We start from the raw sequence: 46,984 nt of genomic DNA, 5'->3' as shown, positions 1-46,984 counted from the left end.
GTTTCATCGATCACCATCATGGACTCGTAGGTTTTTGCGGTACCCGTTCCTCGATCGTATCCTTTTTTGGGGCCGCTGTAGTACCAAGCCGTATTTAATCCCAACGCCTGCGTCAATGGAAAAAGGAAATAGCCTTTGCTCAACACTTCTGAAATTTCAGGGCTTTGGAACTCGATCGGGTTAGAGTAATCGGGACTGAAATACTCAGTTCTGACATACGACAGATTTGCCATAAATTCTGAACCATTGCCGAAATGTCGGGTAAATTCCATCTCTATCCCTTTGGCATTTCGCTCTCTGTTGTTGGCATAATCGCCCGGAAAGGAGAAGGGTTCATTCATGATTTGATCAATGACATTCCGCATGGTCGAATAAAATAGATTGGTTCGGATAATCGTATTTGGATTTTTGTGGGTGTAGGCCAATTCGTATGTGTCCATGAGTTCCGGATGCAGATACGGATTTCCGGTTTTTAAACCTTCTTGGGTAGCTTGAAACGCTTCGACGTAAGAGGGGGCTCTGTATGAACGTCCGTAGATCGCTTTTACGATATTTTCCTCGTCCAGCCGATAAACGGAACCGAAGCGGTAACTGAGCATATTGTCAAATAATGAATAATCATCGAGTCTGATATTGGCAGAAAGCTCAAAGTCCTCATTGATCGAGTAGATATCCTGAAAATAGGCGGATTTTATCCATTGGTCATTGTCACCATTTAATATTCCGTATTCTCCGCTTAGATACACCAGAGAGTCAGAGATGACAGCGGGACCACCATGTGCTGGATTACGGAATGTAGTGCCATAGACATTTTCCAGTGTATTGATCTTTTGCAGACCTGCACCGATCATCCAGGCATGATCCTCGATATTGACTCCTCTGAGGTTCATATCGAGGTATGAATTGAGTTGACGGTAGGTAGGGTTCATCCGTATAATCAAACCGCTTCCGTAATAATCCTGATACACCGTTGAGTCAAACGTAAAGGCGTAATAGTTGACTCCTGCTTTTGTCTCTAGAGTTAAGCCATGCCCGATGTCATGGGTGTTTTGCATCTCTACGATACCGCTTTGATTACGCTGATATCCGCCGGTTACGGGTTCGAGCCCTTCACTCAATCCGTAAAAATTGTCCGTAACTTCGGATTTGTAGCGGGCAATCAATTTCCAATCATCATACTTTGCCGTAACACCGATGGAGTAATCTTTAAAATTTTCCAAACTGTTGTAGTCTGAACGCTCATAGGAAGCTTCATATGGCGATACAAACTCACTGCCGGCGTTGAGTGTTTTGTTGTTCTTTTGATAATAGCTGTCGATTCCGATATTCCAGCCGCTCATATTGAGATGTTTGACAAACCCGCCTTTCATATACTCATAGCTTCCAAGCGATCCGAATACCACATCATCGGAGAGCGCCTGCGAGCTTTTCGTGATGACATTGATTGCTCCGCTAAACGCTCCCGGACCATAGATGGTCGATGCCGATCCGCGAAGAACTTCGATACGGTCGATCAGTTCAACCGGAAAGTCGAGATAGTAATAGCTGGTGCTGTACAGATCGCTTCCGACATCCACACCGTCGATATAGAGTTTGTACTTATCGAAAACAAACGTATCGGGGTTGTAGGCTCCGCGAAAAATGACCTGCTTCCATCCTGTATGCAGAATCGATGTTTCGATCCCGGGCAGTAGCCCGAGGGCTTCATGCAGATTGGTGATGCCGATTTTTTTAAGTTTATCAGCATGTAAAACGGAAACAACCGAAGGCTGATAGTCGATATTGAGTTTGGTTTTAGTGGCAATATTCGTAGCTTCATTCAATAATGATGTAAAATCATCATCTGCGTTAACAGTATAGGAAAAGAGTAGGGTACTTATTAACGCATAATAAAATTTCATCAGCAGGCTCGTATATAAAGTGTGCAGATTGTAGCGAAATTAATACTAAATTAACAAACATTTTTATAATATTAATTTATGTTCTTAACTATTGGATTATGATGACACACTCACTTATCGGAAAATTTGCATGGGTCTTTTGGCTGCTCTATATCGCGGTTATAGCCCCAATTTTTATCTTTATTCAAATCAATGTTTCTTCTGTTCTCAATGATAGTGAAAAAGCAAAAATCGAGTTGGTTACCCAAACACTCAAACCGATCATTTCAACGTATCTCACATTTGATCAGCAAGATATGCTCAGTGATACGATGCGTACTTTTTTCCAAAATCCCAATATTTTAGATGTATCGTTGCTGGATGCCGATAAAAAAGTAATTTTTGAACAACACTATCCACAATCCAGACTTCAAGAGACGATTACGTTCTCTACCCCTATAGTCGATTCTATTTCTCATACGCCTCAAGCGACGCTTGTCATCAGTTATTCAAATAATTATGTACATGACCTCCAAATGAAACTTTTTATGCAGCTTATCATTCTATCGCTGTTCGCATTGCTGATTTTTGCCATCACCTTTTGGTATTTTCGCAAGCAGTTTTTTGTTCTTCGTCAGCTATCCATTTGGATGGGGAATTACACGATTGATAAACACTCGGAGCCGTTCAAATGTGATAATTCAAATATTGAAATCAAAACCATCACTTCTTCGGCCAATAAAATGCTCGACTCCATTGATAACTATCGCACACAGATGGAACAGATCAACATAGAACTCGAAAATCGTGTTGAGAGCGAAATCAGCAAGCGTCGTGAAAAAGAACAGCTTCTAATCCAGCAGTCCCGGCTTGCGGCGATGGGAGAGATGATAGAAAGCATCGCCCATCAATGGCGACAACCCCTCAATATTATTGGATTGGCAGTCGCCGATATTAACCTGAAACGCGCTCTTGGGCTAATCGAAAATGATGATTTTGAAAAAAATACCACACTCATCAATAATAATCTTGCTTTTATGTCCAATACCATCGATGATTTTCGGAACTTTTTCAATAAGAATAAAGAGTCCGTCTCTTTCGATCCGCTCCAGCCAATCCAAGAAATATTCAATCTTTTAGGCGAACAACTGCACTATGCCAATATCACCTATGTAGTCCAGAAAAAATGCGACGGAGAGATTTTTGGTGTTGTCAACGAATTCAAGCAAGTGATTTTAAATCTTGTTAATAATGCCAAAGATGCTATAAAAAGCAAATCTGATAGAAGCGGAGGGCAAATCGAAGTTACCTTGCGTTGCGATAGACTGCACCTTTATATCGATATCAGTGATACGGGGGGAGGCGTTCCATCCGCAATAGTCGAGCGTGTTTTTGAACCTTATTTTACGACTAAGCTTCATAGCAAAGGCACGGGTATCGGATTGTATATGTCCAAAGTGATTGTCGAACAACATTTGAAAGGTACTCTGGGTGTACGCAATAGCGATACGGGGGCGATCTTTACATTGACGATGGCTCTTAAAAAATAATGAAAAAAATTATCCTCCTTTTTCTAGTGCCGTTTGTACTTTGGGGTACAACCTATGATTTGGCATTATTGCAAATAGGGGTAAAAATATTTCCAAAAGTAGCCTTGATGGAACAGGGGACAAAAGAACGTATTCAATCGAATGTAAACTTTGTAATTGTTGCTGGACCGGCACATAAAGAGGCTGCACAACGATTAATCATGATGTTTGAACGTCAATACGGCGGAGTAGTAGGCAATTATTCTTTTACGATCAGAGTTATTTCGCCGAAAGATGCGTTAGAGATCAATAATACACAGGGCTTTATTTTACTCATGGAACCGGATGATGCTATCCTTTCGCTCATTCTTGAACATGCCCACAAGAATAAAATATTGACGTTTTCTTTCGATTCGGCACTCTTGCAAAAAGGAACTGACGTTTCACTTTACATCGGAAGAAGCGTCAAGCCTTATATCAACCTTAGCACCCTCAAACAGGTACCTTTTACGTTTGAATACGGTTTCTTGAAGTTATCTCAACCGTATTAAATACAGTGGTGTCCTTATTTATTTGTTCCTTAAGGGTTTTTATACTGTTCATTAACGTTATCTAATTTTTAACCATCTTGATATATAATTAATTTCAATTTATATAGAGGTTTCTTTGACTAAAGTTAGATTTATTTTATTTATTTTTCTTGCAAATATACTCGTTGCTGATGATCAAATCTTTGTACTCCATTCCTATCATGAAGCCTATCCATGGACAAAAGCTCAGCGCAATGGTTTCAGAGAGGTTTTGAATAATACCGACAATCTTTATCCACTCTATTCTGCTGAATATCTCGATACGAAACGCCGAACCTTTGATAAAAAGTATGAGGAATCTTTTGTCCACTATCTGAGTCAAAAGTACCAAGGCTATAAACCAAAACTCATCTATGTAACGGATGATAATGCTCTGTATTTTATGCTTCATAATAAAGAGAAGATTTTTCCCTCTGTTCCTGTCATTTTTTCAGGTGTCAATGATCTATCAAAACAAAAAATGCTGGATGAGTCTCAATATACCGGAATCTTTGAAAAAAAAGAGATCCTCCCTAATCTCAATCTCATCACGAAATTATTTCCTGATGAGAGAGAAGTATTAGTCGTAGGTGACGGATCGACAACGGCTCAAGTGACTCAAAATGAGATCAAAAATGATACTCTCAATTATGGAAAGATAAAAATAGAATTTTCGAACGATCAAGACTTTGATTCTCTTCTGCAAAGACTTAAATCGTATAAAGGGAAAGCGGTTATTTTGACCTCCATAGGTACATTCCGAACACACGATGGTCAATTAATCAATCTTAATCATGTCCTTAAGCAGATAAAAGATGCAGGCAGCTATATTGTGTTAAGTTTAGAGGACAGTTATATCCAACAAGGGGTGCTAGGAGGCTATGTTGTTGATGGCAATGCTCAGGGAACCGAAGCCGGAAAATTAGCGCTGAGTATCTTGTCTCACCCAAAGTTATCTATTCCTATCTTTCATGAAAATACCAATAAATGGATATTTGATGCTGTGGCACTTAAACAGCATGCCATTCTATTGCCCTCAGATATAGGATCGCAAAGTATTTTTATTAACCCGCCACAGACGTTTTTTAAAAAGCATCAGGAAACTCTGATCAATTTGTTATATGCTCTTAGCATTACAACGGTAATTGTCAGTTTTTTATTTGCATTGTATATGTACCAAAGCCGAAAAATTCTCCTTCAGCGTAAGCAAGCCCTATTAAAAGTGTCAGAAAGTTTAAACCAGGCACAAATGATTGCCCATCTCGGAAATTGGGAATGGGATATAAAAGCTAATACTCTCTGGTGGTCAGACGAAATTTATCGTATTTTTGGACTTCTCCCACAACAATTTGAAGCGACATATGAAGGATTTTTGGAACGTGTTCATCCTGATGATCAAGAAAAAGTTCAAGAAGCTGTCAATAAGAGTCTTGTGCACAACATTGATTACAGTGTCGAACATAGAATTGTCAAATCAGACGGAATGATACGTTATGTTTTAGAAGAAGGTAATACTGAATGGGATGATCTTGGAAACCCACTCAGAATGAGAGGGGTCATCCATGATATCACCGAAGAAAAAAGTGCGCAAATATTAATAGAAAAATCAGAAAAAAAATACAGAAACCTTGTTGAGAATGCAATGATAGGTATCTATCGCGCTGATTTATCCGGAAAGATAATTTATGTAAATCATGCTTTGACTGAAATACTAGGTTTTGATTCGCCTGAAGATTTAATAGGTCAAGACAGCAGTATCCGTTATGCCCAACCTGAGCAGCGCAATAAACTAATACAAATATTACAGAAAGAGGGTCATGTTGCCAATATGGAAATTGAGCTACTTGATAAATATTCTGTGGCCGTACCGGTAATGATAAGCGCGACCGTCGAGGGGGAAACATTTTCTGGAATACTAATGGACATGCGTGAGTTAAAGCGGTCTAGATTCGAACTTGATAAACTCTCAAAAGTTATAGAACAAATCGATGATGCTGTTGTTATCACTGATAGACACGGGAAAATAACCTATGTCAATCAAGCCTTTTTGCATCAAACGGGGTACGAAAAATATGAAGTTCTTAATAAAACCCTTACGATCCTTAAATCCGGAAAACAGAGTAATGAATTTTATAAGGAACTTTGGAGAACTATATTGAAAGGGAATGTTTTCAGAGGTACGATTATCAATATAAAGAAAAACGGCGATTTATATTATGAGAATAAAACTATCACACCCATGAAAGATGAGAAGGGGGATATTGTCAGTTTTGTATCAAGCGGAAAAGATGTGACCCAAGAAAATCTTTTAAATCAAGAAATACAACGAATCGCCAGCATCGACAATTTGACCGGTATTTATAATCGGCATAAATTTGAAGCTCTTTTTGAACTTGAGACAGAACGCTCAAAACGATTTTCTCTGCCACTTTCAATGATATTGATTGATATTGACTATTTTAAATCTATAAACGATGCCTATGGACACGACGTAGGCGATGAAGTTCTCCAACATCTCGTCAAAGTCATAGAATCGAATATACGAAAATTAGACATATTTGCACGATGGGGAGGGGAAGAGTTCTTAATATTGTGTCCGGGTATCGATTTGAATAATGTTCACTCACTTGCAGAAAAATTGCGTATTGAGGTTGAAAAAGCTCATTTTCCACTTATTGATACACTAACCATCAGCATTGGGATCTCTACATTTAATGAAAACGATACCATCTCTTCACTCTTTAAACGTGCTGACCAAGGCCTGTATAATGCAAAAGGAGCAGGAAGAAATAGAGTAGGAGAAGCTATTCCTCATCGGAGTGACTAGTTACTAGAATTTGCTCATAGCATTGATCTATACGCTCTACAACTCGATTACGACCACGTTCTTTTGCTTGGTAAAGTGCTTGATCCGCTCTCTTAATCATTTCATCAATCGACTCATCATCAGAATACTGCGTAATTCCGATACTAACCGTTACTTTATCAACAATGCTAAAATTGTTCTGTGCAATTTTTTGACGTAAACGCTCCGATAAAATCTTGATTTCTTTTAGGTCGGTACTGGGACAAACAATGATAAACTCTTCACCACCCCAGCGAAACGGATAATCGCTTATCCGTAAAACATCTTTGATTATCTGGGCAATCTCTTTTAAAACTGTATCACCGATATCATGGCCATACGTATCGTTAATTTTTTTGAAATAATCTATATCCATATAAATAAGGGAAAGTTGTGCCTCATAACGCTTTCCATAAGAAATTTCACGCTGAATGATATCATCAAATTTTAGACGATTATACAAGCCTGTCAATGCATCCGTTTGCGCAAAATACTCAAGCTTTTTTTCCATATTTTTACGTTCCGTCATATCAATGGCCGTTCCGAGACCGGTCCATTTTCCTTGAAACTTTACCGTCGAAATGGCAATGTAAAACCATCGTATTTCTCCTGAACGAGTCACGATCTTCAAATCCTGGTAAATACTTTGATCTCGTAATTCCCCTTTTAATCTCGATCGCATACGTTCTTCTATCAACTCTCGCTCTTTGGGGGCAACTAGATCAATTGGGCCCATTATCATTAGATCATCTAAAGAATATCCACTCATTTTAATAAATGCGTCATTTACGTAGAGAAAAGTATCCCTATATAAAAAAATACCTGCCAATGTACTTTCCGTCAATGTTTTAAAAAGCAGTTCACTCTCTTCAAGTGCTTCTTTGAGCTTGATTTGCTCACTGATGTCTTTTCCGGTTGAGATGAAGTGTGTCACCTCTTCGCTTTTCAATTTGATAGGTGTAATAGTTTTTTCTTCCCAAAATAGGGTGTTGTCTTTTTTACGATTTTGAATATTTCCTTTATAAGTTTTTCCGGCTAAAATTGTTTTCCACATATCCTCATAAAAGAGTGTGGGGAAATTTCCTGATTTTAAAAGAGAAGGTTTGGCTCCCAAAAGTTTCTCTTTAGGCCATCCAGTCAGTTTTGTATAGGCATCATTAACGTATTCGATCATGCCGGTGGTATCGGTGACCATGATTAGATCATCGCTTTGTTCGATAATGCGGTGAAGTTTCAGCATCTCATGTTGATTCTTGAGACGATCGGTTATATCGATAACATTGACGACAAGATGCTCTTTACCGAGGTAAATCATTTTTTGGATACGCGCTTCAACATCGTATTGACTCCCGTCTTTGCGCTGATGTTTAGTTTCAATAGTCAATAACGGGATTTCTTCGGTTAAAAGAGGTTGAATAAGTTTATAAAATTTCTCATACGTATAATCCGGTTTTATATCAGCAGGAGTCATCTGGGAGAGTTCATTCATCGAATAGCCGATATTTTGCAATGCACTCCCATTAGCATAACAAAATTGTAATGTTTGAGGATGAAAGATATAGATTTCATGCAGGCTTTTATCGATTATAGTTCCCAACGATTCCAACGAGTTGGTCAGTTGCATCTCTTTTGTAACATCGGTATAAACAGCCATAATATGACCGTTATCCAAACGTGACACATCATTGACACGCCAACCTTCCCGTACCTCATCATGGTAGTAATTAGCTTCAAAATGTTCAGATTTACCTGTTGTATACACACGTTCTAAAATATCAAGAAAACCAAATTCTCTGACAGCTGGGAAAACTTCTTGCAGCTTTTTACCAATAATATTTTCACGTTTTAGATTCTCTGTTTTTTCTGCTTCTCGATTCAAATTAACAAAAATAAAATCACCGCTCTCATACTGATAAATTGCAATATTGATAGGTAATGAATCTATTGCTATCAAGAGCAGGCTCCTAAGATTTTAAAGTATTCATAATTATAACTATTTTTAAAGATTAAATTATTCAACTGTGTTCAGAACCAAAAACATGGTAACAATTTTTACCCGATTGTTTCGCTACATACATCGCCTGATCGGCTTGTCGGACAAGCTGATCCCCATCTACGTCATGTTCTTGAGGATAAAAGGTGACTCCTACACTGGCAGACACTTGAATAATAAAATCACCGAGCTGGATCGGACGACTGGCTGCATCGAGAAGCCTGCGGATAATCGGTATTGCTTCAGACGGATTATTGATATCTGAAAGAATAGCGACAAATTCGTCTCCGCCTAATCTAGATAGGGTGTCTCCTTCGCGTAATGCCTGTTTCATCCGGGCTGAAAGGTTTATGAGCAGTTGATCTCCGACGCTATGCCCATAGTTATCGTTTACATGTTTGAAGCCGTCAAGATCCAGATAAAACACTGCCAAATGATTTCCGTGCCGTTGGGTCTGAATCATCCCTTGTTGCAGACGGTCTGATTCTAAGATACGATTCGGTAGCCCGGTAAGTGCATCATAGTGTGCCAAGTGTTCAAGCTGACGGGCATGTTCTTTCATCGCACTGATATCTTTGGTAGTAATTAAGATTCGCTCTTTGTCAGGTAAAAGAGTGGCTGTCATATTGATATAAAGTCTTTTTCCGTCTTTGACGATGCACGTTTTTTCAAACCCTTTAATATATCCGGATTCAAACACAATTTGCATTGCCTGTCTGGCACGTTCTTGATCCTCCGGTGCACTGAGCGAAAGGCATGACGTTTTTAGCAGTTCGGAACGTGTAAATCCAGTCATTTCAAGATATGCGTCATTAAAATCTACGAAATTGGATTCATGATCCAAGATTGCGATACCATCCTTAGAGGTATTGAAAAGGGCTTTAAACTCATCCCTTTGTTCTTCCACCTCTCTTTGGAGATTTTTTTCTTCCGTAATATCATAAAACCATCCTAATACACAAGGGAAACCTTCGAAATCAATAGGCATATAAGAAGCCAATACCCACATGGTTTTATTTTCGATAGAGAGTTCTATCAGACGATTATAAATGATTTCATTGTTGTTGATCTGGGAAACGATTTCATCATATTGTTCTTGATCCGCATAATAGTTTTTAGGATTTTTTCCTAAAACGTCAGATATATCCGCATGGATGAGTTTGCTATAAGACTCATTGGCAAAAATGACATCTTGACCATCATTTTTTGCAATTCTGACGGCGATAGGGCTCATTTTTAGTAAATATCTGAGTGTATTCTCACTGTTTTCCAAGCGAATTTGGTATTGCATCTGTTGAGTGATATCTTGAACCGTACCTAAAGAACAAATAGGTTTTCCGTTCGGATCAAATTTGGTTTCACATTGTTCATTAACATATTTTACTCTCCCGTCCTTCATTAGAAGTCTATGGGTTATTTCATATTTTTGTTTTGTTTCCAGTGAATGTTCATAGGCACGCGCAACCATATCGCGGTCATCCGGGTGTATAATATTTAAAAACGCTTCATAGGTTGGTTCAAAGCTCTCTTTGTCAAGCTCAAAAATATTGTAAATCTCATCGGACCAATCCAGTGCATTACTGGCCAAGTCATAATGCCAATTTCCAAGGTGAGATATTTTTTCGGCTTGTCTAAGGTTATTTATCAGTTTTGTTGTCTCTTTTTCAGCTATTTTCCGTTCAGTGATATCTTCGATGATCGCAATCCCACCCTCAATAATATCCTCAGAATCACGAATCGGTACATAAGACATGATAATCCAAAGCTGAGTATTACTGAGAGTTGAAAGGTATTCACCATCATACACCCCTTCTTTTCCCTCTATAGCTTCTCTTAATGAAGGTGTTAATCTTTGATCTTTTAATGTCTTTATATCAAGTCCGATAAGCTTCTCTTTAGAGGTTTTCATAACTTCTGCAAATCGGTCATTGCAGTAGGTAATAATTAGATTTTTATTATAATGAACAATTCCTGCCGGTGAATATTGAAGAATCATACGATAACGTTCTTCGCTGATTCGCGCTTCTTTGGCACTTGCTTCGGCTTTGTGCCGCAAAACATAGTTCTGAGATATATGGGTATTCATATATCGACTAACTATGATTAGAAGGCCTAAATAGAGCATAACTGCGAGACCCATATATATAAATATGTCGGTTCTGTCCAAACATAAATAGAGTGCAATAGGAAACAAGGCCAGAATAGAAAAACCGATGCTGCTAGGAAGATCCGAAGCATTTGATACCGTATTGCCGGCTGTCAGACCGGCTAAGATAAAAATTAAAAATATCAAATGGATTATGTCATTGGTTGTAAACAATAAAACGCCGATTGATCCCCATACCATTCCGGATGCAAATGTACCGATACGAAGATTTTTCAGATGTCTATTTAGTGTGATTAAAGATGTGTCGGTATTGTATTGATACGAAGTAATGAGTTTTATCCGAAGGAGTGAAACTGCAAGCAAGACTACGTACCAAATAATAATCATCTTCGGATTTGAAATATTATTTTCGGCAAAAACCAGCAGCAAACCCAATAATAAACTTGTTAAAACAGCCGGTTTACTCGCCTTTAGCAAGTTATGCAATTGTTCAGTTTGTGATAAATGATTTGATGTACCAATAAGCATTTGAACCTTTTAATGTGATAAGAAATGAAAGGGGAATAACGTATTATTTAATTATAGCAGAAGGTGAAAAATAGGCATTGATTTTTTTATTCTACCTGGAACAATAAATTTTTTTTAAGCATAGTATTGGAGAAATACGAACATTTATTCTATTATTTATACTTATATCTATGTTGAAAACAATTCTAGAATTTTGTTTCACATACTATTTATTTGATATTTGGATATAGTAATAGGATAATTTTTTAGGAGATATTCCTATGGATACTGTAACCCTGACCGATAACCGTACCGGCAAAAAATATGAATTTTCAATCTTGCATCCTACGATAGGTCCTGATGTGATCGATGTCCGTAATCTTTATAAAGAGACCGGAATGTTTACCTATGATCCGGGATTCACTTCTACAGCAAGCTGCAGTTCAGCGATTACCTATATCGATGGAGAAAAAGGGGAACTTCGGTATAGGGGATACGATATCAGTGATCTAGCGACCAAAAAAAGCTATTTGGATGTTGCATATCTGCTTTTGACAGGAAAACTTCCGAATGAAAAAGAGCGTGCGGAGTTTGATAATGAACTTCGAAAACGCTCCTTTATCCACGAAGGGCTAAAGCGCCTCTTTGACGCATTTCCGGACAAAGCGCACCCGATGGCGATGATGTCATCCGCCGTATCGGCACTCTCCACCTTCTATTTTGAACATCTCAATGTAAAAACGGATGAGGATGCGCAAATAATGGCACGACGGATTATCGCGAAAATTCCGACTTTGGCGGCTTTTACTCATCGTCGTATGTTCGGTATTCCCTATGTCTATCCCGATATCGAACGCCCTTTTACGGAAAATTTTCTCTATATGATGCGAGCCTATCCGGGAGAAAATCTCGAAATACGTGATGTGGAGGTTAAAGCGCTTGATACGATTTTTACCCTTCACGCGGATCATGAACAAAATGCTTCCACATCAACTGTCCGTGCCGTCGCTTCGACGGGAGCCCATCCGTATGCGGCTCTATCTGCCGGTATTAATGCACTTTGGGGCAGAGCACACGGAGGGGCGAACGAATCGGAGATCGCTCAGCTCGAATACATAGGAAGTGTTGATCGTGTGGATGAGTTTATCGCCCGTGCAAAAGATCCGAATGATGAATTCAAACTTATGGGATTCGGGCATCGTGTCTATAAAAATTTTGATCCACGTGCAAAAATTCTAAAAAATTTATTGGATCAGCTCAAAGATGAACTCGGTGTCAACAACGAACTGCTGAAAATAGCTGAAAAAATTGAGCAAATAGCCCTTGAAGATGAGTATTTTATACAGCGGCGCCTTTATCCTAATATCGACTTTTATTCAGGACTGATACTGACCGCACTGAAAATACCTACGTCGTTATTTACCATTATTTTTGTTATCGGCAGATCGGTAGGGTGGGTCACTCAATGGATCGAACTGAAAAAAGATCCTGAAATGAAGATTGCTCGTCCAAGACAACGTTATATCGGTGAGCCGAAAAAAGCTCTGTAGCAGTTTTTGGTATAATAGGAAACTTTTTATTTGTCTTGAGGAGCTTTTATGGAATGTGAATTTCCAACTGTCAACGCATCAACTGATGAAATACGATCTATTTTTGCCGAAATAAAAACCATAGCCGTTTTGGGACTTTCCCCGGATAGTACGAAAGACAGTTACCGTGTCGCCGAATATCTTAAAAATACCGGATACACGATTATTCCGGTCTATCCTAAAGAAGAGACAATTTTAGGAGAGAAAGTGTATCGTTCCCTCCAAGAGATTCCGTTTGCGGTCGATATGGTTAATATCTTCCGAAAACCTGATGCACTGGGAGCAATTGCCGATGCGTGTATTGCCAGAGGTGATGTAAAAGTGTTTTGGGCACAAAAAGGGATCGTTAACAACGAAGCCGCAGAACGCGCCCGCAATGCAGGAATGCGTGTAGTACAAAATCACTGTACGATGGTAGAACATCGTAATTTAAACGTCTAAAGGGAATTCTTGGTTGATCTAGAAACAATTTATCAAGCGCATGAGCGTATCCGCGGAACGGTTGTAGAAACCCCGTTTGCCTACGCTCCCAGATTGAGTGAACAATGCGGAGCGGAAATTTATCTTAAAAAAGAGAATCTTCAAGTTACCGGAGCTTTCAAAATTCGCGGAGCATACAACAAGATTGCTTCGTTAAGTGATGCAGAACGTGTATGCGGTGTGATTGCGGCAAGTGCCGGAAATCATGCACAGGGTGTTGCTATGGCTGCACAGATGTTTGGGATTAAAGCATTGATTGTAATGCCGGAATCGACTCCGCTGACGAAAATCAACGGGGTACGCTATTACGGGGCAGAGGTTATTTTAGCCGGCAGTAATTATGATGAAGCGTATGCGTATGCCTCTACCTACGGCAGCGAGAACGGGTTGGTATTCGTCCATCCTTTTACCGATACGGCCGTGATGGCGGGGCAGGGGACGATTGCACTGGAAATGATCGATTCGATGAGTGATCTCGATGCCGTAATTATCCCTGTCGGTGGCGGTGGTTTGATTTCCGGTATGGCTTCTGCTTTTAAAGCGTTATCACCTAAAACAGAAGTGATCGGAGTCAGTGCGCTAGGAGCACCGGCGATGAAAGAATCATTTGAAGCTAAAAAAGCGATTGACAGTACGTCGGTACGAACCATCGCAGATGGCATCGCGGTACGTGATACATCTGAAATAACCCTTGGGCATATCATAGAGTGCGTTGACCGAATCGTCAGTGTTGATGACGAAGAGATTGCCAATGCCATATTGTTTTTGCTTGAACGTCAAAAACTGGTTGTAGAAGGTGCCGGTGCCGTCGGTGTAGCAGCATTATTGCACGATAAATTGAGCGATCTCAAAGGCAAAAAAGTTGGTGTCGTACTCAGCGGAGGGAATATGGATGTTACACTCCTCTCCATCATTATCGAAAAAGGTTTGATTAAATCGGGACGAAAGATGAAACTTACGGTTACTCTTGTTGATAAACCGGGAGCCCTTATGAAACTCACCGAAATGCTCCAAGGGCTGAATGCCAATATCGTCCATATCGACTACGATCGTACTTCAACGACGTTAGCATACGGCGACGCCAACGTGATGATCCATTTGGAAACAAAAGGAGAAGAGCATCAGTCGCAAATTCGTGCACTACTCAAAGAACACCGCTACTTAAGCAGCGAAGAACATTAAAGGGACATACAGAATATGGAAGTTTTGAAATTATTAAATATTAAACAACCTATTCTGATGCTTAAAACACTTATAAACGGGCAAATGGGTATCATAGATGCTCAAAATGCACTTAGAATAATTGATCTGAAAACCTATGCAATTGTAGGCGGATTTAAAAGCAATATTACGCATGAGCGTATCGTAGGTTCACATGTTGATATGACGACGGACGGTGAGTATTCTATGACAATTATCCCCGGTACGGGGAAAGCCGCTTTATTCAATGTCTCTAAAAAAGAGTTATTGTATAAGGTGGGACGTCATCAAGGTGAGATCGAGAGTGTCGGATTGGATCCGTTGGGACGCTACTGTGTAACCTGCGGTCAGGATGGAAAAACATTCGGGTGGGTTCTTCAAACTTCCCGTTTGGCGTTCTCCATGCCTCCTCACAGTGATTTTATCAGTACCATTGCATTTGATGATTTTGGACAATGGATTGCTACGGGAAGCTATGACCGAACGATCAATGTGCTCAATATGGCAACAATGAAAAAGCCGATAAAACTTCGAGGTCACGGCAGTGCGATTGTCAAAATAATTTTTCTGCCGGAAGCAAGAATGCTCTCTGTAGATAAAGAGGGAGTATTGATCGTATGGGATCTCAGTACCGGTAAAATAATTAAACGTCTGAATAAAATGAATGATGATGTAACAACGATGACTGTGAGTATCGATAAACGGTTTGCTTTTGTTGCAACAAAGCTCGGATATATCGGTTTATATGATTTACGGACATTTGATCAGATAAAACAGCGCTATATCAAAGAATCCGAATCGATTACGACATTGGCTTTTTTGAGTGATCCATTTCGTTTGGCGATCGGTACTATTGATGGTAACGTACGTATTTATTCACTTTTCGGGAATGAAGAAAAGTATACGCAGATGCTGCGAGAACGACAATATAAATCGTTCTATAATGCGGTAGAAGAGAACCCGATGTTACAATATTCAAAACTTTATGATGCTGCAGAACGTATTTGGGCAGATATTCTTGAGAAAGTTCGTGATTATCTGGAAAAAAATGAACGTACAAAGGCAAAAGAGTTATTGAATATGTTTGCCGGCATTCCAAGAAAAAATGGAATGATTACTCAGATACTGCATGATTTTGAAAAATACCCCCAGTTTAAAACGGCAATTACTGAAGGACGATATCCACTTGCATACTCGATGGTTAAACAATATCCTGCTTTCCAAGATTCTGAACCGTTTCGAGCTATGGAAGTAAAATGGAAAAAACTTTTTTTAAAGGCACAAGAGCTTATTTCAACACCCAATGGTGAGGAACAAGCACGTCAGCTCTTGGCTCCATATCGCGGTATTTCAGATAAAACGATTTTAATTCAACAGCTGTTTCAAGAGCGAAAAGTGTATGATTATTTTAAACGAGTCATTGCACAGCGTGATTTTTATAAATTTTTTGATTTGATTAAAGCACACCCGTTTTTAAAAGAGTTTGCAGAATACGGCACGATTATGGAATATGCCGATAAACTTTATATTCAGGCTCATCAAGGATATGTTCAAGGTGAATATGCAACCGCCAGAAAAGCGTGCGAAATTCTGTTGGCTTTTCCTGATTATGCAGCAGAAGCCCAGGAGATGGCTGATACGATTCGTGTAAAACATCTCTTTTTCGATTCGATTGCTTCAAATAATCTTGATAACGCTTTCGCATATCTTAGTTCTTACCCGTTATTGTACGAGACCCCCGAAGCACAGGTACTGGAAAATCATTGGAATAAGATTGTCGATCAGGCACAGCGGTTTGCGGCCAAAGGTCTAGCACGTGAAACGCTTAGTACATTTGAACCGTACCATGCTATAAATGCCAAATATTCGGCGATAGCCAGTGTTATGGCACAAGCGTATTGTGTACAGTTGGAACAAAAGCTTCGAAATAAAGAGTCTCAGGAGATTATTGAACGGGGCATTCGACAATATGTCGGATTATTTGGAGTAGATGAGGGGATTACGACGGTTTTTGAGTATTTTAAAGCCCGTTATCAAACCAAACTAGATTTTGAAGTTCTTAAGAAAGGATCCCTGGACACATGGAGTCCATCGATACGGATCGACGATATTTCTGAGTTATGATAGCCATTGATTTAGGTTCCAATACCATTCGTTTCATCGAGTTTGACGGTCAACTCTGGGGCAGAAGTTTTGAGAAAATTGTTAAAACTGCGGAATCTCTTCATGATACCAAACAAATCGGTGAAAAAGCACTCGGACGGATTATATCTGCAATCAATGAGGCAAAAACCAAGCTTGATTTTGCCTCTAATGATGTTAGAGGGTATGCTACTGCCGCGATGCGTATGGCTACAAATTCAGATTCCATTATTGAAGCCATAGCAGCTGAAACCGGTGTCCGCTTTACAATCATCGATGCGGAAAAAGAAGCAAATCTTTCTTTAAATGCCGTACGGTATCGACTGAAGAAACTCGACATTGAGCCTTCATCCTTTGTAATGGCGGATATAGGGGGCGGATCGACTGAATTGATCGTATCTGAAGGTGAAACAAGCCGTTCCATAAGTCTTAATATTGGTATTGTTACCCTGAGCGAGCGATCCAATACTCCCCAAAAACTTAGTGACTCAATCGAATCGTTTAAGGAACAAATCTGCTCTCAATCATTCCCTCATACATCTTTAGTTTTAACGGCTGGAACTCCGACAACGATTGCGGCATATTTGAACGGGATGGATTATGAGACGTATGATCCTGAAAAAGTAAACGGATTTCGTTTGCATTTGGAGGATTGCTACCGTGTACGGAATGAACTTTTGAATATGGATGAGACAATGCGCGCCCGGTATGTCGGAGTAGGACGCGAAAGCCTGATCATAGCAGGTATTATGATGGTAACGGCTATTTATGAGGCACTTGGATATGAGGAAGCGATAATTATCGATGACGGATTGCGTGAGGGGATAGCACTGGAATATTTCCGTTAATTTTGCCTACTATTTTGACCTGTTTTTCAATTTGGCTATAATAGAGTCAAACAAAGAGGGGAAGAGATATTGAAATTAACTAATATTAAACGTGTCGGTATGCTCCTGCGCCCCTCAACACCTGAGCTTAAAGAGATGTTTTTCGAAGCAAAACGTATTTTCGAATCACGCGGTATCGAAGTCATCATAGACAATATCAGCGGCGGAATGATCGATGTTATGGGGCAGCCGTTTGATATGATGTGCCAAAACAGCGATTTTCTCGTTACGATCGGCGGAGACGGTACTTTGATTTCTGCCGTACGACGCTCTTACAGTTACCAACTCCCTGTTTTAGGGATTCATGCAGGAAAACTCGGTTTTTTAGCTGATCTGGATTTTTGTGAACTCGAATCTTTTGTGGATAAGATGTTAGTGGGTGAATACCGTATCGATCAGCGTGCAATTTTGCAAGCTACGATTGTAACGCCTAACGGTGAAAACGATATTTTTGCTTTTAACGACATTGTTCTTACCCGTCCCTCAATTGCCAAAATGATCCATTTGGAAACCTTTGTAGATGGTAGAAGTTTTAATACGTATTACGGTGACGGTGTTGTTGTCTCGACCCCTACAGGCTCTACCGCTTATAACCTCTCAGCAGGAGGACCGGTTCTCTTTCCATTGACGCAGGTATTCGCACTGACACCGATATGTCCCCATTCGCTGACTCAGCGGCCTGTGGTTTTTCCCGGACATTTTGAGATCGAAATGAAAACTCCGGATGCAAGTGCTTTGGTGATTATTGACGGTCAAGATTTGGTTGAAATCAGTGACAGTGATACTGTCCATATTAAACTCGCAAGCAATACCGCACGTTTGATTCACCGTAAAGAATTTAATTATTTTGAAGTTCTCAAAGAGAAATTGGGATGGGGGAATTAGTCGGTGATAGAACGTTTTTATCTTAAAGAGTTTTTGACGTTTAAAGAGGCTGATTTGGAGTTTCATCCCGGGCTTGTTGTTTTTACGGGACCCAGCGGAAGCGGAAAATCGATCCTTATGCGTTCCATTTTAGCCTCTGTAGGTTTGGACAATGTCGAAGCACAGATTTGTGAATCAAGTGTATCATGGAAAATTGATGAAGAGTATTACGGTCTTCAAAATGAGCCTGTAAATATATTCCGCCATGTTAAAAAAGAGAAAACCCGTTATTTTATCAATAACCAAAGTACCTCAAAGTCTTCTATGGAATCGATCAGTTCTACTTATCTGCGCCATTTAAGTCTCAAAGATTACAGTGATTTTGAACCGTCTGCAATCTTAAAAATTATCGATGAACGTATCAGTGAACGAACTCCCCAATATGCTACGATTTTAGAGAATCATCGTTCCAAATTTTCAGAATTTAAAATCCTGTCAGATGAGCTCCGCAGCATTGAAGAGAAAGAAAAACATCTTGCGGAACTTAAAGAGTTTGCCCTTTATGAAATCGGCAAAATTGATGCGATCAAACCTCGTATCGGAGAAGATGAAGAGCTAAATCTCATCAAAAAACAGCTCTCTAAAAAAGAGAAAATCGAAACGGCGATCGCACAGGCACAGGGGATATTTTCTTACGAGTCGAATGTCAGTTCGGTATTGGGATTATTAGAGATTGACAGTGCATTTTTTGATGATACGATGAATGAACTGCGCAGTGTTTTAGAAAGTTCATTGGAACGTATGGAAGAGCTCGAAGAGGTTTCGGTCGAATCGGTATTGGACCGAATCGAGCAGATATCCGAATTGAAACGTCGATACGGCAGTATTGAAGAAGCGTTAGCCTATCGCGACCAAAAAGCATCAGAACTTGAATCCTATGAAACGATTGAGCACTCTAAAAACGATTTAATAAAACAAATCTCCTCACTAAAAGCGACACTCGATACGGGAGCGAAAGAGCTATCGTTAAAACGTCATGCCATTTTGGGTGAAACGCTGGAAAAACTCAACAGTTATTTGGGGATGCTCTACCTTCGTGAAGCAACATTGGAACTTGAAGCGTGCGAATTAAATGCAACAGGATACGATAAAGCGGTATTGGGTTTATCGGGGACAAAGCTCGATAAGCTGAGCTCCGGTGAGTTTAACCGCCTTCGTCTTGCTTTGCTGGCATTAGGGGTCGAGAGTATGCAAAGCGGCGGTGGTGTTCTGATGCTTGATGAGATCGATGCAAATCTAAGCGGAGAAGAGTCGATGAGTGTTGCCAAAGTACTGCGTCATCTCTCTTCCCGCTATCAGATTTTCGTTATTTCGCATCAGCCGCAACTGACTTCGATGGGACAGCAGCATTTTTTAATCTATAAAGACGATGAAAGTCGTGTTCGAGAGCTAAACGATAATGAACGGGTAGAAGAGATTGCTCGAATTATCAGCGGTGAAAGTGTGAGTGATGAGGCACGAGGATTTGCCAGAGATTTATTTGAACGTGCAAGAGGATTGTGATGATTATTGATACCCATGTCCATTTAGACGATGAACGCTACCGCGAAGATTTTGATGCAATGATGAAACGTGCATCCGATGCAGGTGTTGAGGGATATGTAATCCCGGGTGCACATCCTTCGACACTGGAGCGTGCGATTGAGATATGCGAAGCGTATGAAAATGTTTATTTTGCCGTTGGTGTTCATCCGTATGATATGGAAACGATTGATTCGGTGGATTTTGACCATTATGCTGCCCATCCAAAATGTGTAGCTATCGGAGAATGCGGACTGGACTATTTTCGACTTGAAGGGAGCGATGAAGAGAAACATCAGGAGAAGATGCGTCAAGCTGAAGTCTTTCGTCATCAGATTCGTGTTGCCAAACAATATCATAAGCCGTTAATCGTCCATATCCGAGATGCAAGCCATGATTCAAAAATGATATTACTCGAAGAAGGTGCCGGAGAAGTCGGCGGAGTGTTGCACTGTTACAATGCCGATGATGAGCTGCTATCCCTCGCCAATGAAGGTTTTTACTTCGGTATCGGCGGAGTCGTTACATTTCAAAATGCTAAAAAACTGGTCAATATTCTCCCTAAAATTCCCCTCGATAAACTTGTAATTGAAACAGATGGCCCCTATCTCACCCCTCATCCTCACAGGGGTTCTCGTAATGAGAGTGCATATACCCGTTACGTTGCTGACAAAATGGCTGATTTACTCCATATGAATGCACAAGAGGTAGAAGAAATAACAACACACAATGCCAAAAAGCTGTTTGCTTTTGGATAGGGTGAGGTAATCGGGATGAGAAATATAATCGCGATATTATTTTTGATCCCTTTAATACTTATGGGTGTAGGATTTGATCCGAATGACAAAAGTAAAATAGAGATATTACGTCATTTTGATATTCCCGCTTCTTTTTTGAAAGATCCTTCTTTACACGATGTTTATACACAAAAAAAACGTGATTCAAGCCTGCAAGGGTTTGATGATACCTCTGAAAATGCAAACTTGCTTCTACCGATGCTCTCCTCTCTTATCGCTCAATCTGATTTGCCGAATGAGTTTTTATTTGTCGTATTGGCAGAATCGCAGTTGGATGTTGACAGTACCTCTTCACACGGAGCAGCCGGATTATGGCAGTTTATGGAGACAACGGGGAAACTTCAGGGACTACGGGTAAATCAGTATGTTGATGAACGCCGTGACCATATAAAATCGACACGTGCCGCAATTACATACTTGAGCAGTTTAAAAAAACAGTTCGGTAAATGGTACTTGGCTTTGATCGCTTATAATTGCGGTGATGGCCGCTTAACTAGGGCCATTCGGAAAGCAGGGACTACTGATTTGAATATATTGGCGGATCCAAAACATGCGTATCTCCCGCGAGAGAGCAGAAATTATATTCGTACCGTCGTTTCATTGGCTTTTTTGGGCTCTGAGGATCCGTATTTATCTCAATACACATCGACACAGGACGCGGTTGAAAACCCTATTGCCACTATTTATCTTCCCAAAGGGGAGCAAATTGACAGAATCGCCGCAGTTTTAGAGATGCCTAAAACAAAACTTATCAGTCTTAATACCCATCTTAAAAAGGGGATAACACCTCCGAATCAACAAAACTACCCTGTGTACATTCCTAGAGAAAAATTAGAGGAATTCCGGCAAAAATTTCAGCCGAAAGATATCCATGGTTATTTTATTATGCATCGTGTAAAGTCGGGTGAAACGTTAGATCAAATCTCCAAACGTTACAACGTTCCTAAAAACTCGATTATGATGGAGAATATGATAGGAGATAATGAAGGTCGTAATCTCAATCGACGTGTGAAAATACCGATTACCAAACCGTTTTTGAAGAACCCCCGTCTCTATACCGCAAAATCCGGTGAAACCCTCGCTTCAGTCGCTGCATTGTATAATACGACGCTTGAACAGTTAAAACTTAAAAATCCGTTTGCGTCCAATGTATTAAAAGAAGGGGAGGAGATAAAGGTTGCTGATTAAAACCCTTGCTATCACTCTAATACTTATATTCGGAGGGTGTACGACCCGATACGGGTCTTATTCCTATCATTCACCGAAACCTTCTCAAAAATACCCATCTGAACAGTTGGCAATGAACTCATCCAATGTCTATAAAGCCAACGGTGAACTTCATGCGACGATGCGTCCTTACACCGTTTTTGGAAAAGAGTACTGTCCAACCGTTGTTCGGGTCGGAGATACTTTTAGCGGGAGAGCGAGCTGGTACGGAAACGATTTTCACGGCAAATCCACCTCCAGCGGAGAGGGGTATGATATGTACGCTATGACTGCGGCGCATAAAACTTTGCCGATGAATACTGTTGTACGGGTAACCAATACCGACAACAACAGCCAAACGATTGTCCGTATCAATGATCGAGGTCCTTTTGTAGAGAGTCGAATCATTGATCTCTCTTACGCGGCGGCACAACAAATCGGTGTTGCTCAAAAAGGGACGGCAAACGTAACATTGGAAGTATTAGGATTTGAACCCTCATCATCACGAAGCATTAATATGCAGACAATAGCCAAAGGCCCGCAAGAGAGTGTCATGAACAATTTTTATGTGCAGATCGGTTCATTTGAACGATTTGCCGGGGCATCCTATACAAAACAGAAGTACGCTTCTTTTCATAGCTACTCTGCAATCATTAAAGATACAGAGTATAATAACAAACGACTATTTCGTGTATGGCTAAGCGGATTTAAATCGGAAGCCGAAGCACGCGATTTCATTTCACAGGGCTATTTTAAAGGCTCATTTATCATAGGGGAATAGGATGATCCACAAAAAACGTCAAACCAAAGAGACCGATATCACATTGTCTCTCGCCATCAATGGAGAAGGGAAAAGTACAATATCGACAAAAGTGGGCTTTTTGGATCATATGTTGGAGAGCTTTGCCAAACATGCACAGATGGATTTGAACGTTGAATGCAACGGAGATATCCACATTGACGATCACCACAGTGTCGAGGATATAGGGATCGTTTTAGGTCAGGCATTGCGAGAAGCAATCTATCCTATTGAAAAAGTCGAGCGCTTCGGCAGTGCCGTAATCGTGATGGATGAAGCGGCGGTCAGCTGTGATTTGGATTTGAGCAACCGACCGTTTTTGGTCTATGATGTTCCGGTCTCAGGTAAAATAGGTGCTTTTGATACAGAACTTGCAGAAGAGTTTTTTCGCGCAGTTGTGTTCAATGCCGGAATTACCGCACACATTATCATGGTACGTGGAAAAAATAAACATCACATAATCGAAGCAGCTTTTAAATCGCTTGCAGTAGCATTGCGACGTGCATTAGCAAAAAATGACCGAGCCGGAGTTCCAAGCACCAAAGGGGTACTGTGATTCGTTTATTGATTTTAGACGTTGACGGATGTATGAGCGACGGCAAGATTATTTACACTGCCGATGGTCTGGAACTCAAAAATTTCAATGTCAAAGACGGCTTTGCGATTAAGGCATGGGTCAAGATGGGGCATGCTGCCGCAATTATTACAGGCCGAGACTCATCAATCGTAGCACATCGTGCCAAAGAGCTGGATATTGCCCATTTGCACCAAGGGGTCAAAGATAAGCGTGCAGTTGCGATTAGCATGTGTGCAGAACTTGGTATAGAGCCTCATGAGGTAGCTGTCATCGGAGATGATTTGAACGATTACAATCTTTTACAGTGGGCGGGACAAGCCTATACGCCGCATGACGGCTCTGAGTATCTTAAAAGCTTTGCGGAAGTATTAGACCGATGCGGCGGAGATGCATGTGTTCGTGAAATGATAGAAAAAGTGATTCGCCGCAACGGTGAAGAAGAAAAATTTTTAGCGTTGTGGATCTAAATGTCGATTAACGTTTTTTTTGTTTTACTCTTGGGTTTACTGATGGGCATGTACGGTTATTTTACTCCAAATTATGTCGCACACCAAGACAGCCGTGAAATTCCGAAAATAGAGTTGATCTCTTTTACGATGTATGAAATATCGCCGAAAGGGATTGAGCATATCTTAGAAGGACAAGAGGGGAGAAAATATGATGATCGGTATACGGTAACATCAGCAAATTTTAGCGATAATACGAAACATTTATTTCAATCTATCCACTCAGATGATCTTAAATACCAAGATAACGTTGTTACGTTAAAAGGAAATGTCCATTATGTTCGCGAGGACGGTGTGGAGTTTCGTTCAAATGAGGGAACATACGATACCAATGCATCGGTTATTCAGACTGCCGGGCCGTTTGTGCTTACTCAAAACGCCAACCGAATAGACGGAGAAAAACTGGTGTACAACACTGAAAAAGATTTTGTTTCCGCTGATCGTATTCGCGGAAGTTACAACTTAAAATAGGAACAAATTATGATTATTCGAGCACTTATTTTTATATTGGCTTTGACAGCTATCTCTTTGAATGCTGAGGAGCTTAAAGTCATATCTGATAATTTTAAAGGCGATCAGCAAAAAGGTATAGCCGTCTTTACCGGAAATGTCAAAGTAACCAAAGGTGCAGATGAACTGAATGCATCAAAGGTGACTATTTACACCGATAAAGACAAAAAACCGTACAAATATGTGGCTGAAGGCGGTGTCTCTTTTTATATCGTTACAGAACAACAAGAAAAATATCGTGGTAAGTCTCAAAGTGCCGTTTATTTGTCAAATGAAGGTGAATACCAATTTTATACTAAAGTCGATTTGCTTCGCTTAGACGATTTCCGCCGTGTCAAAGGGGATAAAGTTGTTGTCAATATGTCACAGGGAAGTGCTGTAGCTGAGAGTGCAAAAGATGAACCGGTAGTTATGACCTTTACGCTTCAGGATAAAAACTCAAAACAGAAAAGTACAGCTAAATGATTGAGATTATTGATTCCTCATTTGTGACATCCGCTCCCAATATCAGATTGACACCTGAAAATGACTATCAAAACGAAGTCGCTTTTATGGCTCGTTCCAATACCGGTAAAAGTTCGTTGCTGAATACATTGACGAAGCGAAAATCACTGGCAAAAGTATCGGCGACACCGGGTAAAACACGTTTGATTAATTATTTTGATGTAGTATTTGCAGATCGGGAGAGCGGAGAGCGTTTAAGTGCTAAATTTGTCGATTTACCGGGATTCGGGTATGCCAAAGTGGCGAAATCACTTAAAACGGACTGGGAAAGCAACCTTACCAATTTCATTTCGGAACGCAAACAGATTCGTATTTTTGTCCATCTTATCGACTGCCGTCATCCCGATTTGGAGATTGACCGTTCTGTTGATACTTACTTAAACGAAATTTGTACCCCTGATCAGTCGATTGTTACTATTTTTACCAAGATCGATAAACTGAACCAAAAAGAGCTCTCCGAATTAAAAAAACGTTTTCCGGGTGCCATAATGGTTTCGAATTCGAAACGTAAAGGTGTAGATGCAATTGTTGAACATCTCTACCGATTGCTTAAAAGTGATGATGAATGAGTGTGATTACGTACAAAAAACCTACTTTGCTTGATATTCCTGCAATGCAGCAGCTTGTAGCGCCTGAGATTGAATCCGGTGTTATTTTGCCTCGCAGTGATGATGAAATTGCCACCAATATACGATCGTATTTTTTGGCAATGGATGGAGAAAAACTGGTCGGTTTTGTTGCGCTTCACATCCATTCTCCCTCATTGGCGGAACTCCGTTCTATGATTATCGATACACAGTACAGAGGAATCAATATCGGGAGCACCTTGGTTGATAATGCGTGTGAGGAGGGTCGTCGTCTCGGTCTTAAAGAAGTTTTGGCTTTAACCTATCAACAGCGCTTTTTTGAACGGTTGGGATTTATTGAAATCCCTAAAGAGACGATCCCTGAACATAAAATCTGGGCTGATTGTATTAAATGTAAACACTTTCCCGTATGCAACGAAGTTTCTCTTATCAAAACGTTATAAATCGGCTTCTTTTAGTCGGTTTATACGTTGTATATATCAGCCTGAGCAGTATTTATCTTCTATTGCCTCCATTACTTGCAGTACTGTTTTACATGTATCACGATGCACTCAGTAAACATGATCTTTTCGGCCTGATTATTGTATCACTCATGTTGCTGGTATTCGAAGCGGAAAAAGGGTTTTGGTTTGGAAGTACAATCCTCTTTTTTACCCTTTTGTCACGCTATCTGCTACCGAAATTTGAACAGGTTATTCAATGTCGAATCTGTATGGCGGCTATCTTTTCTGCTTTGGGTTATCTAGGGTATTGGACATTTATTTGGAGTGCGAATGGTATTCTACTCCTTCATTCTCCGATGATCGACTGGCATACCGGATTGTACATGATTATTGAATTTTTAATTTTATCGGTAGTGATATGAAGATAAAAATAATATTTACACTTTTTGCATTAATTTGGATCGGTCTTGTAGTCCGGGTATTTCACTTAGCGGTTCAATCCAATGATTATTACGAAAATCTTTCTGAAAACAACAGTATTAAAACCGAATTATCTGCACCGGTTCGTGGAGAAATTCTTGATAGAACACTGGACCCGATTGCTATTAACGAGCTAGGATTTAAGATTGCATTAGCCCCTCATTTAACCCATGGAGATGATAGAAGCCGTTTGGATACAGAAATAGCCTATTTGCTTTCAATGATTCCAACGCTGGATGCTCAAAAAATAGCAAAAGCCTATATCATGCAAGACTCCTATTACAATCACTCTTTTATTGATGTGGTCGATTTCGTCCCGCATGAAACCATAATTCCCCTTTATGCACTGATGAATTTGCGTGAAACAATCAAAATATCCCCTTCACCGAAGCGTCTTTACCCCTACGGACCAGTGGGATCCCATCTGATCGGTTATGTTGCAAAAGCCAATCAAAAAGAGATTGATGCCGATCCTTCGCTTCAGCTTTTAGGGCATGTCGGCAAAAACGGTATTGAAAAATATTATAACAGCTACTTACAGGGAATTGCAGGTGAGCGCCGAATCAAGGTAAATGCCCATAATGTTGAAATTGAAGAGGTAGGTCGAAGCGCTACCCAAGAAAATCATAATCTTGTTCTCAATATCGATATGCGTTTACAAAATTTTATCACCAAAATTTTTGAAAAAAGGGTAGGTGCAATCATCGTAATGGACGTACACGGTGCGATTTATGCTGCCGGCAGTTTTCCGGAGTATGATCTGAATACCTTTGTTTCAGGAATCAGTTCTGATGAGTGGAACGCTTTGATGAACAGTGTCGATGCTCCATTTACGAATAAAATCATTAACGGGCTCTATCCTCCGGGTTCAACCATAAAAACCGGAATGGGACTGATTTATATTACCTCGGGTGTGATAAATGAGAACACAACCTTCCTAAGTACCGGTTCAATGCGTTTAGGAAATCGAACCTTTAGAGATTGGAAAAAGACGGGTCACGGTATCACCAATATCAATAAAGCAATAGTTGAGAGCTGTGATGATTATTTTTATCAGGGGTCGCTAGAAGTTGGAATCGATCGCATGAGCAAAGGACTCATTCGAATGGGACTCGGTAAAAAAACAGGGATTGATCTTCCGAATGAATTTATCGGAACCGTGCCCAGCCGAGAATGGAAGCGGCAACGGTTTCATCAGCCATGGTATCAGGGCGAAACTCTCAATACTTCGATCGGGCAGGGTGATTTGTTAGTCACACCGATGCAAATGGCAGAATTTACCGCTTTGATGGCAACCGGTACTTTACCGATACCCCATATCGCCAAAATGATCGGGGACAATCCATATATTCCGGTACCGCTGGATGTTTTGACACCGACGGAAAAACAAAAACTTCCAATCATCCAACGAGCGATGCGCGGTGTTTGTAATGACCCTAACGGAACAGCGCATGCGAGAGTTACCACACGCTTCCCTATCGCGGGTAAGACCGGTACAGCTCAAACAACAGGAATTGCGCAGGGGACGAAAGATCGTCAAAACGAAAAAAGCATGGAATATCTAAAACGTTCACATGCTTGGTTTACCACCTACGGTCCTGCGGATAATCCACAGTTTGTTGTCACTGTTTTGGTGGAACACGGCGGTCACGGTGGGGAAGAAGCAGGTGGGATCGTTTCAGAGATCTACAATAAACTTGACGATCTAGGATACATTAAAAAATAACCACTTGCGGAAATTATTCTTCCAATGTTCTGACGATGAGACTTTTCGGAAGTTGAAATTGTTCAATCAATTCGGACTCACGCAGTCGCATCTCACCGTTGTCGACTTCATGGTCATATCCCATCAGATGAAGCATCCCGTGTATGAAAAGAAGTGCAAGTTCATGATCGACACTGTGTCCCAAAGAGGATGCGATTTCATCGACTTTATCAACACTGATAACAATGCTCCCAAGCGGTGCACCGGGAAATGGATCACTCGGAAAACTTAGTACATCTGTCGGTTTGTCAATGTTACGAAACTCACGGTTGATTTCGGCGATTTCAGAGTTGTCGGTCAGAATCAGCTCGATCTCTTGTTCACTTAATGCATCGGCTATCTGCTCTAAAAGGGCAAAATTATAATTTTTATCGGTTCGGTTATCAAGTTCTATCATGATGACATTGTAGCATAAGCACTGAATATTTATAAAAGTGCCCAAAATAGGGCTTTCAAACAATCTAAAATAGGCAAAAAGTCGGTCACTGACAAACCGAAAACGTACCAATATGGCAACGGTTGCCACGAAGGTTGCCACATCATCTTCGAATAATCATTCTCCTATTTAAAGAACGTAAGCCAAATTATATAAACCCCGTAATTACGTGTTTGTCCCTATAATGTCTATTAAATTTCGATCCATTTTTGCATTGACAATGTATTGAACATCACAGCACTTATACTTAATCAAGTTATTTCTCTTATTAAAATATATAAATTTATGACTTTATATATAAGTGTTAAGTCATATTATATATAATGTCTAGAAGTTTAAAACTAGAATATCAATCAAGGCTATGAATAAATGACACTAGATAAAATTACAATATCAAATTTTAAATCAATAGGTAAATTAGAGTTTGATGTAAAAAAGTATGGGAATAGCTATACAACTATGTTGTTAGGATTAAATGAAGCTGGGAAAAGCAATATTTTAGAGGCGATGTCATTTTTTGATGTTCCAGAAGAGGAATATGACTTTAATATCTTGCACAACCAAAAAGATGAAGACTCAAAATATATAGATTTGTATTTTTATTTAAGTTTTGAAAATAAACAATCATACCTTGAGCCCATCAAAAAAAATGTTATAAATGGAAAAGAATTAAATTTTTCATTAACGAATATTTCTAAGAATGTTTATCTACATAAAGGTGATAAAGTGTTTGTGTATGTCTATAACTATGATATAGATGAAATAACACCAAATCTTTTTATAAAAAAGACTGCTGATAATAAAATAGAAATAAGTAAAGAAAATGATGCTTCTAATACTTTTGTTGAATTAACTGAAAAAAATGTAGTAGAGTTTTTAGGTTCAGAAATTGAAAATTCAATTATGAAATATGAGCCACAAGTATCATTTTGGAAACCCGAAGATAAATATCTAATTTCTTCATCTATAAATTTAAATGAATTTAAAGAGAAGGTGTTTTCAAATCTACCATTGAAAAATATTTTTTCTATTGCTGGTTATGAAACTAGTGCTAAAGTTAAAGATAAGATAGACGAAATATCAAACTCGCAGAAAAGAAGTAAGTTAGCAAGTATCCTTTCTGAAAAGACTACAGAATATATAAAGAGCATTTGGAAGCATAAAATTGATTTTATTATTGAAATTAGTGAAACAGGGAATTGCACAATTTCTGTAAAAGACGAAGGAAAAAATAATATTCATGATCGTCATTCTATGAATGTCAGAAGTGAAGGATTTAAACAATTTATATCCTTGATATTGTCTTTATCAATAGAGACTGATAAACTTAAGAGAACTGGTAGATTAATTCTTATTGATGAGCCTGAGAACCATCTTCATCCATCAGGAATAAGAGATCTAGGAAAAGAATTACTTAAGATAGGAGAAAAAAATTATTTATTTGTTTCTACACATTCACCATTTTTAATAGATCATAAACAACAAGAAAGACATATAATAATTAAAAAAGATATAAATGCCAATACAGTTAAAAAGGAGATTAAAGAGCATAATGATCTAAGAGATGACGAAGTGCTAAGTGAAGCTTTCGGAATAAATATATATAAAGACTTAATCAAATTAAAACGAATACTTGTAGAAGGTGCTTCCGATAAATTAATATTAATAAAGTCTTGTAAGTCGCTAGAATTGGATTATGGAATAACGAATGGCACTGGTAGTAATATCGTACAGGTTGCTTCAAAATTTAATGATGATGATATAAGAATGTTGGTTTTAGTAGATGATGATAGCGATGGCAAAAGATATAAAAAAGATATTTTAAAGATAGCTGGTGTGTACAATTCAAGTAATGTTTTTACATTAAGAGATTTAGTTCCCGAAGCAATTGATAACAGTACTATTGAAGATTTACTTGGTAAAGAGTATGTTCAAGGACAATTTAAAGCATTATATAATGAAATATTTCAAGAAGAAACTACCATAGAGTTAAATGCAAACAGTTGTTTTGTAGAACAGATAAAAATTGCCTTACTTAAAGAACAGAAAGAAAATAAAATAGTTAGTAATTTTATTGATAACTTAAAAGTAAATATATCTGAGAATTTTAATCCATCTAAAACAACTTTTAAAACAAAATTTCCATTACTTAAAGCGCTTATCGATAAGATTAAAGACATGCATTCAAAAGAGTAAATTGAAATAACGCCCTGAACGTAGACACTTTTTTATCTATTAAGCTAATTCAGGATAATTTGTAGTCAAAATACAAAATACGAGTCAGGCGTTAAATATTAACTCACGTGTAATACGAGCAATTCAATCAAGATTTTTTAGATTAAAATAGAAAACGAGATATAGTCAGATTAATACATAAGGCTACCCTTGGTAAAATCACATCAAAGGGTTACATAATGAATAAAAAAGCACTTTGTATTATGAGCGGCGGTATGGATTCGACTCTTGTCGCCTATATTATGCACCATCGCGGATATGAGATTGTCGGACTTCATTTTAATTACGGTCAACGAACCGTGAGCAAAGAACTCTCCTCTTTCCGTACAATATGTGAGGAGTTAGGCGTTCTTGAAAAATATGAGATTGATCTCGATTTTTTCAAAACTATCGGAGCGTCCGCTTTGACGGATCATTCTCTCAGTGTTCCGACGGAAGGGATAGAACCGGGTGTTCCTATCACCTATGTCCCTTTCCGAAACGGTATTTTTCTCTCCATCGCAACGGCTATTGCCGAAAAAGAGGGATGTGAAGTGATTGCGATCGGTGTTGTCGAGGAGGATAGCAGCGGTTATCCTGATTGTCGCGAAGCTTTTATCGATACATTTAACAAAGCCGCAAATCTGGGCACGAAAGAAACGACCCATATATCGATAGAGATGCCATTGGTTCATTTGCAAAAGTCACAGATTGTACAAGAAGCATTGCTTCTGGGTGTACCGCTTCATATGACGTGGAGCTGTTATCAGAGTGAGGAGAGTGCTTGCGGTGTCTGTGACAGCTGCCGCCTGCGTCTCAGGGGCTTTGAACGTGCCGGAGCAGTTGACCCTATTAATTATGTTTAATTCTCAAACTTCTCCTATTATAGTCGAATATCGTCCCCGAAATCGTAATACCTATATTCGTGTTACGGATGATGGGGAAATAAAAGTTCGGACACCTCTTAAAAATGAATCTTCTATTCGACGTATTTTAAAATTAAGAGAGGAATGGATTCAAACCACATTGCTTGCGTTACATATGCGGAGTGATGAAAAACATGAGCTTGGAAAAACGATCCGTTTTCGGGGAGAAAATTACGCTGTCGAACATTTGCCAAATTTGCTAAAAAAGATTGAAAATGTCAAAAATACTATTGATATTGAAAAATATTACTACCAATTTTACCGAGATGAAGCAGTTTTAACACTTCCTTCACGTGTTGCACATTATGCACGAAAAATGAATTTACATCCCAATGAGATACGTTTTAAACGATTGAGAAGTCGATGGGGAAGCTGTGACAGTAAAGGTATCGTAACATTTAATACACGCATGATGCAGCTCACCTATGAGCATATTGATTATATTATTGTTCATGAATTGGCACACTTACGACATATGAATCATTCAAAAGAATTTCATACACTTGTCCGAGAACACTTACCAAATGAGAGAAAACTGAGGAGCGAAATTAAAGCGATTAGACCTCTGTAAGAGGATAATATCTATAGTTTTTCTTTTTCAATTTTTAGAGCGGCGTCTTTATCTATCTTTGTTTTTTTCATTAACATAGCGATTAATACGGGTGAACCAAACGTGATGATTAATAAAGCCACAAATACAACCTGCATATCTGTCATAATAGTCATTATTTTCCCTTTGCGTTCTAAACTGCAAGTATTATAGCTGTGGTTAGTTAATGCTAAATCTTTACAAGGGAAATATTAAAAAATAAGTTCGAGCTGTTTCATAGAGGAGCGCGAAGGGTTCAATATACCTTTGTCTACCCCTGCAACTAGTGCAAAATGGAAAATTTTTGATTGTAATATTGTTAAGATTTCTTCGGGATATCGGTAAAAAAAGATATTTTCAACTCCTATAGTGAGAGAAGATCGCATCGTTTCGGGCAGTAAATAGATAATTTTAGCCCATGAAGCCTGAACATCCAAAAAATCAATCTGTTCGTCTATTAATTCAAGAAGAGGCTCGAATATAATAACGCGGTCACTGCTTCCAAATTCTTTAACTTCAAGCCGTGAATTGGTAAAAACGGGGATAAAATGTCCCATTTTACTAAATCCCTTGATGACGAACGGAATTCGTAGGAAGGTATAAAAAAAGAGAAGATGCTCGAGATAGGGGACGAAAAACGGTGAAAGCATTTGGCGTTCATAAAAGGTATCGTTATGGATAAATGAGGTTTCAAAGAGTGTTTGTTCAATAATCGTAATCGTATTTTCCTGAGCACGGATCAATTGTGAATGTTCTATAAATATATCTGAGTCGGTGAGGGCAGGGGAAAAAAGAACAATCGATTTTTTTTCAAGCGGCCATAGCTTTTCCCAAATCTCACGCATAGAACCTTCGATATTACAAAAAGAGGGAGGGGTCAAAATCATCGATGAAAGGTGCAGGGTAATCGGGTCACATGCGTATACTTGAAGTTCTTTTTCAAGAAGATAAAATCGGAGCAGTTTTTTGAGAGCCTTATCAATATTTTCAACTTTGATCCAGGCTACTTCACTGTCGTTAATTTGAGTCGGTTTATCGAACATAACACCATATGCACCGTTTAGAAGTGCTTCGGGTATATCTTCAGGAAAATAGGCAATAAAAAACGATCCGCGTTTTACTTTGGAAGGGTCAAAAACAACACTTTCAAAGAGACTGACCGAGGGTTCTCCTAAGAGTGTTCCTTTGGTTAGTGCGAGGATATTTTCAAGTCTCATCCAACCGAACTTCCACTCAAACGTGGTTTTTCAGGACGAACGAGGCAAAGCCCTTCAGCGTCTTTCGCGGCTAAAATCATCCCCTCAGAGAGCATTCCCATCAGTTTTGCAGGTTTGAGATTCGCAACAACGCACACTTGTGTTCCGATCAGTGATTCGGCAGTGTAATATTCACGGATCCCGGCGATGATTTGACGTGGAGTCTCTTCACCTAAATCTACTTGGAGTTTTAGGAGTTTTGAGCTTTTCGGAACCTCTTGTGCATTAAGAACGGTTCCGATTTTAAGTGAGGTCTGGAAAAACTGATCGATTGTGATAAGACCTTCGAGAGATACAGTCGTCTCTTTTTTATCTTCCATAACCGGATGTTCTACTTTCGGAGCCTCTTCGATCATTGCTTTCGGAGCTTCTTGCATCAAGGGCTCATCCACACGCGGGAAAAGAGGCGGTATTTTTTTGATGGTAAAGGTGTCAAGAAGACCTTTATTAAGGATAAGTTTAGTATAGCTCTCCGTAGTAATTTCAAATCCGAGTGCATCCGCAATGGTTGAAGTCGTGCTTGGCATAATAGAGTGGAGCATCACGGATGCTTTGGCTAATAGATTAGCAACTAAAGCAACGGTAGCAAGAGCTTCATCCGTACGTCCTTCTTTGATTTTAACCCATGGTGCATGTTCTTCGATTGCTTTGTTTCCGATGGTAAACACTTTCCATAACTCTTCGAGGAAGCGGTGAAGCTGAAGCTCATAGAAATAGGTATGCAATGAATCCAAAATAGTATGGGCATCATTGATCTCTTTACTGTGGTATTTTTCAACGTCCGCGCTGTCAATCACAAAATTGGAATATTTCTCACTCATCCCGATAATACGGTTGAGAAGATTTCCTAAATCGTTAGAGAGATCTGAATTCATGCGATCGATCAGGGCACGTTGTGAGAAATCACCGTCTTGTCCGAACGGTACTTCACGCATCATGAAATAACGGAAGTTTTCAGCACCGTAATGTTGAGCTACTTCGCGAGGATCGACGACGTTCCCTTTTGATTTTGACATTTTTTCACCGTCGCGCGTCCACCAGCCGTGGGCACCGATATGTTTAGGCAAAGGCAAACCGAGACTCATCAAAAATGCAGGCCAGTAGATTGCATGGAAACGGAGGATGTCTTTACCTACCAACTGTACGTTAGCAGGCCAAAAATCCATCTTCGCTTCGTCTGTACCGTATCCGAGTGCAGTCACATAGTTCATCAGGGCATCGAGCCAGACGTACATAACGTGTTTTGGCTCATTCAACGATTCCGGCAAATGTACCCCCCAGCTGAAACTGGTACGGGTGACAGAGAGATCGTTCAGACCGCCCTTTACAAAGCTGATGACTTCATTTCTGCGTGATTTAGGGAGGATAAACTCAGGATGGGCTTCATAATATTCCAAAAGAGGTTTTTCATATTTGGAAAGGCGGAAAAAATAGCTCTCTTCTTTTAAAATCGTCGTTGCTCTTCCGCAGTCCGGACAGCAGCCGCCGTCCATAAGCTGAGATTCGGGAAAGAATGTTTCACAACTGACGCAGTAGTTTCCCTCATAAAAGTCTTTATAAATATCGCCGTTTTCAAACATTTTTAGAAAAGCGGCTTGAACCCCTTTTTTATGAGTCTCATCTGTCGTACGAATAAATTGATCGTAACTAATATCAAAGTCATTCCATAAATTTCGGAAGGTAGCGCTGATCTCATCAGCAAATTCTTGAGTCGGTTTTTCCAGTTTTTTTGCTGCTTCTTCGATTTTTTGACCGTGTTCATCTGTTCCGGTGAGAAAGTAGGTTTCATTTCCGATCAGACGGGAATAACGTGCCAGAGAATCTGCAATAAACGTTGTGTAGGCATGACCGATATGGGCTTCGCCGTTTACGTAATAAATAGGAGTCGTAATGTAATTTTTCATGTTAATTTTTTACCCTTTTAAAATTCAATCGTTTTATCAAAAATCAAATCCGCCGGTTTCACCCTTGGACATGCTCTCATATACCGTTCGGATATATTTGGTACGAATCTCACAACCGATACATTTTTCACATACGTAGCAACTCTCTACTTCGTGCTCTTGCTGGCACGCTTGGAGAACCTGCATCGCTTCGTCCAGGCGCTCTTCATAAACTTCATTGTTGTCCGGCATAGACACTCACTACCTCATCAATTTCATTGGATGAACCGAAAAAGCATGGGCTGGTATCATGGACATGCTTAGGCTCTTTCTCTAATACACGTTTTATACCGTCAACAGCTTTTCCTCCGGCAAGTTCAAAAATAAAGGCAAAAGGGAATACTTCAAACAGCATACGAAGTTTCCCCTCCGGTTTATCGCTAGCACCTGGGTAGCTGAATAATCCGCCCCCTTTGAGGAGGATTTGATGTAAATCGGGAACCATTCCGCCGGAGTAGCGGAGACGATAGCCGCGCGCAAAGAAACTGTCGATCATCGTTTTATGAAACGGTGCCCAACATTGCTGTGTCCCGCCAGGAGCGTTGATTTTCCCTTTTTCATTCAATTGAATATGTTTAACAAACTCAAATTCTCCCGCTTGGAGGAGGTAAAGTGATACTTTATCTTCAAAAGCAAAGACCAATTCGACACGCGGACCGTACACGACGTAGCAGCTAGCGACCATTTTGGTCGGAGTAAACGCACCCTCATAGATTCCGAAAATCGAACCGACACTGAGGTTGACATCTACCAGCGATGAACCGTCCAGAGGATCAAAGGCGATAAAATAATGGCCGTTTTCATTGAGTACCATCGGATGCTCTTTTTCCTCACTGGCGATTGTGTGGACGCCCGGAACTTGGCTGAGCTCCTCTTCGATAATCAAATCGCTTTGGATATCGAGCTGAAGTTGAGTTTCGCCGGAGCTGTTTTGCTCTTGGGAATAGCCGATGTCTTTGACATCAATCGCATTTTTGATGCGTATTGCACTTTTTTGGATTGCTTCTAAAATAACATTCATTTCATAACCTTTGCGTGAGCTAAAATCCACTCGATCACTTGATCGGGGTTGTTGAGATCGAGTAAATCAATTCCATCCGGGATGGAGTAATGGGTCGTATCGATACTATCGTCAATAGCAAGAGCATTCATATAGGGAAAATAGTCGGTGTCGATGGAACCTCTAAAAATACTGATACGCGGAAGAGGCAAATTTTTAAGGCCTTCAACCAATAAAACGTCAAATTCACCGAAAAGTGCGATCAGTTCATCGAGCTCTTTATGACGTTGTGAAAAATAAGTGGTACGTGTAGGGGAGGTTACGATCACCTCCGCACCCGTATCGCTGAATTTATAACTGTCTTTTCCCGGCACATCGAATTGTGCTTTGTCTTTAGGGTCATTTTTTACGATGGCAACCTGTAAATTATGCTCATGAATTAATTTGCGTGCCACCTTTAAGATCAGTGTTGTTTTCCCGCTGTTGGAGGGACCGGTGAACGCAACCGCTAAACGTTTTTTCAAAAAAATCAACCTCTGTTAAATTATAGGTATTATAGTCAAGGTTCATTTTAAACTTTCTAAAGAGGTTAGACAAAATGCAAAGGTATCTATTATTTAAGAACTTTATGCATTAAGATAAGGAGAAAAATCGTAGTTCTAAAAAAATCTAAGGCGAGATGACGTATAATAGTGATTATTCGATGACAAAAGGATTGGGATGCGATTATCTTGGATAGCTTTATCAGCTTTATTGGCTTTTAGCGGATGTGCACAAAAAGGGGCATTTGATCTTTTTAAAATAGACGAAGCACATGAACGCGCAGTTGAACAGCTACGAAGTGGAAGCATCCTCTTGTCGATGGAGACGAAAGCGATTTTCTCAACGTTGTATCTCAATAAAATTGATCCACTTCAATATAAAGACGGTGAATACTTTGTTGCATCCGTCTATTTCGAAAATGATGATTCTACCACTAAGGTTAGAGAACTCGAATCAAACGGGTATCAGTTGACACTCAACGGTAAAAAGGCTACGCTTATTGAGCTTCTTGGTGAGAAAGATCCCCGCCGCGCTTTGATACCGGTTCAGAATAACTGGAACCGATACTATTTTATTCGCTTCGACTCAGTGTCTGGCCATTCTTTAACGCTTCGGCTCGAAAATAATCAGACTGGCTCGGTTGAGTTAAATTATCAAAAATAGCTTTTATCGACACTTCTTCACCTAAAATTTTCTTATACATTACATAGTTGGCAAGTACACGCTTGCCATACTCGCGATTTTCATCATTTCCGATCAATTCCATACTTAAAAACGGTTCATACTCACCAGGTAAGAAACGTCCCCCTTCCATCAAAAGACGTTTTGTAGATCCGAGCCCGCCATTGTAACCGTATGCTATCAAGATAGGATTATGAAGGTTATTGATCAAATGCTGTAAATGGGCGATAGAATAGACAATACTGTATTCGGGCTTTAGCATGTCAAAATAATTAGTCGGTTTTAACGGTAGGACCTTACTGATGGAATCAACATTAAAAGGCATGATTTGCATAAGTCCAAGGGCAAAAGAACGTGATATTAATCCGGGTATAAAACGGGTTTCCTGACGCATTAACGCGTATATCAGTGCTTTTTCATCTGAACTTATAGTATTCATATATTGATCGTACGGCATTGTAAAATTGTGGATATAAGGCTCATAGGTTCGCTCTAAGACGTATCCTTGTACACCGACAGAATCTTCTCCGTCACAGCGGTCGATGAGATTCACTATAGTATCGGGAGTTGAGGCTTTAAGCTCTTCTGCAAAAAGCCGCCACTGGAATGGGTCTATACCGTTCATACTGTCGGTGCGTTGAGTTGTCGGAAGGGTTATAAAATAATTTTCCGTCGGTAATTGGAGTATTTCTCTGGCATATAGAACATACATGTTTATATCAAGACTGTTAGAGAGCTCGGTAAGATAATTTTGATCTTTGGTGATTTCATAGAGCCAAAATACGATTTTATCTCGGTCGATCGGAGAAGAAAAATGCCCTTTGGCCTCTTTTAAGTGCTCAACGGCATTTTCGAGTTTACCGTATTTAACCGCATTCATAGCCAGAAAAAAATGGGTCTGAGGAGTGAAATTGCCTACAGAAACATTTGTGAGTGATTGTTGCAGTTGATCCATCGCAGGGTCCGTAACGGTTAGAAAGACGATTTGACTAAATGCTGTATTTTGTGTCAGGGCTTCTAATACTTCAGGTGAAAGAGGATGATTAAACCGTTCATGACGATATGTAGCCCCTGCTAGCCTAAATACAATGGTTTCATTGATCAGATTATCTGTCGACGTGTATAAACTTTCTTGATTCATTGCTCTTAGCCATTCGATATTTCCAAACCGGTTGTTGAGACGAGCTGCAATACTTTCGCGTTCTTGAGATGTGAGTGCAGCCGCTTTAGCAGGGGTAAGGGCAAGCATTAGACAATCGTCCTGTTCAATCAGCGGCAAATTACACGCTTGTTCCCGAAGGCACGAAGCAGTATATTTTATTTCCTCTTCATCTGTTTTCGCAGCATAATCGAATAAAAATCGCTCGTTTACATTGTCAACCTGATAAAACGCTTCCGAAGCTTCTGAAGCATTTATATCCTGATGTAAAAATTGCCAAATCATAAAATTTTTTTGACGTGAAGCCGGCTTATCATTGATTTCATCTAGGGTAAAACCCCAGACCCCCGTGACGAGGCAGAGTAATAAAATAAAGTAACGCATTACGATAAGACTAGAGCATTGATAATGTTGACCAATAAAACATCCAATACTTGGAGCAAAATGACCAAAATTAGTGGCGCAAGATCGAGACCGTTAAAAACAGTCGGCATAACTCTTCGAACAAGCCGATACGCAGGCTCTGTCAAGCGATAGATTATTTGAACGATGGGATTATACGGATCAGGGCGTACCCATGAGAGGAGGGCACCGATAATCAAAACCCAGATATAGACTGTAATGAGAGAATGAACGATTCCTCCCAAACCAGTAATGATCCCTCCCATCATTTGACTACCTCTTTGAGATAATTTTTGATATGAGTGTATAAGTCTGCCATTTCAGGACCGTGTTCCGCACCACCGATAAGAATTCTCAGAGGCTTAAAGAGGCTTTTTCCTTTTAGTCCGCTATGTTCAATTAAATAGGCTTTATACGATTCGTAATCATCGAAATGAGGCGCCTTTTGTGTTAGAGCTCGTAAAATATCAAAGCCCTCTTTATATTCTTCCGGAACAATTTTAGGTGCGAAAATAGCACTGATTTTTGCACGAAGTTCTTTGAGGGTACTTGCTTCTTCTAAAAAGAGCTTGGCAAGATTTCCGATCTCTTCATCGGCAAATCCGACATAACGTGAAAGCTCTTTCGGATCAAGCCCTTTTAGATGTTCACGATTGATGAATTTTAGTTTGTCAATATCAAAACGGGCAGGGGCTTTGGAAATGGTTTTAAGATCAAACCATTTGATCGCCTCTTTAACACTAAAGATTTCAACCGGAGTTTTATTTCCCATCAAGATGAGATAGTTGCTGATTGCTTCGGGTAAATAGCCCTCTTCGAGCAGCCATTTGACGCTCGATGCATCATCACGTTTCGACATTTTTTTCCCCTCATTACCGAGAATGATCGGAAGATGGGCGTATTCGACTTTTTTGGTATAACCGAGTGCTTCATGAATTGCAATTTGTTTTGGCGTGTTGCTTAAATGATCTTCTCCTCGGATAATTAGTGAAATGTCGGCGAGCATATCATCGACAGCACAGGCAAAATTGTAAGTTGGGTATTTGTCGGCACGCATCAAAATAAAGCTGTCAATATCATCCGGAGCAAAGGTACTTTCCCCTTTTATCAAATCGGTAACTGTAATGGAATGTTCCGGTTTTTTAAGACGGATTGTAAAAGGAAGTTCGTTGTCTATGACCTCTTCAGCAGATAGATGTTCGCATGTTCCGTCATAGCGATAGGCAATTTTTCCCTCTTTTGCCGCTTCGCGTTTAGCATCAAGTGTATCGGTCGTGCAAAAACAGTTAAACGCTTTTTTGTCTTGGAGAAGTTGAATTGCCATTGCGCGATGAAATCGGAGATTGTTGCTTTGGAGTTGTTCTTCCTGATGCGTAATGCCGAAAAGAGCCAATATCTCGAAAATTTCTTTTTCTTTACCGGGGATATTGCGTTCTTGATCGGTATCTTCAATACGAATTAAAAGTGGCTCATCCCGTTGTATGGATGAAATATAGTTAAAGAGTGCGACTCGGAGATTGCCAATGTGCATATCTCCTGTCGGGCTTGGGGCAAAACGGAGCATAAGTATTCTTTCCTAAATCTTTTTCGAAATTTTAGCAGAAAGAGGCTAATGAACACCTTTTTGCAGTACCTTAATACTTGACTAATACAATAAGGAAACTCATCCAAAATAAAATTGTTATGATAGAATGATAGAAGTTTTACTTATAATTTGCAAGCATGGTTCGGAAAACAATGTTTTCGATAATTCATTCATTTTATATTACTTCCGGAATCACTTTTTTTATTGCATTTCATTTTTTTTATTTTTCACTCTACGGAAGTGATAAAAAACTGTATTTATATTTTTCATGTTTAAGTTTTTTTGCAGCCTTATTTCAATTGTATTGCGGTGATTACTATGGTGCAAGTTCATTTGAAGATGCTGTATATGCGTTGAAATGGCAATTATTTGCCGGTATTGGATTTGTTACTCTTCTTTATTTTTTTCTTTCCGAATATACCGGGATCAAAATAAATAAATCATTTGCCATTTTTTTGTTATTAACCTCCGTTGTGGCTACTATTGAAAATGCAAATTCATTATATAGTTTGCGATTTGAAACTATTACGACATCCTCAACTTTTTTATCTCCTTGGGGTGAAAAAATTACAACCTATTTTGGTACCATAAATCCATTTATGATTTTCCTGCGTATACTCTATATAAGTATTTTAGTATGGGGTGGTTGGTGCGCAAAACATCATTTTAAAAAGAATAAATTTGAAAGTGTTTTATTAGGAGTTTTTTTAGTCAGTGTATTTTTTACTGCATGGATGGGGCATCTTATTGATACACATAAAATAAATTTTGTTTATATTCCCGGATTTGCTTATTTTTTCTTGGTTATAGGTATGACAACGAGTCTTGGAATGCGTATTTTTACCCAGCATAAAAAACTTGAACAAACGACATTACAGCTGTATGAAGAAATACAAACACGTAAAGGAGTAGAGGAAAACCTGCTGTTTAATTCTCAGCATGATGAACTAACAGGACTTTCCAATCGGCAATTGTTATTAGAACGTTTTGATTTGGCAATAAAACTTGCAAAAGGTTCTTCATCTCAAGTCGCAATTTTATTTTTGGATTTGGATCATTTCAAAGAAATAAATGATTCTTTAGGCCATATTATCGGCGATAAAGTTTTACTTTCCGTGACAAAAAATATAGTGGAAGAAATGGGAGTTGCCGATTATCTGTCCCGACTGGGCGGTGATGAGTTTTGTTTATTGCTGCCTTCTATCAATACGCCGGATGATGCAAGCAATGTTGCATTAAAATTGCTTGGTATATTGGGAAAATCAATTCATATCGACGAACATGAACTGTATATCAGCGGCAGTATAGGAATTAGTGTTTACCCTAATGATGGAAATACACCTATCGAATTGTTACGTAATGCTGATGCGGCAATGTATAAAGCGAAACAAAATAGAAATCACTATGAATTTTATACTGAGGAAATGACAAAACTTGCATTTGAACGGGTCTCTTTGGAAACAAGCATTCGTCAAGCACTTTTACATGAAGAATTTATCGTTCATTACCAGCCACAAATGGATGGACAGCATGATCGTTTAATAGGTATGGAAGCACTGGTGCGATGGAATCATCCAAAATTAGGGTTAGTTCCTCCTTCTGCATTTATACCTTTTGCAGAAGAGACCGGACTTATTGTCTTTTTGGATAGATGGGTTATGAGAACTGCCATGAATCAAGTTGTACAGTGGTATGAAATGGGCTTTAATCCAGGAATTTTAGCCATCAATCTTTCGGTTAAACAACTACGGCAAGAAGACTTTATTTTAATTTTAAATGATCTATGTTCCGAACTAAATTTTAAAACAGAATGGCTTGAACTGGAAATTACAGAAAGTCAAATTATGGATAACCCTGAAAAGGCTATAACTAGTTTAAATCAGATCAGTCAAAAGGGCATTAAATTAGCCATTGATGATTTCGGGACAGGATACTCTTCTCTTTCGTATTTAAAACGTCTTCCTATTGATAAGCTTAAAATAGATAAAACTTTTATTGATGGTTTACCGACTGATGAAGAAGATGCAAGTATCGTTAGAGCCATTATTGCTTTGGCTCAAAGTATGAAGCTAAATGTAATTGCGGAAGGTGTTGAAACAGCTGAGCAGAAAGATTTTTTGGTACAAAACGGATGCAAAAATATTCAAGGATATTTTTATGCTAAACCAATGCCGGCGAACGACATTGAGGTGACATATTTTACATAAAACGGTGTCACACTTTTTTGCTCAGAGCTTCAATGTGCGAACCATTGCCTAAAACGAGGAGAATATCCCCTTTTTCCAAGATATCGTCATTTTCAAATGAGGTGTACCATATACCTTGATGTTTATAGGCGATCGGCTTTACCTCAAATTCATTTTCAAAAATCGGAGAGAGAATTGAGATACCTACCCAAAAAGAAGGGACAGTGAGTTTGGCTATTTTCATTGTGATAGAGAGGTCGATCGTCTCATAATGCATATTTGCAACCATCTTTTTAACAATCTTTTTTGCCGACTCCATTTCCGGATAGATCACTTTAGCCGCACCGAGCTTGGACAGAATCTGACCATGCACGGTAGTAATTGCCTTAGCAATAACTGTCTCAACACCCAGTTCTTTAAGTGCCATGACAGTGAGAATACTCGCTTCTATGTTTTCTCCGATACTGACTACTGCAACATCAACATTGCCGATTCCCGCTTCACGTAATGCCCGCATGTCAGTTGAATCGAGAATAATAGCATCTTGTACAAATTCATTAATATCACGAACCTGATCTTCATCCAAGTCCACAGCAATGACATTGACCCCTTGCTGTGCTAAGCCTTTTGCAACGTGGAATCCAAATTTTCCCAAACCTAAAACAGCATATGTATTCATGTTAAATAATTACCTTTCCTTCTGCATATTTAATACGGCTCTCCGCCGCTTTCCCGACAATGACGATTGTAAAGGCAAAGACTCCGACACGCCCCATTAACATCAATATAATAATATTAAATTTCCCCCAGTCACTGAAGAGGGCACAATAACTTAGTACTCCGCCATTACCGGTTGAGACGCCTACCGTTCCGAATGCCGATGTGACTTCAAATAAAATACGTAAAAATGGCAAGCGTTCCACTTCGCTCAAGATAATGGTGGATATTACGACATAAATGGATGCTACAAAGATGATGGCATACGCTTTGTTAATTTGATACGGCGAAATAGAACGTCGAAAGATATGTGAGCGGGTATCACCACGCATCGTATACCATACACCGATGAGTGCCAATGCAACTGCCGTTGTTTTAATACCGCCGGCGGTCCCTCCAGGACTACCCCCGGTCATCATAAAAAATGTGCCGAAAAAGAGATTAGAATCAGTCAGTGTGGAAAAATCTATGGTATTAAAACCGGCTGTGCGATAGTTCACTGAGGCGAACCATGCTGCTAGAATCTTTTGATAAACACTCATTGGGCCAAATGTATTTGGGTTATACCACTCAATAGATAGAAGTATGGCCATCCCTAAAACAGTCATTAAAACTGTCATAATTAAAACTAATTTCGTATGTGTCGAAAGCCTCAAAACACGTCCACGATGATAATGGTAAAGTTCGAGAAGAACCAAATACCCTAATCCACCTAGAATGATTAATACCGGAATAGTAATGTTAATAACAAAATCACCACGATAGCGCATTAAATTATCACTAAAGAGAGAGAATCCTGCATTATTAAAAGCGGAAACAGCATGAAATATTCCAAACCATACGGCACGAGGCAACGGCATATCTACCCAAAAACGGAGCGTCAATATAATCATACCGATAACTTCGATCGTAAAAATAGTTGAAAAGACGATTTTCAAAAACCGCACCAATCCATCCATACCGGGATAATTGAGTGATTCTTGCAAGATGAGACGGTCTCGATGGCCGATTTTTTGTCGACGCATGACAGCCATAAATGTGACTGCTGTCATATATCCCAAACCGCCGATTTGTATCAAAAGAAGAATGACTAAATGACCGAAAGAGGTAAAATCAACAGGAGTGTCTTTGACAATAAGCCCGGTTACACAAACTGCTGATGTAGAGGTAAACAAGGCGTCCATAAATCTCAATTCACCGTTATGAGCGAATGGAAGCGAAAGCAGAAGAGCTCCGATAATAATCAATGTGATAAAGCTAAATAAAATTAATTTAATTTCTCGAGTATGCGTAGGATATCCTTAATTCGATATATAGGTTTAATTGCGAAATGCTACGCCTGAGTTGCTTAAGGGTTACTTTTACGGTACACTTGCCGGATTAAAAATTAATGAGCCCTTGGTAAATTAATTCCGATTTTAGAATAAAAAGGGACTGAAATATGACTATACCAGTTGTAGAAGCAGAGACAATCAATCTAGTAAATCACCCATTCGGATGGTTACTACTCGCTATTTTCATCGTAGGATACTATTTTATTGCTGCAGAAGAAAAATACCATATCGATAAAGCCAAACCGGCACTGTTTATCGGAACACTTATGTTCGTTATGATCGGGCTATATTATGTCAGTGTAGGAGCTGATTTGACTCCGTTTGAACATGAAGTTGATCATATGATTTTAGAAATTTCTGAAATTTTCTTTTTCTTGTTTGTTGCAATGACCTATATCGAGGCATTGATCGAAAGAGGTGTTTTTAGTGCTTTACGTGCAAAGCTGATTGCAAAAGGATACAGCTATCGTGAACTTTTTTGGATTACCGGTGCTTTGGCATTTTTTATCTCACCCGTTGCAGATAATCTCACAACTGCATTAATTCTTTCGACTGTATTGCTGACAATTGATAATAAAACCAAAGAATTTTTAGTCCCGAGTGCGATCAATGTAGTAGTTGCTGCAAATGCCGGAGGTGCTTGGAGCCCTTTTGGAGACATCACAACGTTGATGGTTTGGGCAGGAGAGAAAGGCGCATTTGTTGATTTCCTCTATCTTTTTCCGGCTGCTTTTATCGGGTGGCTCATTACAGCAGCACTGCTTGTACGATATGTTCCGAATTTCAATCCAAATGATGGAGGTAATCCTGAAGCAGCAGAGAAAATCGAAATTCTCAAAGGAGGGAAAGTTATTATTGCCTTTGGCGCATTGACCATCGCGTTGGCCGTAATAGGTAAACAGGTTATTCAATTGCCTCCGATGTGGGGAATGCTTTTTGGTTTGGCAATTTTGCAGCTGTACATGTATTTCCTCAAAAAAAAGCACAATGTGGATGTCAGTATATATGATGCAATGAGTAAAGTCGAAAATAACACTCTTCTCTTTTTCTTCGGTATCCTAGCTGCGGTTGGGGCTCTGCACTTTACCGGTTTCTTAGCATTTGCGGCTCAATTGTATGAAATGTTTGATCCGACCATCGTCAATATCGGTGTCGGCTTTCTCTCTGCTATTGTCGATAATGTTCCGGTGATGTCTGCGGTTTTAAAAGCCAATCCTAATATTGAACATGCGCAATGGATGTTGGTCACGATGACTGCCGGTATCGGAGGATCTTTGATCAGTTTCGGTAGTGCTGCCGGGGTTGGTGTCATGGGGAAAATGTCCGGTATTTATACTTTTTCATCACATATTAAGATGGCTTGGACGGTTTTAGTAGGCTATTTTGCCTCTCTTGCAGTATGGTACTTTCAGTTCATAGTATTGGGTTTCCATTAAAATAAAGACCCTTCAGCCTATGCTGTAGTAAAGTTAGATAAAATTATTTAATTCCAAAACAGAAGGATTTCATATGTTTTTTGAAAGCATAAAAATCATGTTGTTAGGAATGGGAACCGTTTTCCTATTCTTAACAACTATGGTATATATGACAAAAATTATGTCAAAACTTATTCTCCGTTACTTCCCAGAAGTTTCAAAAGCTCCTGCATCGGTATCACAATCGACTA

Annotated in this window: 44 protein-coding genes; 28 read left to right on the top strand and 16 right to left on the bottom strand. The window is 39.4% G+C overall.

What is annotated here, in order from left to right; all coding sequences use genetic code 11:
• Positions 1-1,901, bottom strand: a 1,901-nt coding sequence (locus PHP90_RS03530) for a TonB-dependent receptor (RefSeq protein ID WP_299925311.1), incomplete at its 3' end; no start/stop codon positions are given.
• Between the two features lie 101 nt (positions 1,902-2,002).
• On the opposite strand from PHP90_RS03530, the gene PHP90_RS03525 reads away from it, so the two are divergent.
• Positions 2,003-3,430 (top strand): HAMP domain-containing sensor histidine kinase, encoded by a 1,428-nt coding sequence (locus PHP90_RS03525; protein ID WP_299925308.1) that lies wholly within the window; start codon positions 2,003-2,005, stop codon positions 3,428-3,430.
• Positions 3,430-3,960 carry a hypothetical protein gene (locus tag PHP90_RS03520; protein WP_299925305.1) on the top strand — a complete coding sequence of 177 codons (531 nt, stop codon included), beginning with the start codon at positions 3,430-3,432 and terminating at the stop codon, positions 3,958-3,960. Before PHP90_RS03525 ends, PHP90_RS03520 begins: the two co-directional genes overlap by 1 nt.
• A gap of 136 nt (positions 3,961-4,096) precedes the next feature.
• On the opposite strand, the gene PHP90_RS03515 is transcribed toward PHP90_RS03520, so the two are convergent.
• Positions 4,097-4,390 carry a hypothetical protein gene (locus PHP90_RS03515; protein WP_299925302.1) on the bottom strand — a complete coding sequence of 98 codons (294 nt, stop codon included), beginning with the start codon at positions 4,388-4,390 and terminating at the stop codon, positions 4,097-4,099.
• Here PHP90_RS03515 and PHP90_RS03510 point away from each other — a divergent pair.
• Complete coding sequence (locus tag PHP90_RS03510) at positions 4,382-6,805, top strand: ABC transporter substrate binding protein (RefSeq protein WP_299925299.1); 2,424 nt, start codon at positions 4,382-4,384, stop codon at positions 6,803-6,805. The two genes, PHP90_RS03515 and PHP90_RS03510, sit on opposite strands and share 9 nt — an antisense overlap.
• Here the strand turns inward: PHP90_RS03510 and PHP90_RS03505 are convergent.
• Together PHP90_RS03505 and PHP90_RS03500 are read right to left on the bottom strand one after the other, a co-directional pair.
• Positions 6,783-8,777 carry a sensor domain-containing diguanylate cyclase gene (locus PHP90_RS03505; RefSeq protein WP_299925295.1) on the bottom strand — a complete coding sequence of 665 codons (1,995 nt, stop codon included), beginning with the start codon at positions 8,775-8,777 and terminating at the stop codon, positions 6,783-6,785. The genes PHP90_RS03510 and PHP90_RS03505 overlap by 23 nt on opposite strands.
• Positions 8,778-8,838: 61 nt before the next feature.
• Positions 8,839-11,409 (bottom strand): sensor domain-containing diguanylate cyclase, encoded by a 2,571-nt coding sequence (locus PHP90_RS03500; protein WP_299925293.1) that lies wholly within the window; start codon positions 11,407-11,409, stop codon positions 8,839-8,841.
• A gap of 296 nt (positions 11,410-11,705) precedes the next feature.
• On the opposite strand from PHP90_RS03500, the gene PHP90_RS03495 reads away from it, so the two are divergent.
• The 18 genes from PHP90_RS03495 (at position 11,706) to mrdA (ending at position 28,308) form a co-directional block, all read left to right on the top strand.
• Complete coding sequence (locus PHP90_RS03495) at positions 11,706-12,980, top strand: citrate synthase (protein ID WP_299925324.1); 1,275 nt, start codon at positions 11,706-11,708, stop codon at positions 12,978-12,980.
• A 48-nt stretch (positions 12,981-13,028) separates the two neighbouring features.
• Complete coding sequence (locus PHP90_RS03490) at positions 13,029-13,460, top strand: CoA-binding protein (RefSeq protein WP_299925291.1); 432 nt, start codon at positions 13,029-13,031, stop codon at positions 13,458-13,460.
• Positions 13,461-13,469: 9 nt separating this feature from the next.
• Complete coding sequence (gene ilvA, locus PHP90_RS03485) at positions 13,470-14,681, top strand: threonine ammonia-lyase (RefSeq protein ID WP_299925289.1); 1,212 nt, start codon at positions 13,470-13,472, stop codon at positions 14,679-14,681.
• A gap of 84 nt (positions 14,682-14,765) precedes the next feature.
• Complete coding sequence (locus tag PHP90_RS03480) at positions 14,766-16,823, top strand: hypothetical protein (RefSeq protein WP_299925286.1); 2,058 nt, start codon at positions 14,766-14,768, stop codon at positions 16,821-16,823.
• Positions 16,820-17,689 (top strand): phosphatase, encoded by an 870-nt coding sequence (locus PHP90_RS03475; protein ID WP_299925283.1) that lies wholly within the window; start codon positions 16,820-16,822, stop codon positions 17,687-17,689. The genes PHP90_RS03480 and PHP90_RS03475 overlap by 4 nt, the downstream gene beginning before the upstream one ends.
• A gap of 69 nt (positions 17,690-17,758) precedes the next feature.
• The gene (locus PHP90_RS03470; protein WP_299925280.1) at positions 17,759-18,613 is read left to right on the top strand and encodes an NAD(+)/NADH kinase; all 855 of its coding nucleotides are present in this window, start codon (positions 17,759-17,761) and stop codon (positions 18,611-18,613) included.
• A gap of 3 nt (positions 18,614-18,616) precedes the next feature.
• Positions 18,617-20,155, top strand: a complete 1,539-nt coding sequence (locus PHP90_RS03465; RefSeq protein ID WP_299925277.1) for an AAA family ATPase — start codon at positions 18,617-18,619, stop codon at positions 20,153-20,155.
• Positions 20,155-20,931 (top strand): TatD family hydrolase, encoded by a 777-nt coding sequence (locus tag PHP90_RS03460; protein ID WP_299925274.1) that lies wholly within the window; start codon positions 20,155-20,157, stop codon positions 20,929-20,931. The genes PHP90_RS03465 and PHP90_RS03460 overlap by 1 nt, the downstream gene beginning before the upstream one ends.
• 15 nt (positions 20,932-20,946) lie before the next feature.
• Positions 20,947-22,158 (top strand): lytic transglycosylase domain-containing protein, encoded by a 1,212-nt coding sequence (locus PHP90_RS03455; RefSeq protein WP_299925271.1) that lies wholly within the window; start codon positions 20,947-20,949, stop codon positions 22,156-22,158.
• Positions 22,148-22,957, top strand: a complete 810-nt coding sequence (locus PHP90_RS03450; RefSeq protein WP_299925268.1) for a septal ring lytic transglycosylase RlpA family protein — start codon at positions 22,148-22,150, stop codon at positions 22,955-22,957. The genes PHP90_RS03455 and PHP90_RS03450 overlap by 11 nt, the downstream gene beginning before the upstream one ends.
• Before the next feature lies 1 nt (position 22,958).
• Positions 22,959-23,531 carry an imidazoleglycerol-phosphate dehydratase HisB gene (gene hisB, locus PHP90_RS03445; RefSeq protein WP_299925265.1) on the top strand — a complete coding sequence of 191 codons (573 nt, stop codon included), beginning with the start codon at positions 22,959-22,961 and terminating at the stop codon, positions 23,529-23,531.
• The gene (locus PHP90_RS03440; RefSeq protein ID WP_299925262.1) at positions 23,528-24,019 is read left to right on the top strand and encodes an HAD hydrolase family protein; all 492 of its coding nucleotides are present in this window, start codon (positions 23,528-23,530) and stop codon (positions 24,017-24,019) included. The genes hisB and PHP90_RS03440 overlap by 4 nt, the downstream gene beginning before the upstream one ends.
• A complete protein-coding gene (gene lptC / locus PHP90_RS03435; protein ID WP_299925259.1) occupies positions 24,020-24,529 on the top strand; it encodes an LPS export ABC transporter periplasmic protein LptC in 510 nt (169 codons plus the stop codon).
• Positions 24,530-24,538: 9 nt separating this feature from the next.
• The gene (gene lptA / locus PHP90_RS03430) at positions 24,539-25,033 is read left to right on the top strand and encodes a lipopolysaccharide transport periplasmic protein LptA (protein ID WP_299925256.1); all 495 of its coding nucleotides are present in this window, start codon (positions 24,539-24,541) and stop codon (positions 25,031-25,033) included.
• Positions 25,030-25,641, top strand: a complete 612-nt coding sequence (gene yihA / locus PHP90_RS03425; protein WP_299925253.1) for a ribosome biogenesis GTP-binding protein YihA/YsxC — start codon at positions 25,030-25,032, stop codon at positions 25,639-25,641. Before lptA ends, yihA begins: the two co-directional genes overlap by 4 nt.
• A 2-nt stretch (positions 25,642-25,643) precedes the next feature.
• Positions 25,644-26,102, top strand: a complete 459-nt coding sequence (locus PHP90_RS03420) for an N-acetyltransferase (RefSeq protein ID WP_299925321.1) — start codon at positions 25,644-25,646, stop codon at positions 26,100-26,102.
• The gene (locus PHP90_RS03415) at positions 26,069-26,524 is read left to right on the top strand and encodes a hypothetical protein (protein ID WP_299925249.1); all 456 of its coding nucleotides are present in this window, start codon (positions 26,069-26,071) and stop codon (positions 26,522-26,524) included. The genes PHP90_RS03420 and PHP90_RS03415 overlap by 34 nt, the downstream gene beginning before the upstream one ends.
• Positions 26,521-28,308 carry a penicillin-binding protein 2 gene (gene mrdA, locus PHP90_RS03410; RefSeq protein WP_299925246.1) on the top strand — a complete coding sequence of 596 codons (1,788 nt, stop codon included), beginning with the start codon at positions 26,521-26,523 and terminating at the stop codon, positions 28,306-28,308. The genes PHP90_RS03415 and mrdA overlap by 4 nt, the downstream gene beginning before the upstream one ends.
• 13 nt (positions 28,309-28,321) lie before the next feature.
• Here the strand turns inward: mrdA and ybeY are convergent, their stop codons facing one another.
• The gene (ybeY, locus tag PHP90_RS03405) at positions 28,322-28,744 is read right to left on the bottom strand and encodes an rRNA maturation RNase YbeY (RefSeq protein WP_299925319.1); all 423 of its coding nucleotides are present in this window, start codon (positions 28,742-28,744) and stop codon (positions 28,322-28,324) included.
• Positions 28,745-29,152: 408 nt separating this feature from the next.
• Here ybeY and PHP90_RS03400 point away from each other — a divergent pair, with 408 nt between their 5' ends.
• The 3 genes from PHP90_RS03400 to PHP90_RS03390 all read left to right on the top strand — a co-directional run bounded on the left by PHP90_RS03400 (position 29,153) and on the right by PHP90_RS03390 (position 32,494).
• Positions 29,153-30,979, top strand: coding sequence for an AAA family ATPase (locus PHP90_RS03400; RefSeq protein WP_299925243.1), 1,827 nt, complete (start codon positions 29,153-29,155; stop codon positions 30,977-30,979).
• A gap of 218 nt (positions 30,980-31,197) precedes the next feature.
• Entirely contained in the window at positions 31,198-31,863 is a 666-nt protein-coding gene (gene queC / locus PHP90_RS03395; protein WP_299925240.1) for a 7-cyano-7-deazaguanine synthase QueC, read from the top strand.
• Complete coding sequence (locus PHP90_RS03390) at positions 31,856-32,494, top strand: SprT family zinc-dependent metalloprotease (RefSeq protein ID WP_299925237.1); 639 nt, start codon at positions 31,856-31,858, stop codon at positions 32,492-32,494. The genes queC and PHP90_RS03390 overlap by 8 nt, the downstream gene beginning before the upstream one ends.
• 11 nt (positions 32,495-32,505) lie before the next feature.
• Here PHP90_RS03390 and PHP90_RS03385 read toward each other — a convergent pair whose 3' ends face one another.
• From PHP90_RS03385 to mobB, 6 genes are all read right to left on the bottom strand, one after another.
• Positions 32,506-32,649 carry a hypothetical protein gene (locus tag PHP90_RS03385; RefSeq protein WP_299925234.1) on the bottom strand — a complete coding sequence of 48 codons (144 nt, stop codon included), beginning with the start codon at positions 32,647-32,649 and terminating at the stop codon, positions 32,506-32,508.
• A 75-nt stretch (positions 32,650-32,724) separates the two neighbouring features.
• Positions 32,725-33,729 (bottom strand): hypothetical protein, encoded by a 1,005-nt coding sequence (locus tag PHP90_RS03380; protein WP_299925231.1) that lies wholly within the window; start codon positions 33,727-33,729, stop codon positions 32,725-32,727.
• The gene (metG, locus tag PHP90_RS03375; protein ID WP_299925228.1) at positions 33,726-35,672 is read right to left on the bottom strand and encodes a methionine--tRNA ligase; all 1,947 of its coding nucleotides are present in this window, start codon (positions 35,670-35,672) and stop codon (positions 33,726-33,728) included. Before metG ends, PHP90_RS03380 begins: the two co-directional genes overlap by 4 nt.
• Before the next feature lie 36 nt (positions 35,673-35,708).
• Entirely contained in the window at positions 35,709-35,903 is a 195-nt protein-coding gene (locus PHP90_RS03370) for a hypothetical protein (protein ID WP_299925317.1), read from the bottom strand.
• The gene (locus PHP90_RS03365) at positions 35,887-36,732 is read right to left on the bottom strand and encodes a class 1 fructose-bisphosphatase (RefSeq protein ID WP_299925226.1); all 846 of its coding nucleotides are present in this window, start codon (positions 36,730-36,732) and stop codon (positions 35,887-35,889) included. Before PHP90_RS03365 ends, PHP90_RS03370 begins: the two co-directional genes overlap by 17 nt.
• Entirely contained in the window at positions 36,729-37,235 is a 507-nt protein-coding gene (mobB, locus tag PHP90_RS03360) for a molybdopterin-guanine dinucleotide biosynthesis protein B (RefSeq protein WP_299925223.1), read from the bottom strand. Before mobB ends, PHP90_RS03365 begins: the two co-directional genes overlap by 4 nt.
• A 196-nt stretch (positions 37,236-37,431) precedes the next feature.
• Here mobB and PHP90_RS03355 point away from each other — a divergent pair, with 196 nt between their 5' ends.
• Entirely contained in the window at positions 37,432-37,917 is a 486-nt protein-coding gene (locus tag PHP90_RS03355) for a hypothetical protein (RefSeq protein WP_299925220.1), read from the top strand.
• Here the strand turns inward: PHP90_RS03355 and PHP90_RS03350 are convergent.
• The 3 genes from PHP90_RS03350 to gltX form a co-directional block, all read right to left on the bottom strand.
• The gene (locus PHP90_RS03350) at positions 37,826-39,379 is read right to left on the bottom strand and encodes a lytic transglycosylase domain-containing protein (RefSeq protein WP_299925217.1); all 1,554 of its coding nucleotides are present in this window, start codon (positions 39,377-39,379) and stop codon (positions 37,826-37,828) included. The genes PHP90_RS03355 and PHP90_RS03350 overlap by 92 nt on opposite strands.
• Positions 39,380-39,477: 98 nt before the next feature.
• A complete protein-coding gene (locus PHP90_RS03345) occupies positions 39,478-39,765 on the bottom strand; it encodes a YggT family protein (protein ID WP_299925214.1) in 288 nt (95 codons plus the stop codon).
• On the bottom strand, positions 39,762-41,060 hold the full coding sequence (gltX, locus tag PHP90_RS03340; protein ID WP_299925211.1) for a glutamate--tRNA ligase: 1,299 nt from the start codon (positions 41,058-41,060) through the stop codon (positions 39,762-39,764). The genes PHP90_RS03345 and gltX overlap by 4 nt, the downstream gene beginning before the upstream one ends.
• A 173-nt stretch (positions 41,061-41,233) precedes the next feature.
• Here gltX and PHP90_RS03335 point away from each other — a divergent pair, with 173 nt between their 5' ends.
• Positions 41,234-43,288 (top strand): EAL domain-containing protein, encoded by a 2,055-nt coding sequence (locus tag PHP90_RS03335; protein ID WP_299925208.1) that lies wholly within the window; start codon positions 41,234-41,236, stop codon positions 43,286-43,288.
• 7 nt (positions 43,289-43,295) lie between these two features.
• Here the strand turns inward: PHP90_RS03335 and PHP90_RS03330 are convergent, their stop codons facing one another.
• Entirely contained in the window at positions 43,296-43,946 is a 651-nt protein-coding gene (locus PHP90_RS03330; RefSeq protein ID WP_299925205.1) for a TrkA family potassium uptake protein, read from the bottom strand.
• A gap of 1 nt (position 43,947) precedes the next feature.
• Positions 43,948-45,231 (bottom strand): TrkH family potassium uptake protein, encoded by a 1,284-nt coding sequence (locus tag PHP90_RS03325; protein WP_366141097.1) that lies wholly within the window; start codon positions 45,229-45,231, stop codon positions 43,948-43,950.
• A 194-nt stretch (positions 45,232-45,425) separates the two neighbouring features.
• On the opposite strand from PHP90_RS03325, the gene nhaD reads away from it, so the two are divergent.
• Together nhaD and PHP90_RS13990 are read left to right on the top strand one after the other, a co-directional pair.
• Complete coding sequence (gene nhaD, locus PHP90_RS03320; protein ID WP_299925202.1) at positions 45,426-46,754, top strand: sodium:proton antiporter NhaD; 1,329 nt, start codon at positions 45,426-45,428, stop codon at positions 46,752-46,754.
• A gap of 73 nt (positions 46,755-46,827) precedes the next feature.
• Positions 46,828-46,984: OadG family transporter subunit (locus PHP90_RS13990; protein WP_366141098.1), on the top strand; the 157-nt coding region annotated here is incomplete at its 3' end.

Origin of the sequence: Sulfuricurvum sp., from assembly GCF_028712165.1 — a bacterium.
Classification (GTDB): Bacteria; Campylobacterota; Campylobacteria; order Campylobacterales; family Sulfurimonadaceae; genus Sulfuricurvum.
The sequence above is the reverse complement of the archived record's forward strand: the minus strand, read 5'-3'. Positions and strand labels throughout refer to the sequence as shown.

What these genes read in the sequence shown, in the direction of transcription:
- PHP90_RS03525 (WP_299925308.1), top strand. Translation starts at nt 2,003, where the DNA reads ATGACACACTCACTTATCGGAAAATTTGCATGGGTCTTTTGGCTGCTC.
- PHP90_RS03520 (WP_299925305.1), top strand. Translation starts at nt 3,430, where the DNA reads ATGAAAAAAATTATCCTCCTTTTTCTAGTGCCGTTTGTACTTTGGGGT.
- PHP90_RS03510 (WP_299925299.1), top strand. Translation starts at nt 4,382, where the DNA reads ATGCTTCATAATAAAGAGAAGATTTTTCCCTCTGTTCCTGTCATTTTT.
- PHP90_RS03515 (WP_299925302.1), bottom strand. Translation starts at nt 4,390, where the DNA reads ATGAAGCATAAAATACAGAGCATTATCATCCGTTACATAGATGAGTTT.
- PHP90_RS03490 (WP_299925291.1), top strand. Translation starts at nt 13,029, where the DNA reads ATGGAATGTGAATTTCCAACTGTCAACGCATCAACTGATGAAATACGA.
- PHP90_RS03480 (WP_299925286.1), top strand. Translation starts at nt 14,766, where the DNA reads ATGGGTATCATAGATGCTCAAAATGCACTTAGAATAATTGATCTGAAA.
- PHP90_RS03475 (WP_299925283.1), top strand. Translation starts at nt 16,820, where the DNA reads ATGATAGCCATTGATTTAGGTTCCAATACCATTCGTTTCATCGAGTTT.
- PHP90_RS03460 (WP_299925274.1), top strand. Translation starts at nt 20,155, where the DNA reads ATGATTATTGATACCCATGTCCATTTAGACGATGAACGCTACCGCGAA.
- PHP90_RS03455 (WP_299925271.1), top strand. Translation starts at nt 20,947, where the DNA reads ATGAGAAATATAATCGCGATATTATTTTTGATCCCTTTAATACTTATG.
- hisB (WP_299925265.1), top strand. Translation starts at nt 22,959, where the DNA reads ATGATCCACAAAAAACGTCAAACCAAAGAGACCGATATCACATTGTCT.
- lptC (WP_299925259.1), top strand. Translation starts at nt 24,020, where the DNA reads ATGTCGATTAACGTTTTTTTTGTTTTACTCTTGGGTTTACTGATGGGC.
- lptA (WP_299925256.1), top strand. Translation starts at nt 24,539, where the DNA reads ATGATTATTCGAGCACTTATTTTTATATTGGCTTTGACAGCTATCTCT.
- yihA (WP_299925253.1), top strand. Translation starts at nt 25,030, where the DNA reads ATGATTGAGATTATTGATTCCTCATTTGTGACATCCGCTCCCAATATC.
- PHP90_RS03415 (WP_299925249.1), top strand. Translation starts at nt 26,069, where the DNA reads ATGCAACGAAGTTTCTCTTATCAAAACGTTATAAATCGGCTTCTTTTA.
- mrdA (WP_299925246.1), top strand. Translation starts at nt 26,521, where the DNA reads ATGAAGATAAAAATAATATTTACACTTTTTGCATTAATTTGGATCGGT.
- ybeY (WP_299925319.1), bottom strand. Translation starts at nt 28,744, where the DNA reads ATGATAGAACTTGATAACCGAACCGATAAAAATTATAATTTTGCCCTT.
- PHP90_RS03400 (WP_299925243.1), top strand. Translation starts at nt 29,153, where the DNA reads ATGACACTAGATAAAATTACAATATCAAATTTTAAATCAATAGGTAAA.
- queC (WP_299925240.1), top strand. Translation starts at nt 31,198, where the DNA reads ATGAATAAAAAAGCACTTTGTATTATGAGCGGCGGTATGGATTCGACT.
- PHP90_RS03390 (WP_299925237.1), top strand. Translation starts at nt 31,856, where the DNA reads ATGTTTAATTCTCAAACTTCTCCTATTATAGTCGAATATCGTCCCCGA.
- PHP90_RS03385 (WP_299925234.1), bottom strand. Translation starts at nt 32,649, where the DNA reads ATGACTATTATGACAGATATGCAGGTTGTATTTGTGGCTTTATTAATC.
- PHP90_RS03380 (WP_299925231.1), bottom strand. Translation starts at nt 33,729, where the DNA reads ATGAGACTTGAAAATATCCTCGCACTAACCAAAGGAACACTCTTAGGA.
- metG (WP_299925228.1), bottom strand. Translation starts at nt 35,672, where the DNA reads ATGAAAAATTACATTACGACTCCTATTTATTACGTAAACGGCGAAGCC.
- PHP90_RS03370 (WP_299925317.1), bottom strand. Translation starts at nt 35,903, where the DNA reads ATGCCGGACAACAATGAAGTTTATGAAGAGCGCCTGGACGAAGCGATG.
- PHP90_RS03365 (WP_299925226.1), bottom strand. Translation starts at nt 36,732, where the DNA reads ATGAATGTTATTTTAGAAGCAATCCAAAAAAGTGCAATACGCATCAAA.
- PHP90_RS03355 (WP_299925220.1), top strand. Translation starts at nt 37,432, where the DNA reads ATGCGATTATCTTGGATAGCTTTATCAGCTTTATTGGCTTTTAGCGGA.
- PHP90_RS03350 (WP_299925217.1), bottom strand. Translation starts at nt 39,379, where the DNA reads ATGATTTGGCAATTTTTACATCAGGATATAAATGCTTCAGAAGCTTCG.
- PHP90_RS03345 (WP_299925214.1), bottom strand. Translation starts at nt 39,765, where the DNA reads ATGATGGGAGGGATCATTACTGGTTTGGGAGGAATCGTTCATTCTCTC.
- gltX (WP_299925211.1), bottom strand. Translation starts at nt 41,060, where the DNA reads ATGCTCCGTTTTGCCCCAAGCCCGACAGGAGATATGCACATTGGCAAT.
- PHP90_RS03335 (WP_299925208.1), top strand. Translation starts at nt 41,234, where the DNA reads ATGTTTTCGATAATTCATTCATTTTATATTACTTCCGGAATCACTTTT.
- PHP90_RS03330 (WP_299925205.1), bottom strand. Translation starts at nt 43,946, where the DNA reads ATGAATACATATGCTGTTTTAGGTTTGGGAAAATTTGGATTCCACGTT.
- nhaD (WP_299925202.1), top strand. Translation starts at nt 45,426, where the DNA reads ATGACTATACCAGTTGTAGAAGCAGAGACAATCAATCTAGTAAATCAC.